Origin of the sequence: Arcicella rigui (assembly GCF_034929435.1) — a bacterium.
Lineage (GTDB): Bacteria > Bacteroidota > Bacteroidia > Cytophagales > Spirosomataceae > Arcicella > Arcicella rigui.
On record NZ_JAYFUM010000026.1, the window covers coordinates 57,672 to 115,342 of the forward strand.

A 57,671-nucleotide genomic window follows, 5' to 3' on the forward strand; every position below is an offset into this window, starting at 1 on the left:
AATTACTGCGAACCAGTACACGAATCTAAAGCAGCTACCGACCACGACTACAACTTGGCTGTGGAGTATTCAGTAGATAACAGAAATACTATTTCACTTTGTGTAGGTACACATAATGAATTTAGCTGTAAAATTTTAGTTGATTTGATGGCAAAACACCAAATTGACCCTTCTGATAAGCACTTCTACTTTGCCCAATTATTGGGAATGTCAGATAACATTTCTTATAACCTTTCGCAATTAGGCTACAATGTAGCAAAATATGTTCCTTATGGTCCAGTAGAGGCGGTAATGCCATACTTGTTTCGTCGTGCTGAAGAAAATACTTCTGTATCCGGACAAGCAAGTCGTGAGTTTACACTCATTAAAAGAGAAATTGTAAGAAGAAAACGTTTGGCACTTCAACAACTAACAAAATAATAGTCATTTGAGAAGATTTTACTAAAACTTATATATGGTCACAAAGTCAAGTCCTTGTAAGAGTTTCTGACTTTGTGACTTTTTATTTGTAAATTGCCAGACTTATTTTAGTAAACTAATCCATTACAATATCAAATATGTTTCGTTCTCCATATAAATACTTTTTGCTAACCTTTTTACTAATTGTGATTGACCAGATTATCAAGGTAGCAATCCATAATACTTTACAGTACGAAGGACAAGAAATTGCAATTATTGGCGATTTTTTCAAATTACACTATGTTTTAAACAGAGGTATGGCCTTTGGAATGACGCTTGATTTTATTCCACAAGTTTATAGTAAAATTGTATTAAGTCTTTTTAGAATCAGTGCCATGTTTGGGATTGGCTATTATTTAGTAAAATTAGCCAACAAAAAATCTCCAGAAGGCTTACTTTGGAGTATCGCTGCCATTTTAGGTGGTGCAATCGGCAATGTAGTGGATAGTACTTTTTATGGTGTAATTTTCCATAACGCTCCTGCGGGTTCGCCTACGCCATGGTTTCATGGACAAGTAATTGATATGTTTTTCTTTGATATTTATCAAGGATGGCTTCCCGACTGGATTCCTGTTTGGGGCGGTACTTGGTATTCAACACCGATTTTCAATTTTGCAGATGCGGCTATTTTTTGTGGAGTAGTAACGATTTTGATTTTCCAAAACAGCTTCTTTGACGAACCAAAGAAAAATACTAAAGTAGCAGAAAGCACGCCAGAGGAAATAGCTGTGGAAACTGAACAAGAAAACATTGACACTGCAAACGAACAAGAAACGATTGTAGATACTACTGAAAATAACAGTCAGGAAGAAGAAACGAGCATAAAACCGATTGAATAATTTTTGCTTAAATATTTAAAATGTTAAAGATGAATTCAGAAATTATTTTAGTGATACTTTGGTTGGCTTATGGTATTATCCATACTTTGTTGGCTTCAAATACTTTAAAAAATCTTCTCAAATCCATTTTGGGAAGATTTTCTACTTATTACCGCATTTTGTACAATATCATTGCCACACTTTTGCTGATTCCGATTGTACAATTTCAACTCAGTACTCCTTCAAAAATGCTCTTGGAACAATCGTTGATGAATCAAATTTTAGGAGGATTAATGATGGGCTCTGGGATATTTTTAGGCGTTTCGGCTTTAAGACATTATGATTTATCAGAGTTTCTGGGAATTGATGAGTTGAAAGGGAAAACCAAGCAACCTGTATTAATGGTAGATGAACTTTCTTCGATAGTAAGACATCCGCTTTACCTCAGTATTTTGGTGACAGTGTGGGGATATTTTGGATTTTTCGGTACTTCTACTGGGCTGACTACTGCCGTAGCACTTAGTCTTTATATCCGCATTGGGATTTATTTTGAAGAGAAAAAATTAGTAGAAGTTTTTGGAAAAACTTATCAGAAATATCAGAAAGAAGTTCCAATGCTTATTCCAAAATTAGGTGATGGGAAATAATCATCACCTAACTTTGGAGTGATGAATTGCGAGTGATAAATGTTGAGTTAAAATGCTTCACATTTTGCTATCAAATTCATTTTGTTTTTATGCCACTTAATTGGTTAATGAACGGAATACTTCTTCTAAAGTTTTTCCAGATTGCTTCAAAGATGAAAGCGGCGTATCATTCACAATTTTTCCGTGGTTGATAATTACCACTCTATCACAAATTGCCTCCACTTCTTGCATAATATGCGTTGAAAAAACAACTGTTTTTTCTTTTCCAATATTTTTAATAACAGCTCTAATTTCAGCTAATTGGTTCGGGTCGAGTCCTGTGGTAGGTTCGTCCAAAATTAACACTTTAGGGTCATGAATAAGAGCCTGAGCCAAACCTACACGCTGACGATAACCTTTTGAAAGTTGTCCAATCTTCTTTTTTTGTTCCAAACTCAAGCCAACCAACTCAATTACGTCTGCAATTCGTTTATTTAGATTTGCACCTTTCAATTGATAAAGCCCACCGATAAATTCCAGAAACTCCTTCACGTACATTTCCAAGTACAAAGGGTTATGCTCTGGCAAATAACCAATATTTTTTCTCACATCCATTGCAGAATGTTCGACGTCATAGCCACATACTTCTACTTTTCCACTGGTGGCAGTTAGATAACAAGTAGCAATTTTCATGGTTGTAGATTTACCAGCACCATTGGGGCCAAGAAAACCTACAATTTCACCTTGTCGGGCTTCAAAGGAAATATCATTTACAGCACTTTGGCTACCATAAACTTTTACTAAATGTTCAATTTTTAATGACATAAATAAGCGTTGGAGTTGTGAAGGATGAGCTACGAATTCAAAAAATCTTGTAGGAAATTATTGCCCAAACATACTTCCAAAGTCCATACCCGGAATATTAGGCATCAAACCTTGTGTAGCTTTTTGAAGATGAGCTTTAATTTTATCTTCAATATTATCAAGAGCATTGTTGGTAGCTGCCACAATTAAATCTTGTAATACTTCACGGTCGGCAGGCTTGATGAGGTCTTCGTCGATTTCAATTTTCAATAATTCCTTTTTACCATTAACGGTAGCAATCACCATTCCAGCACCTGCTTCACCTGTTTCAGTAATTGAGCCTAAAGATTCTTGAGCTTCTTTCATTTTGGCTTGGAGTTCTTTTACCTTCCCAAGCATTCCCATCATATCAAACATAATTTTATATTGTTTTTGTAAAAAATGAAGACGCAATTTACAACAGTATTCAATTATCAACAAAAAGAAATTAATATACGATTGGGCGAATCAATGCGTCAGAAAAACAGTACCTTCTTTTATCGTAATTTGCCCGACTGTATCTTCTACTTCAATTTTGTAAATATAAGTTCCTTCTTGTGCAGGCAAACCACTTTTGAGCGAGCCATCCCAGCCTAATTGTGGGTTATTGACATAATCGTCGGTCTGAGCATAGAAAACAGGATTTCCCCAACGGTCAAAAATAGTCATTTTTAGTTTTTGAATATACTTACCATAAACGACGAAAGAGTCGTTGTAACCATCTACATTAGGCGTAAATACTTGTGGAATTGAAACAATGACTGGTCTGGAAAGACGATAAATATTCGAGCGACTGGTGGGTGCTACACCCCAACTTGTATTGGTGGGTTTTGATTCAATCTGAACGAAAATTTCTTGCCCTTCATCCTCCGGAATATCAGATAACTTCATCGAAGTTGTAAATAATTTATTAACAAACGTTTTAATCAATTCACCAGTAGTAGGATCAACTTTATTAACACGATAAAATTCTATATTGGTTGAAAAAGGTAAATTAGGTGTCCATTTCAAATCTGTACTATTTGAATTCAGTAAAATACTACAAACAGGTTCAGAAGGTAATGATTCAAGATTACACTGATTCGTCCAAGTGACATAATAACAATACGACTGATTGTTGATTTGAACAGCATTATCTGTTAAAGTATTAGTGGTGGCACTATTCAATAAACCATAACTATTGGAAGCATCGGCTCTATAAAAATTATATTTTTTAATGTCTGCTACTTCTGGTTGCAAGCCTGCAACAAAGTCTCCCTTCACTATTACATTTTGGTTGATGGCATCTACATCTGCATAAACCAAAGGAATTTTAGTCGGCAAAACACTGGATTTTGCTGTTACTTTTACTATACCAGAAGTAGATAATGCTCCATAATTAGTACTGACTTGATAATAATAATCTCGTCCACATTTTACATCTGTATCAGTAAATGTTAATTTTCCAATGTTGTTAAAAGTACGAGCAGGGAAATTCACGTCGAGACTTCCGTCTGCCAAGAGCCTTTCTACTTTATATTCTGTGAAACTTCCGCTAAGTGATGCCGTAGAAGCCCCCCCCCAAGTAAGTTCATTTTGGTCATCAGCGGCAACTGCTTGCAGAGGTGTTGTACATAACTCTTCGGCACTGAGATTATTGGGGTCAACACTCGTTACAGGACAAGCCTCATTCACAGCCTCAACAATAAAACAGTATTGCTTTTGGGCATTAGGTACTGTAAATTTTCTATTTTCAACCGCCAAAGAAGCATCTGATTGATAGGAAAGAAAAGGCGTTGCTGTGAAATTATAATTTGGTGTCGTTGGCGACTCACGCATAAACACATTTCTTTTTAATCCATCTTGTGTTGTTACTTTTAAATTAAATTCGCCCGATAGACTCGTCCCCGAAAGCTCAATAATAGTCGGACGATAAATAATACCACTGGAAACATCAAGTGTTTTGCTAAAAGGTTGAGCTGGACATACGCCCGTTTGAGAATTTCCTACAACAACTACCGTTTTTTCGTTGTTATCAGGTAAGAGAAAGTTTTCTTTATAAGGATAAGTAGTAGGTTGTACTAAAGAAGTCTGTAAAAGCCCTCCATCAAAATCATAATAAGTGATTTCGTAAGATGGATAATTATTATTGCTATTTTGAGGTAAAGAAACCACCATATCCGAGCTACTACAAATATTTGCCGTAACCACTGGCGTAGCTGATTGGATAATTTCTACTACTTGGCAAGCATGATGATAATCGCTTGTAGTACCTGTGCCAGAATTATCACCTTGGGTAATAACATAAAAACCAGGGCCTGTGTACCATGAAGCAGAAGTATTAATATTTACATCGGCACTACCAGCCAAAGTTAAATAACTGGCAGTAGCCGTAAGTGGATTTGAAGGAGGGCTTGCCAATGCTGAATACTGTGTTGCAGGCATAATCCAATAACTTACGCCAGAAGTACTGGTAGCAGGAATGGTATTTTTTAAAGTAATGGTTTCACCTTCACAAATTTTTACCGGAATGTTATTAGGATTTGAAGTATTGCCGTCGCCATCGCCACGTACTTGTACTTTTGTACCATTGATACTAAATTCACCAGCGACAGTTCCAGCAGGCTCAGTTTTATCTTTGCATTGTGCCTTTGTTTCAAAAGATGCCAAAGTAAGGAAAATGAATCCTGTTAGTATTTTTCCAAATTTGAACCGAATCATATTGAGTAAGTATGTGTCTCCAATAGTACAAATCATTAAAATTGAAAGGCAATTTTGCTCATTCATCAAACATTTCAAAGATAAGCGTAAAATATGTTTTGATATAAGTTAGCATAAAAATGTCATTCAAAAACAAATATATCATATATTTTTAACTATCACTTGCTTTAAACCTTAACGCATAGGAACAAAAAATCGTACCTTTGAGGTTATATTTAAAATAAGAAGAATATCTATTCGTCTGCCCTCTAAGCTTTATAGTTAAGATTTTACCAAGAAAACAATGTCAAAGATAAAATTAGATAGCATCGAAGAGGCGATTGAAGCAATTCGCCAAGGCAAAATTATCATCGTAGCTGACGATGAAGACCGTGAGAATGAAGGGGATATGATCTGTGCTTCTGAAGCAATGACACCCGAATTAGCCAATTTTATGATTCGTGAGGGACGTGGCTTAATGTGCGTTACCCTTACAGAAGAACGTTGTAAAGAGTTGGACTTAACGATGATGGTAGGCTCTAATACCGCCACACATGAAACACCTTTTACCGTTTCTGTCGATTTGCTCGGACATGGATGCACTACTGGTATTTCTGCACACGACCGCTCCAAAACCATTCAAGCTTTAGTGGATGAAAAGACCAAACCAGAAGATTTGGGCAGACCGGGACATATTTTCCCTTTGAAAGCTCGTTCTGAAGGAGTACTACGCAGAACTGGACATACAGAAGCCGCTATGGACTTTGCTAAATTAGCAGGTTTCAAACCATCAGGTGTATTAATTGAAGTATTAAACGAAGATGGAACAATGGCTCGTCTTCCAGATTTAAGAGCGATTGCTGATAAATTTGATTTGAAATTAGTAACCATCAAAGATTTAGTAGAGTATCGTTTGAAACACGAAAGCCTTATCAAACGTGAAATTGGCGTAGATATGCCCACTGAATTTGGTCACTTTGATTTAATTGCTTTCAAACAAATCAACACGGGTGAAACGCATTTAGCATTGACTAAAGGTACTTGGGAAAAAGATGAACCTGTATTAGTACGTGTTCACAGTTCTTGTGTTACGGGTGATATTTTTGGTTCTTGTCGTTGCGATTGTGGCGGACAATTACACCGTGCGATGGAAATTGTTGAAAAAGAAGGCAAAGGCGTAATCTTGTATATGTTCCAAGAAGGAAGAGGTATCGGTTTAATCAATAAATTGAAGGCCTATAAATTACAAGAAATGGGTCGTGATACTGTGGAAGCTAATTTGGAATTGGGCTTTAAAATGGATGAAAGAGATTATGGCGTAGGAGCATCTATTTTAAGAGATTTAGGCTTGAGTAAAATCCGATTAATTTCTAACAATCCAAAGAAAAGAGCAGCCCTATTTGGTTACGGTTTAGAAATTGTAGAAACTGTACCTATCGAAATCGCTTCAAATCCTTATAATGAAGATTATCTCAGAACAAAAAGAGATAAAATGGGACATACCATTATGGAAGATAAATAATTGAGAGATTTATTGATTTCGGATTTCAGGTGTCGGATTTTGGATTTGTATAGTATTTTCTAACATTTCCGAAATCCCCAATCCAAAATCCGAAATCAATAAATCACAATCAAAAAATCAAGGTGCTTCGTCAGCACGAGTAATGAAGTATTCAGTATCGCCCATCCACGAAAACTTCAAATATCTTTGTTCATAATGCAAGCGAATTCTTTTTCCAGTAAGCATTGCATCCTCTAATCGTTTCACTATCGCTGGGTCTTCTGAATCTACCGTAAAAGCCCAAAGGTTGTTTGCCATATTACCAGCTTGTCCTTGAGCCCCAACGTTCAATTCTCCTTCATAAGTTTTGAAAATATAGCCTTTTCTTGAAAACTTAGAAACTACTCCTGCCCTATCGCCTTCTGAATAAGCTATTTTTGTTCCTAAAAAACTAAGAACAAGAGCGAACAATACAAGTCCGATAAATCCGTATAATAATTTTCTTAAAAAATTCATAGTTGCGTTTTTGGCAGTACTGATGTGGTCGTTTAATGCCATTTTGTTAATGTTAAAGGAAAAATAAAAAAGGAATGAAGCCTTACAAAGATATTGATTTCTTTTGTTAGAACTTGAAAAAAAAGAAGGCTAATTTTTACTTCTGCAAAAGAGTCTCCATTAATCAAATTGTAGTTTCCTAATCGTTAATTTATTTGTTTTGATTCAGCCTGATTAGTTTTGACAACTTTTAAAAAGTTGTCAAAACTAATCAAAACAAAAAAGAACTGAATATCTTGCTGACATTCAGTTCTTTTTGTTTTATCAGAAAAATAATTATTTAGAACGAATAGCAATCACAGGGTCTAATTTGGCAGCTATCCAAGCAGGAATAATGCCTGAAATGATACCAATTACAGTGGCGGTCATTAAGCCAATTACTACATTACCAATTGTCAAGGTTAGTTTTAATGAACCAAAATTAATGTGCGACATCAGCCAAACTAAAAATATCCCAAAAGCTCCGCCAATTAAGCTCAAGAATACGGCTTCAAATAAAAACTGAAATAAAATAAAGTAATTTTTAGCTCCTAAAGATTTTTGAATACCGATAATATTAGTACGTTCTTTTACCGAAACAAACATAATGTTGGCAATTCCGAAGCCCCCGACTAATAAAGAAAACAGGGCAATGATACCTCCGCCGACATTCATACTGGCAAAAATAGATTCAAAAAACTTCACTGCACCATCTAAACGATTGATAGAAAAATTACTTTCTTGGGTTGGTTTCAGTCCTCTCCTACTTCTCATCAAACCTGTTACTTCTCCTTCCAAGGTTTCTTGTCCTTTGTCCCAATCAAAAGCCTTTACAGCAATATCAGGCTCAGGATAATCTTTTTGAAACACACTTGAATAAGTAGTATAAGGAATGTAAGCTCGTTCGTCGGGCGAACCACCCAAACTAATCAAGTCTTCTCCTTTTTTCTTCATCGTACCAATTACTTTAAACTTGATACCATTAATTTTTATCGTTTGTCCGATTACATCCGCCATATTCGGAAACAAGGCTTCTTTAACCGAAGCTCCCAAAATCACAACAAAAGCAGAATTATCGGTTTCGTTAGTCAAGAAATATCGTCCATCCTCCACAGGTACTTCCGAAATAAGATTGTATTCATAACTCACGCCATTCAAACGAGTTTCCATACTATTATTTCCATTTTTCAAAGTGGTAATTCGCCCATCAATGATAGAAATTGCCTGTGAGTTTTCGAGATTATCAGCCAAATACTTGTATTCACTGTATTTCATGGTTGGTCGATTGATATATTTCCACCAAGGATAATTATTGCTCATTACCCAAGGCCATTTACCAACATACACTACACCTTTTCCGAAAGAATCAATCTGTTCACGAATACCCATATTCATGGAATCCACAAAAGAAAAAACAGCAACAATCGAAAAAATACCGATTGTTACGCCTAACAGAGACAATACTGTACGCAACAAATTGGTTCGGAGGGCTTGCCATGCGAAACGAATACTTTCAAATAGTTGTCTGAGGAATTTCATAAAATCAATAATATTAGTATTTAACAAGATAAATTTAAAAGCTCAAGTTTAGACAAGCAACTACGAAATGACAAATGGAGTTTATGAATAGCTTGATGGTAAAATTTGGGTAAGACTGGAAAAAAAACTTCTGTGTTTTATTAAATGGAATTGAATCATGTAAATTTACGAGCAAATTACCTTCAAAGATATGTCTTCTAAAATTACGATTTCTGATTTCAAGTTTTTCCACGAGTCTTTTTCTGGCGAACTTTATTACGATAATTCTGCTCTCCACAATGCTCAAAAAATCCTGTATTCTACCGACGCTTCGGTGTATCAAGAAAAACCTTTGGCAGTGGCTCTTCCCAAAAACACTGCCGACATCAAGGCTTTGATAAAATTGGCAAGAGAATTCAATCTTACCCTTATTCCACGTTCGGCAGGTACTTCTTTGGCAGGACAAGTAGTCGGGAAAGGCATTGTAGTTGATATTTCAAAATACTTTACCAATGTATTAGAAATCAATCAAGAAGAACGTTGGGTACGTGTACAACCGGGCGTTATCAGAGATGATTTGAATGTGATTCTTAAACCATTCGGTTTACTTTTCGGTCCAGAAACTTCTACTTCAAACCGAGCGATGATTGGTGGAATGATTGGAAATAATTCTTGTGGATTACATTCAATCGTTTGGGGAAGCACTCGTGACCATTTGATTTCGGCAAAAGTATTATTAAGTGATGGTTCGGAAGTAGAATTTGGAGAACTGACAAAAGCAGAATACTTCAAAAAAGTAAATGCTAAAACTTTAGAAGGAAAATTATACGGAGATATTTTTAGAACGCTCAACAATCCTTTCAACCAAGAAGCGATTGAAAAAGCTTATCCAAAGAAAACGTTAAAACGCAGAAATACAGGTTACGCCTTAGATATGTTGGTGGACAGTGAAATGTTTTTACCCGACAGCGAAAAGCCTTTTAATTTCTGTAAATTATTGGCAGGTTCAGAAGGAACACTGGCTTTTGTGACCGAGGCAAAGCTGAATTTATTGCCATTACCTCCCAAAGAAACCGCTTTGGTTTGTATTCACTGTAATAGTATTAAAGATTCTTTGCAAGCCAATTTAGTTGCCCTGAAACATCAACCAATGGCTTCTGAATTGGTGGATAAGTACATTTTAGATTTTACAAAAGGACATCCTGTTTACGAAAAAAATCGCTTTTTTATCCAAGGCGACCCAGCAGCGATATTGATGGTAGAATTTATGGAAGAAAGCGACGAAGTGTTGAACCAGAAAACTTCTGCTTTGATTGCCGACCTCGAAAAAGCGAATATCGGTTACGCATATCCTGTGGTGAAAGGAGCAGAAACCACGCCAGCTTGGGATGTACGAAAAGCAGGTTTGGGATTAATTCGTAATTTAAAAGGTGATATTCAACCTGTGAATTTGATTGAAGACTGTGCAGTTGCTCCAGAAGATTTGCCAGCTTATATCGTTGATTTACAAGCACTTTTGAAGAAACATCAAATCAATGCTTCGTATTATGCTCATGCAGGAGCAGGCGAATTGCACGTTGAGCCGATGATAAATCTCAAAACGCAAGAAGGAAAAACTTTATTCAGAACAGTGTTGAAAGAAACGGCTGAATTAGTAAAAAAATACAATGGTTCACTGAGTGGCGAACATGGAGACGGACGATTGAGAGGTGAATTTATCGAAAGCGTTTTGGGCAAAGAGGTTTTTAGCTTGTTGAAAGAAGTAAAAACGCTTTTCGACCCAAAGAGTATTTTCAATGCCAATAAAATTGTGAATACACCGCCGATGAATGAATTTTTGCGTTATGAAGCAGGCAAAGAAAATCCTACCATTGATACTTATTTTGATTTTAGTAATCAAGAAGGCATTTTACGTTTGGCAGAAAAATGTTCGGGTTCGGGCGATTGCCGCAAGACAGAAGTAACAGGCGGAACGATGTGTCCGAGTTATATGGCAACTCGAATGGAAAAAGACACGACACGTGCCAGAGCGAATATTTTACGTCAGTTTTTAACCAATTCAGCACAAGAAAATCGTTTCGATCATCAGGAAATTAAGGAAGTAATGGATTTATGTTTGTCGTGCAAAGGCTGTAAATCTGAATGTCCTTCAAAAGTAGATGTGGGCAAAATGAAAGCAGAGTTTTTACAACATTATTATGATGTTCATGGCGTGCCTTTCCGTACAAAAATGATTGGTAATTTCACTAAATCACAGGCATTGGCGTCGAATTTTCCTGCCTTATATAATTTTATTGTCAAAACACCGCTTACCGCCAGCATTACCAAAAAAGTACTGGGATTTGCTCAAGAAAGGTCGATACCCACTTTAGGAAAAACGACTTTAAGAGCTTGGGATAAAAAACGAGTTTCAACAAAAACTGACAAAAAAGTATATTTATTCTGTGATGAATTTACCAATTACAACGATGTAGAAATTGGTAAAACCGCCATTTCTTTACTCACGGCTTTGGGTTATGAAGTAATTCTTCCCGAACATTTAGAAAGTGGCAGAACTTATTTATCAAAAGGTTTGGTGAAAGAAGCCAAGCAAATTGCGATTGAAAACGTAAAAAGTTTATCGAAAATCGTTGATAATAATACGCCAATTTTAGGCATTGAACCTTCTGCCATTTTGACTTTAAGAGATGAGTACTTGGAATTAGTTCCCGCAGAATTATTAGCAGATGCCGAAAAAGTAGCCCAAAATGCCTTTTTGATTGATGAGTTTATTGCACAAGAAATTGATAGAAAAGTATTGAGTAAATCATTATTTACGCAAGAAAAGAAACTGATAAAATTGCATGGACATTGTCATCAAAAAGCCTTATCGTCTTTATTAGCCACAAAAAAAATGCTTTCATTCCCAGCCAATTATGAAGTACAATTAATTCCTTCGGGCTGTTGCGGAATGGCGGGTTCGTTTGGTTATGAAGAAGAACATTATGAAGTCTCGATGAAAGTAGGCGAATTAGTACTTTTCCCAACCATCAGGAAACAATCAGCAGAAGTAATTATTGCCGCACCCGGCACAAGTTGTCGTCATCAAATCAAAGACGGTACAGGCAGAATTGCCCAGCATCCCGTAGAGATTTTGTGGGAAGCGTTGGTGAAGTGAGAGTGATGAATTAGTAGTTTTCGGATTTCAGATGTCGGATTTCGGCTTTATTAAATTAAAATCGTTTTATCAAATTAATTTCCGAAATCAGAAATCCAAAACAGCTCTATTTATTTTACTCATATTAATAATCAAAACGCCAACGTTGAAAAATCTCAACATTGGCGTTTTATATTTTAAAGCTTAATAATTTTAAAAGTTGCTTCTTTTGTTTCTTTTAATACCCGTAAAAAGTACGTTCCAGAAGCATTTTTTGAAATATCAACCTGTTTCTGTTCTCCTCTTAGAACCTGTTCTTGAACTATTTTTCCAGAAAAATCTATCAATTGAATACTTAGTTCTTTATCCTTAGCTTCAATTTGAATCACATCAGAAGTAGGATTTGGGAAAACACTTATGCCCAGTTTTCCTAATTCTTCTAAGGCTGTAACTAATTCTATTTTCACAGTTGAAGGGCTAAGAATTGTTCCCGTACCGCAAGTACCATTACTTACTGAAAAAAGTCGATAAGCAGTATTAGCCACGGGATTTAGCGTAATACCATAGTTATTTGTATTAGTAGAATACATTTTAGCACTTAATTCATCAGCACCTATATAAAAAGTAAATGGAGGTGTTCCTGTAAAAGTAAGGTTGATGGTGACAGGTTTACTTTCGTTAAAGTAATATGATTCAGACTCAAAGCGACCTGTGATAGCTTCTAAAATTGTAAAAGCAACATTAGAACTTGTAGCAACAGCATCTGCATCACTGGCTACAACTCTAAAATAATATCCAAATCCTAATGGTAAATCCAACGGAATAGTTACTTTCAACGGACTGGTATTCCCTTCGGTAACAAGGTCTTTGTAATTTTTACCTGTACTATCAGAGATTTGAACTTTGAATTTATTCTGTTCAGAAAAAGTACCTTTTGTGACAAAGTATATATTTTGAACAGAACCACGGCATAAAGACGTAGAATAGAATGAAATATAAGAAAGAGCCACTTGTTTAGATACATTGGGGTTAACTGTCACGGTAGCATTTCCAGACATCTTTCCAGTACCACAAGTATTTTGAATTGATTTTAAAGTATAAGTAGTGGTACTGGTTGGAGAAACTAATAAAGAACTTGGCCAATTTGTACTCAGATAAATGTTTCCGGATGAACCATCGCTAAGTTCATAGCTTACATAATCTTGAACATTATAATTATTTCTGTCACCATTCGTTAATCCTTTATTGTTTTTAAAAAATATATAAGCAGATTCGCCTTGGTTAATAATCGGGTTTCCGACAATACTTACATCGAGTGGCTCAGTTAAAACTATGTAAGCTATCTCTTTTGTCTGATAAGGGTTAGTACTTTCTATCTTTATTTTATAGCCTCCTCTCTTTAATTGATTGCTGAGTGGAATAAGAACATTCCCTGACTTTGAAGTAGTTAGTAACTTTGTAGTTAAGCCATTATCATCGGTTGCAAAAATCTCGAAAATATTATTTTTTTCAAACCCACCTATAGCACTAAGTTTAGCTTGGATATTTCCACCAATACAAAAAACATTTGAACTTGCATTTAGGAGACTCAAATTAACTACTGGGCGAGTCGTAACTTTCACAGTTCCAGAAGCCTTTCCAACCCCACATTCATTTGATATTGATGCTAAAGTGAAAACAGTATTCTCAGTTACAGTCTTTACAACTTCAAGATAAGTTGAATACGTAAGTAAACCAGTAGTTGTATTGTTTTTATCATCTACAATCAAATATCTAACACCTTGATAATCTGTAAACTTCAATTGACCAGTTAATGAAACCGATTGACCAGCATCAATCGTTGTTTCTGACTTCCCATCACTCAACTTTAATGTTAATTCTGGTAGATACTTTAAATTCAAATCAATTTCGTTAGACTGTACCAAATTATCGCTACTCACAATTCGGATTTTATAACTAAAGTTTTTTTCACTTTCCGGAATAGTAAGTAAAGCAGGACTTTGCTTAACATCTGAAAGAATAGTTGTAAAATTATTTTGACCAGATTTAGCTATCTGAACATAGAATGTCACATCTGAACCAACCTTTCCAACAGTATAAAAATTAATAGGTATTTTAAAGTTACTACAATAAGCACCCGAAGGATTATTATCATAAGTATAAAATTTACTAACTATTTTATAAGGTTGCACCTTTACAACTACATCTTCTGTACTTACTTTTCCAACACCACAGGCATTACTTACAGATTGAACACCAAAAACGGTTGTCTGGCTTAGTGGTCTTCCCAAATAAAAAGAGTTTGTATAATTACCAAGCTCATATACTACTTTCGTTCCATCTTTATAGAGTACATCTACCTGCCCTCCTCCAGAAACTCCTGCATATATATTTGGGATTTGACCTACCAATAATTCACTTGAAGCATAATCTGTTATAGATATGGTAGGGCTTGTTCTAACGGCTATTTGTATTTTATTACTATAAAATATTGGATTAGTGGATGATGCTTTAAGATAATATATACCTTGTGCTAAGTCTGAAGGAATCAATACTTCTGCTATTCCAGCTTTGATCGTGCCTATGGTTCTCTCCGATATGTAATAATTGTCTGAAGTTAGTATTAATGTGAACTGATTATCTTGTCCGAAATTACCCATGGCACTCAGATTAATATTGACCTTTTTGCCTGCACAAACTTCTAAAGGTTGAGGACTCTCAGAGGTCAGTTCTAAAGAATAATCAACTTTCCCAACATTTACCTGTTTGGAAATCGGAGAAGAATAATTACTAGTACCACAGGCATTGGAGACTGAAGCCACGGCAATACTTCCAGTTTTAGCAAAATAAACAGAAATACTACTACTCATTTCAAAACTAAAATAAGTGTGATCTATTTTGTATTTTCTATTATCCGATAACACTACTTCGTAGGTATCTCCACCGCTCAAAACAAGATCAATTGGCAATTCTTGTGGAGTTTCCAATTTTATGGTTGATGTATTGATAATTGAAGCAGATGGAGCAGCCTGTACTGTAATCATATTCGGTGAAAATATTATATTAGGTGTTTCTGCCGTATAAACACCAGCAAAAAATGTAACATACCCAAAATCGTTTAAAAGAGTCATTGGAAGCGTAAATGAGGCTACATTTTCTCTGATAACCGTTCCAACAATGTCTTTATGAATATATCCTTCAACTATATTAAATTTATCATTAGTTAAACGAATCATTACATTACTCCCAACTTTTATAGATTGATTACTTGAAAATTTAACTTCACAAGTACTACCCAAACAATATTTACCAGCTTTCAATGAATCGGTTTTAATGCCAGCTTGTACAGTAACAAGTACACTATTGTTTCCCTTACCTACACCACAGATAGAAGAAGTAAATGATTTAATACTGTACAATGTAGTGGTTGTTGGCGAAACGCTTAGCTGTAAACCTCTGTTATATCCGTCGTCAACTGATTCGTTAAAAACTTGCCCATTACTCAATTCAATTGAAAATGGACCATATCCAGAGATAGAGTAATTCAAAGTTGCTGTTTGACCATAACTAATTGTTGTACTTTCTGAAGTAAGTTCAACTTTAGGCTCATTACGAATCGAAATGAAATTTTGATAAATACTTGATTCAATTACTGGGTTCTCGGCAGTAACAATCTTAACCTCGTAATTACCCAACGGAATCGTTTCAGAGATTACCGTTGACAATACTCCATTCTTGTTAGTAGCCTCAAGGTCATAAAATGATGTACTACCAAAATTGGTTTTATCTAAAAGCCTTATGCTAAATTTGGTATTAGCATCCCAGTCTCCTGTTGCTGTATAGTAAACATCCAATTTGCTTTTTCTACAAACATTCAAATTAGAAAGCCCTGTTACTTGTATGCGTTTATCTATTACAGTGATATTTTGTTCCCCCTTAGCAGTGCCTACACCACACATATTTGAAGCTCCAATGATAGAATAAACACCAGACTCATGAGGATTAACATTGAATAAATTTTGGTTGGAATTTGGGTCAAAATTAGTTATGTATATTTTTGAACTATCACTTGTAAACACTTCCATTGGGGTAGAACCCGATAATTTAAGCCCTATCTGAACAGCCTCGTAGGGATAAAGTACTTTCTTTTTAATGCTTGTAAATTCTACAACAGGTAGAGCAAATACAGATTTATATTGTAAAGAATTACTTGTTATCTGAGGAGAAGATGCCACAACTCTAAAATCAGTATTGAAATATCCAGCATTTCCATAAGTATATTTGATAAGACTTTCTGGTAAAGTAAAAATTAAAGTTCCTGATGAGTCTCTGGTACTTACATTTTTCCATGTATTATCACCATCATAACTGTTTTTTACTTGAACGGTAAATTTATTGTTACTTGCAAACTCACCAGTTAGCGAGTATTTAATAAAGGCTCTTTGTCCTACACATAGGTAGTCAGCTTTGCTCGTAACCGAAGAAATTGAAATAGATTGTGCTTGTAATTTAAAGGTAAAAAAACTAAGCAGTAGCAAATATTGAAAAAATCTAAACATAGGTAATTAAAATTATAGAGTTAAAGTTTATATTCGACAAAAATATTTTATTTAGGTTGAATATCCATTTTAATCTTCATTATTATCAATTTTTTACTAACCCATATTATGAAAAAAATCAATTTTTTATTTTTCCTTATGTTGTGTAGCTGCTTAATATCTGCACAGAGTTCTTCAACGATACCTTATCAAATCGCTAAAAGGTATTTTGTTAAAAACACTTATCAACCAAACAGTTTAAAGAACCCTAAAATCCAATCGCAAGAACAATTCAGAGAAATTTTTGGAATGGCTACTGTGATGGGAAAGGATGGGCAACCTACTGTTATTGATTTCAATACGCAATATGTAATTGCCATTATCAAAGATGAAACTACATTCGGTACAACCATTACGCCTCTGAGCTTAACAAAAAACAGTAAAGGAATTATTGAACTAAACGTAGAAGTACGTGAGGGAAAAAGCCAAAGTTATAGGATTGTGCCAACCCTTATTCTTGTTGTGGATAAACAACATCAGGGCAGAGTTGTGGTAAAAGAACAATTTGTAAAATAATAGCTTACTCATTTCAAAAAATCACTTCTGCCGTATCGAACAGAAGTGATTTTTCTTTTATCAAGAATTGGTATTTGTCTTTTTCAGAAAGTACTTAAAAATACCTTCCAACAGAGGGGTTTTCGACAATCAATCTTTTCATTTCTTGAGGATTTATTTGTCCTTGTTTTTGATAAACTACTTTTCCATTTGGTTCAACCAAAAGCGTATAAGGCAATGCTCCTTGCCATTTTGGGTCAATTAATTCTATCAATTTATACGCATCTTCAGAATTGAAAATATAATTTTTATTTGAAGCTTGCAAACGAGTAAGGGTTGCCAAAGCCTTGTCTTTTTTATTAGGCTTATCGGCTGAAATGGTGACAAATTCAAAATCACGCAAGCGATACATGTGATTAATCGTGATAAAATCGGGCAATTCTGCCACACATGGCCCACACCAAGTAGCCCATACGTTGATTAATCTAAGTTTGCCCGAATCATTTTTCAATAATTTTTTTATGCCTTCATCGTCGATTACTTCTATGTTTACTGGTTCTTTGGCATAATCTAATTTTTCTTGTTGGGCTAACTCTCTTTTACCTCCCCATTTTATCGAGCAACCAAACGTTTTAGTTTTGCTGACTGTCACGGGTTTATTGGCTAATAATTCTTCAATAGCATTGCGTGCATCATTATTTTTAGGAGTACCCGTTGGTTTTTCTACATCGTCTATTCTCCCTGAGTATCTTAAAACTCTTTGCTGGTCGAACAGAAAAATATGAGGAGTTGCTACTGGCCCATATTGTTTGGAAGCCTCTTCGCTATCGCCATCATACAAGTATGGAAAATTAAAGCGATGTTCTTTGGCTCTGATTTTCATATCGTTATAGCTATCGCCCAAATCTGTATAACCCATTTCATCCAATCGAACACTTACGGGGTCGTTAGGTGAAATCGCTATCACTTGCACACCTTTTGCCTGATAGTCGCTTACTATTTTTTTGATACGTTCTTCATAAGCCTGAGCTGTTGGGCAATGATTACAAGTAAACACAATCGCCAGTACTTTCGCTTTTGCAAAAGATTTAAGCGAATACATTTTTCCGTCAACGCCTTTTAAATTAAAATTAGGAGCAGTAGCACCTATGGCAAGTGTTGGGTGTTCTTCAATATTTTTGAAGCCCCACAAGGCTACGCAAATCGTAAAGCTTACAAGTATGATTAATTTTTTCATAGTTTTTGAATATTATTTATTTACCTACAAAAGAAGAGGGATTTAGGAAAGATTGTATCTTGCTTTGTTTGCTAATGTTAAATCTGCTTTTCAAAAAAGCCTTGTTGGTACATTTGTTCATGAATCATAAAATCTGTATTTTTGGATAGTCCTGTTTTCGCCCCTAAACATATATCCCATGCAAAATCTCTCTGTAACGCTTATCCAAACCAATTTATATTGGGAAAACTCCACCGCCAATTTGGCGATGTTGGAAGAAAAAATTGCCCAAATTACCGAGCCAACTGACCTCATTATTTTGCCAGAAATGTTCAATACTGGCTTTACGATGAATGTGACAAAAGTAGCCGAACCCATGAATTTCTTTGTAATGAAATGGATGAAGCAACAAGCTGCCCAGAGTAAAGCCGTTATTACGGGTAGTTTTATCGTAAAAGAAAACGAACAGTATTTCAACCGATTGATTTGGATGCGTCCAGACGGAAGTTATGAAAAGTACGACAAACGTCATTTGTTCAGAATGGGCGGCGAGCATCATTCTTTTACAGGTGGCTCTGAAAAAATCATTGTTGAATTGAAAGGTTGGAAAATTTGTCCTCTGATTTGCTACGATTTGCGTTTCCCTGTTTGGTCAAGAAATGTAAATCAGGCTTATGATTTACTCATTTATGTAGCCAATTGGCCAGCTGTTCGCTCTATCGTGTGGGACACGCTACTAAAAGCAAGAGCCATTGAAAATCAGGCGTTTGTAGTTGGGGTCAATCGAGTTGGCACTGATGGCATGGACTTACTTTACTCTGGTAATTCTACGATAATTGATTTTAAAGGAAATCCAATATTTTATCAACGTGACTACGAAGTGGTTGAAACTTATGTATTAAACAAAAAGAATTTAGAGAGTTTCAGAGAGCAATTCCCTGCTTATTTAGATGCTGATACTTTTGAGATTTTATAAAGTATAGCCATAAAAAAACCTGTAAGAACAAGTCTTACAGGTTTTTTTTACAATCAGTTATTCTATTTAAGATAAAATTCGTATTTAACACGAGTACCATCCAAGTCGACTCCTTCAATTCTTACCTTTCCTCTACGATTTGCTAAAACATCAGCTACTTCTTTAGCGTTGCCAACTTCTTTATCATCAATTTTTGTGATAACAAAACCATTTTCAAATCCTTGGTAACCTATACGCCCTTCTGGGTCAACTTCTACAAGTTTTGCACCGCCTTTTACTTTAAACTTAGCTTTTTCGCTTTCAGTTAAATTTGCAATTTTTGCTCCTAAATATTCACTTGTCACCGTCGAAGAAACCGTTTCGCCTTTGATAATGTTGGTATTTCCATCCTTGTTTTTCAAGGTTACATTAAAATCTTTAAGCTCGCCGTCACGGTTTACAGTTACTACAACTGTTTCACCTGGGCGTTTACGACCTACCAATTCCATCAACTTCGCCATAGATTTTGTTTCGATGCCGTCAATTTTTACAATTACGTCATTTACTTTCAAACCTGCCGACTGTGCCGCACTTCCTCCGCTCTTAGCAAAACCTGCTACGTAAACACCACTGTTTACTTTCAAGTCTTTTTCTTCTACTAATTTAGCGTTTACTTCACCGATATTTACGCCCAAATAACCACGTTGAACGTTACCATATTTAATTAAGTCTGCCGCTACTTTTTTCACAATACCTACTGGTACAGCAAACGAATAACCAGCAAACTGTCCTGTACGGCTATAAATGGCTGTGTTGATACCGATTAATTCACCTTTTAAGTTCACCAAAGCACCACCTGAGTTTCCAGGGTTTACAGCGGCATCTGTTTGGATAAATGATTCTAATGGATTCACATCTCCACCATCACGGTCGATGATATTCTGACGACCTTTTGCAGATACAATCCCTGCCGTTACTGTTGATTCTAAGTTAAATGGATTACCTACTGCCAAAACCCACTCTCCTACTTTAATCGCATCCGAATCACCAAAAGTCAAGAAAGGTAAATTACTGGTTTTCACTTGAATAACAGCAATGTCTGTCGAAGGGTCAGTACTAATTACTTTGGCTTTCAACTCACGTTTATCATTCAAAATTACGGTTACTTCATCAGCATCTTGTACCACGTGATTGTTTGTAACAATGTAGCCATCAGCACTGATAATTACCCCAGAACCTGATGCTTCCTGAGTTTCAGGTTGTGAACGACGATTGCCTCCGCCACCAAAACCAAAGAAATCTTCAAATGGGTCAAACATTTGGCGACTCACATTTCGAGTCATCTTTGTTTTAATATGAACAACCGCTGGTGTTGCTTTTTCAGCAGCATAAGTAAATTCACCCGGAGCTCCAGCTGGTACATTACCAGCATCTGAAACCATACGTGTAAATGCAGAAGGGGTATTTGTAAAGAGTGCGTCTGTTTGATTCTTTTCTAAAAATAATTTATAAGCACCAAGCGTTGTAGCACTGCTTAATACCCCAGCAATAGCAAGATTTTTAACATTACTTTTAATTTCCATGATTAGCAATTTTTTTTGTTGAATTATACAAAAAATACAAGATAGAATTACCTATTTTCGGTTAAAATTCACATCTGCTAAATTAACGCTAAAACTTTTTTTAAGGTGCATCACTTAAAAGCTTTTTAACAAATTTTAAGAAAATAGCTTTTGGCTTCAAGCTTTGAGAGATGAGCTTTGAGAGATGAGCTTTGAGCCATGAGCTTGAAAATATCACAAAATTTTCAAAACTCATGGCTCAAAGCTGTTAGCTCATTGCTCAATTAAGCTACCACGATTTCTTTTACTGCTGGTTTGATTTCTTCTTTTTTAGGAAGATTTACGTGCAAAATACCGTCGCTGTAAGTTGCTTCAATTTTTTCGCCATCTACTGATTTTGGTAAAGTAAATGTTCTTTGGAAAGAAGAGTAATTAAATTCTTGACGAGTATATTGCTCTGTTTTCTCTTCGCTCGACTGTTCTTTTTTAGTTGAGATACTCAAACGATTTTCATGAAGACTTAATTTAAAATCTTCTTTTTTCAAACCCGGAGCAGCTACTTCGATTTCAAAAGCTCCGTCATTTTCTTTTACATTCACTGCTGGAATGTTATTGAAAGCTATGTTGTGTTGATGTTTTGATGGATACATGGTGTCTAAATTTTTAAAAATGTTGTTGAAATCTTCGTTGAAAAATTGAAATGCAGGGTTGTTGAATCTTACAAGTTTCATGGCTTTTCTATGTTTAAAATGTTTTCTTATAATGACTAATTAATTTTGTCCGCTCTTTTATTTTCAGAACATCCCTTTTATTTCAAATCCTATACCAATTGAAAATAAATGCCATTTTGTCTTATTTTTGCAAGAAAATTATTTTTTATCATGACAAAGTAGCCGAATTAAATATTTTTGAGCATAAAAAAATGTCATTTCATATCATTCACAACAAAAAAACGGCTAACCCAATGGATTAGCCGTTTTTCTCAATTTTGTATTTTTATTCAAACCATTTAAGTACTTCGTCCTTAGCAGGAATGGCAATATCTAATTTTAGTTTTTTACGCATTCCGCCTAAATCGTTAAATACTTTATTTGGATTGGCTTCTTTCAAAGCAGCAATGGTCATGAAACCCATTTTTTGCAATACAGGAATCCATTCGCTTGGTACGCCAATAGCCTCATACTCTTCGTTAGTAGAAAGTTCAGCTTTCTTTTCTGGACGCATCTGAGGGAAGAATAGTACTTCTTGGATAGTCGTTTGATTCGTCATCAACATCGTCAGACGGTCGATACCGATACCAATACCTGCAGTTGGCGGCATACCGTATTCTAATGAGCGAAGGAAATCTTCGTCCATCGCCATGGCTTCATCATCACCTCTTTCAGCTAATTTGAGTTGCTCTTCAAAACGCTCACGTTGGTCGATAGGGTCATTTAATTCTGAATAAGCGTTGGCAATTTCTTTCCCATTTACGAATAATTCAAAACGTTCAACCAAACCAGCTTTACTACGGTGCTTTTTAGTAAGAGGCGACATTTCAACTGGGTAGTCGATAATGAAAGTCGGCTGAATTAAGTTAGCTTCAACTTTTTCTCCAAAAATTTCATCAATTAATTTACCAGCTCCCATACTTGCATCTACATCAATTCCCCAAGTTTTACAATGCTCACGAAGGCTTGCTTCATCCATTCCTTCTACATTTACACCTGTGTATTTTTCGATAGCCTCAGCAATTGTCAAACGAGTAAATGGTCCTGCGAACTCAATTTCATTTTCTCCAACTTTTACTTTGGTTTGTCCGTTGGTAGCCAAAGCAACTTTCTCAAAAATTTGTTCAGTAATTCCCATCATCCAGTTGTAGTCTTTGTAAGCTACATAAAATTCCAATGAAGTAAATTCTGGATTATGAGTTCTGTCCATTCCTTCGTTACGGAACATTTTACCGAATTCATACACACCATCAAAACCACCCACGATAAGGCGTTTCAAGTATAATTCATTGGCAATTCGCATATATAAAGGAATATCCAAAGAATTATGATGCGTTTTGAAAGGACGAGCCGAAGCCCCGCCATGAATGGGTTGAAGAATAGGTGTTTCTACTTCCAACCATCCTTGGGCATCAAACATTGCTCTCATCGTAGTGATGATTCTTGAACGTTTGATGAAAATATTTTTTACTTCTGGATTAACAATCAAGTCAACATAACGCTGACGGTAACGGGTTTCTGGGTCAGTTAAACCATCATAAACGTTACCATTTTCGTCACGTTTTACAACAGGTAAAGGACGCAACGACTTATTAAGAATCTTAAATTCAGTAACATGAATAGAGATTTCGCCAGTTTGTGTAGTAAACACATAGCCCTTCACCCCGATAATATCGCCAATGTCTAATAATTTCTTAAAGACAGTGTTGTAAAGTGTTTTGTCTTCACCTGGGCAAAGGTCATCTCTACGGAAATACAATTGAATACGTCCTGTGGCATCTTGTAATTCAGCAAAAGATGCACTTCCCATAATTCTGAAAGACATCAATCGACCCGCAATAGAGATATTTTTATAATCAATCTTATTGTTTTCGTAGTTCTTCTGAATATCTTCAGTAGTTACGTTGATTTCGTACTGTTCAGCTGGATAAGGGTCAATTCCCAACTTCATCAATTCTTCTCGCTTTTGTCGGCGAAGTACTTCTTGTTCTGAAAGCATAATTTTCGTAATATGATTTGTTTACTATTACAAATCGTGTTTTGTTACAAAATTAAGGATTATTCACTTGTCTTCAAACCTATAATTTACTGATACATTCATTCATGCCTTTTTAGCCTATTTCTATCAGTAAATTTTTCTTCATTCATGCCAAAAATCGTCAAGTAAAAATACCCAATTTAAAATTAAAGGTATTTTTACGCTAAAATATCCCCTTTTTAGCTTCTTACTTTGTATCACTAAGTAGTAAGATTTCAATCAAACCAATTTAATTATGAGCTTACAAGTACAGTCAAATTATACATATCCGCCTAATTTTTTCACTAACGAAGGTAGAGCTGTTGTTTACTTTGAAAAAGGAAAGACAGCTCTACTTATTGAAGAAATTGTGTTGTGTCAAGGTGTAGGTAATTATACTATTATCCAGTATAAAGACGGTAGAAAGAAATTATTTTCAAAAACGCTTAAAGAATTTTGTGAGCTTTTCGGAGACTTTTATTTTGTAAGAGTGAGCAAAGCGTATTTAATTAATTTAAAGTACTTTAAGGAATGTTCAAACGATGGAGAGCTTTGTGTGATTATGGACAATGAACAGAGAATTGAAATTTCTCGAAGAAGAAGAGGAGATTTCCAAACTGAGTTACAAAGGTTTCTGAAGAAAAAGTCTAAATCAGGCTTTTAGTAACAATAAGAAAATAGACTATTTTAGTGGTTAGGTGAATAGATAACAGCTTTCTGAATTTTTCGGAAAGCTGTTTTAATTTGTACTTTCCAGCATATAACAAATAAAAAAGGCTGTTGAAAATGATTCAACAGTCTTTTTTATAGTAAAATTTTGCTTAGAAAATTTTGTAACCTAAAGTCATTTGCCAAAGATTTCCTTTCTGAGTATAGCTAACTTTTGCTAAATCAGCTACTTTTGACACATCCGAGAGGCTTCCTTCATAACGTAAGTCTAATGAAAGTGAACCTAAGTCGATACCAGCACCCGCTTGGTAACCATAAGAAGCTCCTTTGAAAGATTCTCCGATGTTACTTGAGTAATTTTTAAGGTCATCAGAAATACTATTAGAAACTTTGAACGAAGCCAATGGACCAGCGTTTACTCTAAGAGGACCAAACTTAATACCAATCAAAACAGGCACATCAATACTTGTGTAATTAATACTTACAGTTTCTGAACTTGTACCCGTCCCTAAATTCAAGTTTCCGCCTTTTGCCGAAAACATTAATTCAGGTTGGATGAATAAACCAGTTCCTATACGTAAGTAAGCACCAGCGGCATAACCAGTTTTAGTATCTAAACTTTGTTGGAGATTCGCCCCAATCGACTGATTTTGAAAATCAGTTTTCAACTGAGCAAAGTTCACTCCACCTTTGATACCAAAAGTAATTTGTGCAAAACCAGACTTTGCTGAAGCACAAAAGATTAGAGCAATAAATAAAAAGAGCTTTTTGTTCATAGTTGTAAAATTTTATTTTTCAGAAAGATAACGGTATATTCTTTATGTTGCGTATCTTGATACTTACTTTTTTAGTATAATTTCGCAAAAAAGACGAATAATCTATCGAAAAATAAATTATTGACAAATAAATAAAAATATAGTACAAATATATTTTTTGACGATAAAACTAAAGCTCATTTAACATTATTAACAATTGATAATGAGCGTATTAAATAAAAAATGGCAAAAACTAAAACTTCATTTTTCTGTCAGAACTGTGGCAATCAAGCTCCAAAATGGTTGGGACGATGCCCTTCGTGTGGTGAGTGGAATACTTTTGTAGAAGAAGTAATTCAGAAAGATGAACCTCAAAAAGGCTCTTGGAAAGTAAGTACTTCGTTGAAAGTAGCAGCCAAGCCACGAGCCATTCAAGAAATTAATTATCAAGAACAAGCCCGAATTTTAACCAAAGATGCTGAATTAAATCGTGTGTTGGGTGGTGGAATTATGTTGGGTTCTTTGGTACTTATCGGCGGCGAACCGGGTATTGGTAAATCTACGCTGATGTTACAAATCGCTTTGATGCTGGATTCGCACCGAGTTTTGTATGTTTCGGGTGAAGAATCTGAGCATCAAATCAAAATGCGAGCCGAACGTTTGGAAAACAAAAGCGATAACTGTTTTATCCTGACAGAAACCCAAACCCAAAATATTTTTAAACAAGTAGAGAATTTTGAACCTGATATTTTAATCATTGATTCTATCCAAACGCTTCAATCATCTTTTATAGAAGCTGGAGCAGGAAGTATTTCGCAAGTAAAAGAATGTGCGGCTGAGTTGATGAAATTTGCTAAAGAATCTGGTACTCCAGTTTTTATTATTGGACATATTACCAAAGACGGTTCACTGGCTGGGCCAAAGGTTTTAGAACACATGGTGGATACTGTTTTGCAATTTGAAGGCGACCGACATTTAGCGTATAGGATTCTACGAACTACCAAAAACCGTTTTGGAAGTACTTCTGAATTAGGGATTTATGAAATGTTAAATTCTGGTTTAAGAGAAGTTTCGAATCCATCAGAAATTTTAATTTCACAAAGAGATGAAGACTTTTCAGGAATTACTATTGGAGCGATGTTGGAAGGAAATCGCCCTTTGTTGATTGAAACACAATCTTTGGTTTCAATCGCTACTTATGGTACTCCACAAAGAAGTTCTACGGGTTTTGATGCCAAACGTTTGAATATGTTATTGGCGGTTTTAGAAAAAAGAGGTGGATTCAGATTGGGCAATCAGGATGTTTTCTTGAACATAGCAGGCGGTTTAAAAGTAGAAGACCCAGCGATTGATTTAGCCGTTTGTGCTTCTATCGTATCGTCTTATGAAGATATTTCTATTCCGAGTACAATATGTTTTGCGGCAGAAGTAGGTTTGGGCGGAGAAATCAGAGCGGTGAATCGAATCGAAAATCGTATTTCAGAAGCCGAGAAATTAGGCTTTAAAGAAATTTGGATTTCAAAATTTAACGCTAAGGGCTTGGATGTAAATAATTATAAAATCAAAATAAGAATGGCTTCAAGATTGGACGAAGTGTTTATGCAGATTTTGAGGAAATAATAGACAATTGTCTTCTGGTTCAAAATTTTGAATCAGAAGACAAAACAAATCTAAATTGAAGGGATTACATCCTCGATACTTTGTGCAATTAGAGATTTAATGATATTTTTCACTTTTTCAGAATTAAAAATATCTTTAAGTTTTTCTAAAAGTTTTTGTTCATTATCAATTTGATGAAAATTACCTTCTACTTCTAATTTACAAGGATACATTAACAAGGTATTCTGGCTGATTTTTAAAAGTTGATATTTGTATCCTCCAAGATTTGGAGCAACTATCTCAAACTCATAATCAACTTCATCAAAAGCAAATTGAGATGGTCTTACTTTGATTTTTGCAGTTAGCAAATTTTTAGTCCCTTCGGCTAAAAACTCAGCTTGTTCATTCAAAATTATTTTAGGAGTTCTTGGAAGCTCGTCTAATGAAAATTGTGGCCATAAATTTTCTGTTGTCATTTTATTGAATATTTAGAGTGAACATTAATGGTAAATGATCTGAATAGTTATCGCTATCGGGAATTATGTTTTTTTTCAAAAGACTTTTAGATCCATCATTATCCAAAATTTTTAGACTTTCCTTATCAAAAGAATCAATTAAAGAGGGTCTAATCAATACTTGGTCAAATACGTTCCAATGATAATTTACTAATTCAGCATTTTTGTAATAATAGCTTCCTGCCACATTATTTCCAATATCTCCATGTAAACTCCACATTGGATTGTAAAAATAATCATATTCTTTTTTAGAAATGGTTCTTGATTTGTTCTTTGCAATTTCACTATCCATAATTGCATGAAAACTTTCTGCATCTATCATCCCAACATCAGAAGGATTCATATTAAAATCACCAAGAACTACTGTATTGTATAGGTTTTGTTCCTTTTCTATCTCTTTTACTCTTCTTGCAATCCTTCCTGCATGCGAAGAAATACTTGAAGGCTGGTTATTTCTTCTGTCTGGAAGATGAACCCCAAAAACTAATATCTCTTCTGCAATTGGAAATTTTATTTTAAAACAAGTATATCTATTTTCTGATTCATCCTCAAGAGGTATAATAAAGCTACTACTGAACTTTGTGAATACCTTGATTCTGTCATTTTGAAAAATTGGATTTGGCAATTCATATTCTACCGTTTCTGAATTCAATTCTAAGAGAAGAGAGGCTAAATTAAAATTACATTCTGCTAATAGAAGTACATCAATATTATGATGCTTTGCAATATTAGCAATTTCTTTAATAATGGGTTTTCTATTGACATTCCAGAACAGAAAATTTAATGATTGCATTGTGTAGTAAATTAAATGAGAGCCTAAACAAAAATAAGAAGTAATCAATAAAAAATCAACCCTTCTAATGAATCCATTAGCCTTTAATACGTTTATAAATCTCAAATCTTTTCCCAATTCATAAATTCTTTAAATCGCTCTGTGTATTTTTGTGAAACATTTAATTTTTAATAACAAACTCAAGTTTCAAGCATGATTACTCAAATAAATGATTGAGTAATTTACTTTGAAAATCTTCATACGCACATGGCAAGACCTTCTCAGAATCCTAACGATACTTCAAAATCCACTAAAAAAGCCAACGAAACTCCCCTTGCCAAACAGTACAACCAAATTAAAGCTCGTTATCCAGGTGCTTTGTTGCTGTTTAGAGTAGGCGATTTCTACGAAACTTTTGGTGAAGATGCGGTTCGTGCCTCAAAGATTTTGGGAATTACGCTTACTCGTAGAAATAACGGTACTGCCGACGACCATTTGGCAGGTTTTCCGCATCATTCTTTGGATACTTATTTGCCAAGACTGGTGCGTGCTGGCGAACGTGTAGCAATATGCGACCAACTCGAAGACCCTGCCACTGCCAAAGGAATTGTGAAAAGAGGCGTAACAGAATTGGTTACTCCTGGCGTTTCATACAACGATAATGTACTGGATACCAAGCAAAATAATTACTTGGCTTCACTGAGTTTTTCTTCTTTTTCTTCTGAAATCATTGGCATTTCTTTCTTGGATATTTCAACGGGTGAGTTTCTTTGTTCACAAGGAAATGCGGCTTATATCGAAAAATTATTACAAAGCTTTTCTCCTTCCGAAGTACTTTTTTGCAAGAAAAATCGACAAGAATTTACGGCTTTGTTCGGGGATAAATTCAATACTTTTGGAATTGACGACTGGGCTTTCACTCGTGATTTTACTTATCCGTTACTCACTAATCACTTCAAAACCAATTCTTTAAAAGGTTTCGGTATAGAATCTTTGGCGGAAGGAATTATTGCCGCTGGCGTGATTTTACATTATTTAGCCGAAACTGAACACAAAGAAGTAAGTCATATTTCAAGAATCAACCGTTTGGAAGAAGAGAAATATGTGTGGTTAGATAGATTCACGATTCGAAATCTGGAATTGGTTTCTGCTCAACAAGATGGCGGTATTTCTTTGATTCAGATACTCGACCAAACCACTACTCCAATGGGTGCGAGATTGCTCCGTAAATGGTTGGTTTTGCCTTTGAAAGAAAAAGCTTTGATTCAAGAACGATTGGAAACGGTTTCGTTTTTCAAGGAAAATACTGAACTGCGTGAATTTATTGAGCAACAATTGAAACCCATTGGAGATTTAGAAAGATTGATTTCAAAAGTTGCGGTTCGCAGAATTAACCCTCGTGAATTGGCTACTTTGAAAAGAGCTTTGTCACGCATTGAACCAATTCGTGAATTATTACTCAACTCGGTTCATTCAGAAAATAAAACGGCAACGGCTCAAGCAGCGAACGTGAAAATGCTGAGAAAGTATGCCGACCAACTGAATCCTTGTCAGTTTTTGTTAGATAAAATTGAAAGTGAATTGCGTGATGAATCTTTGCCAATTGTGACCAATCAAGGTGGCATGATTAAAAATGGCGTGGACGATGAATTGGACAGACTTTTGGGCATCGCTCACACAGGTAAAGATTATTTATTGCAATTACAAAACCGAGAAATCGAACGTACGGGCATCACTTCATTGAAAGTTTCTTTTAATAAAGTATTCGGTTATTATTTAGAAGTAACCAATGCCCACAAAGACAAAGTACCCAACGATTGGATTCGTAAACAAACCTTGGTAAATGCCGAACGTTATATTACGCCAGAATTGAAGGAGTACGAAGAAACCATTTTGGGAGCAGAAGACAAAATTGCGGCAATTGAATTTAGAATTTTTAATGAATTGGTAAACGTCGCCAACGATTACGTGCATCAAATTCAGCAAAATGCTAAAATAATTGCGGTATTGGATGTACTGACAAACTTTGCTAAAATTGCCGAGAAAAACAATTATACAAAACCACAAGTTTCTGACAGTAAGGAACTTGTCATCAAAGAAGGACGCCACCCCGTAATTGAACAACAATTACCTTTGGGCGAAACTTATGTGCCAAACGACTTGTACTTGGATGATTCTACTCAACAAATCATCATCATTACAGGGCCGAATATGGCTGGTAAATCTGCTTTGCTTCGCCAAACAGCCTTGATTGTGTTGATGGCACAAATCGGCTGTTTTGTTCCTGCCAATGAAGCAAAAATTGGTATTGTCGATAAAGTATTTACTCGTGTCGGAGCAAGCGATAATCTTTCAAAAGGAGAATCTACTTTTATGGTAGAAATGACCGAAACGGCAAGTATTTTGAACAACCTTTCAGACAGAAGTTTGGTCTTAATGGATGAAATTGGTCGTGGAACAAGTACTTATGATGGCGTTTCGATAGCTTGGGCAATTGCAGAACATTTGCACAATCACGCAAATCATCGTCCAAAAACGCTTTTTGCTACGCATTATCACGAGCTGAACGAATTAGCCAACGATTTTCCACGCATCAAAAACTTCAATGTTTCTGTAAAGGAAATCAACGGCAAAGTAATTTTTATGCGTAAATTGAAAGAAGGCGGTTCAGAACACAGTTTCGGGATTCATGTGGCACAATTGGCAGGTATTCCTCAGCCAGTGGTGTATCGTGCCAGTGAAATTTTGGTAGAATTAGAGAAAAACCGTTCAAAAGAACAACATCGCCAGACGATTCGTGAAATGCCAAAACAGAATTTTCAAATGAGTATTTTCGGTGGAGAAAGTAATCCGAAATTTGAAAAAATAGAAAAACTTTTAAAAAATCTTGACATCAACACCATGTCACCAATTGAGGCCTTGTTGAAATTAAATGAAGTGAAGAAAATCCTAACGTAATGCTCATCAATAAGTAAATTTTAATAACCTATGAAAAATATAATCGTCTTTATCGTCCTTTGTTTATACAGTGTCGTTTCGTTTGGACAACGTTTCTACTCAACAGTTTTTGACCAACTTCCACAGAGTTATCAGTTGTATCCACGAAATGAAAAAAATGAAGCATCTGTTCCAATTTCGGGCAGAATTGAAATTGAAGGCTGGAGCTATTTTTCGCTAAAGGTTTTTAGAAATAATACTTTAATTTCCTATCAAAAAGCACCCATTACTTATAAAGGTAAATTGGGTACTTTTGCGTTCAAACCTACTACCATCAAAGCCGAAAAAGCTGAGTATAATTTTAAAATTTATGCCATAAAAGGTACAGATTCACTGGAATTAGTAAACCGCCAAAACGTAGTAGCTGGCGATGTTTATGTACTTACGGGACAGTCGAATTCAACGGGTTTTTTCAGAGAAACAAAAACAAATGAATTTTGTAGAACTTTTGGCAAAATCACTGATAATTATAATACTGCCTATTACAATGCTGCCGATACTCTATGGGCGTTGTCAAACGAAGAAGTTTATTGGAAAGACGTTGGCCCATTCGGTTTTGCATTTCAAGAATATATCTTAAACAACTTCGGCATTCCTACTTGTTTAATCAACGCTGGTTTTCACTGGTCTTCTGCTCTTCAACATGCTACAAGAACGGCTTCAAATCCAGCAGATTTAACCAACGGTTATGGCAGAATGCTGTATCGACTACAAAAAGCGGGCATAGATAAAAGCGTTAAAGCACTGATTTACAGACAAGGAGAAACGGAAGCCTACGGAGAAGGCTGGGATTTTGCCGAAAATTTTGATAAGTTTTACAAAAATCTCAAAATTGATTTACCTTCTATCAAGCAAATTTATGCGTACCAAATTGATATTATCAATCCTGCAGTAGATGCCGCACCAAAAGTTAGAGAAGCACAAAGAGTATTGAAAGACAAGTATTCGGATGTACAAGTACTTCCGTCAATCGGAACAGCCGGTTTTGACGGATTACATTACAGCGATGCAGGCTATACTCAGAATGGACAAGAAGTAGGAAGATTGGTAGGAAGAGACTTTTATCAATCAACCAATACTGATAATATTGATGCTCCTAATCTCAGAAAAGCTTATTTTTCAGCTACTAATCATAAAGAAATTACGCTGACATTTGATACAGGACAAGTACTTACTTGGAATGAAAAGTACAATAATTTTTACATGAAAAACTATATTTATCTGGATGGAAACACTGGGAATGTAGTTAGTGGCAAAGCTTCTGAAAATAAGATTATTCTTACTTTAGCTGATGAATCGAATGCCAGTAAAATTTCATATTTACCTTCAATAGTGGCTACAAACAGTGCTGAATATCCATATAATGGCCCATATATCAGCAATAAAAAAGGAATGCGTGCTTTGTCATTTTATGAAGTAGCAATTGATGAAACACCGCTTGCCAGTACTTTGACCGCAACGACAACGGGTTCAACTAAAATAAAACTTACATGGAAAGCCGTTGCCAATGCCAGCAACTATGTGCTTGAACGAAAGCTAAGTTCAGCCAGTACTTATGAGCAAATTACAAAAACCAATGCCAACGTATTGACTTTTGAAGATACCGCTTTGCAAAGTAACACCGCCTACGATTATCGAGTAAAAGTACTTTATCAATATGCAGAATCGCCTTATGCCAATGTTGCTGCCAAAACGAATACTTTGCTTGCAAGCCCTACACCAAGTATTTCGGTGGTGTATTATAATCAATTAAAACTCTCGTGGACGGCTGTTGCCAATGCGACTTCTTATCTGATTGAAAGAAAAACTGGTAGCGAAAGCTTTAAAACTTTAGCCACTTTAGACGCAAAAACCACAGAATTCTTGGATAAAAACCTCAATGCAAATACTACTTATACTTATAGAGTTCAAGCATTGGGCAACCTTACGGAATCACTTCAAAGTACAATTGAAGGCAAGACTCCTGCCCTATTAACTACGCCCGAACTTAGGGTGAATCCTATTTCTTTCAATACCATCAAAGTTTCATGGAATAGTGTTTCAGGGGCTACACAATATGTTTTAGAAAGAAAATCTGATAATAATTTCGTAGAAATTGCCAAAATAAATGCCACTAAACCTGAATATACTGATGCAACTTTGACCGAAAACACCAGTTATACTTATCGAATAAAAGCCTTTAGTAGCACCAGTGAATCGCTTTACAGCAATACTGCTTCGGGAAATACTTCAACGGTTTTGGCTACCGAAGATGAAATTACTACGGCTTTCAAATTATATCCCAATCCAACGCATGCCGTTATCAGTATCAGTTTTCAGCAACAAAGCTCTGGTAAAATTTCAATTATAGATTTTTCAGGAAGTGTTTTGTATGAAGAAGAAATCAAAAATCTTCAATTGCACTCAATAGATGTAAGGCATTTTAAAAAGGGAATGTACTTTTTAGTGCTGAGTAATGCTGAAGGAAATTTTGCTCATAAATTTTTATTAGAATAAGGCAGTAGCACAAGTTTCCAACTCGTAAAAAAATGGACGAAGTAAAAACTCGTGCCACTGTGGCATACAAACCATAACAAGGAATCGCATTTACATGAACTAACCTTAGTATTTTTGAATTTTGTGATAGATAAATCTTTCATATTTACTCAAAACCAAAAATACAATGGAATACAGACAATTGGGTGGATCAGGCTTAGAAGTGCCTGTGTTAAGTTTTGGTACTGCTACTTTCGGTGGTGGAAATGATTTCTTCAAAGCTTGGGGAAGTACTCAGGTAGAAGAAGCTACACGTTTAATTGATATTTGCTTAGAGGCAGGTTTAAATTTCTTCGACACTGCCGATGTCTATTCTCAAGGACTTTCAGAAGAAATTCTGGGTAAAGCTTTAGCTGGGAAAAGAGATAAATCTTTAATTTCTACCAAAGCAACTTTCCCTTTTGGCGAAGGACCAAACAATCAAGGTTCATCTCGTTTCAGACTTATCAAACAAGTAGAAGGCAGTTTAAAACGCCTCAATACCGATTACATTGACCTTTATCACATGCACGGTTTTGATGGCAATACCCCTATCGAAGAAACCCTCAGAGCTTTAGATGATTTAATTCAGAGTGGCAAAATCAGATACATCGCTGCTTCCAATTTTTCGGGCTGGCATTTGATGAAATCGCAAGCCATTGCTGATAAATACGGTTGGAATCGCTATGTGGCACACCAAGTATATTACTCTTTGGCAAACCGTGAATACGAATGGGAATTGATGCCTTTGGGTTTAGACCAGAAAGTAGGCGGAATCATTTGGTCGCCATTAGCAGCAGGAAGATTGGGTGGAAAGTATCGTAGAAATCAGCCACTTCCACAAGATAGTCGTGTGGCACAAGGCGGAAGTCCAATTCCAGAAGCCGTGATTAATGAAGAAGTATTTTATAATATTATTGATGCTTTGGATGAAGTAGCAGAAGAAACGGACAAGACCGTAGCTCAAGTAGCCATCAATTGGGTTTTACAGAGACCAACGGTTTCAAGTATCATCATCGGAGCAAGAAATGAAGCTCAACTTCGCCAGAACCTTGAAGCAGTCGGCTGGAATCTTACGACTGACCAAATTAAAAAATTAGACAAAGCCAGCGAAGTACCAACAATTTACCCATACTGGCATCAAAGACAAAACTTAAAGCTGAATCCTTTGCCTAAGTTTTATTAATTTACCTGTAAAAATCGTCCATTATCTTGCGTAATTTCTCCATGTTTTAAGCCTGCCAGTTCTTGCAACTTTGTATTGTCAATAAGGACAAAACATTTAAACATCAAACAACATGGCACGTTTAACAGCAATCAATCCAGAAGTAGCAACAGGTAAAACAAAAGAACTTTTCAACGCCATTCAAGGTAAATTGGGAGTTGTTCCTAATATGATGAGAACAATGGCAAATTCACCGGCTTTTTTAGAAAGCTATTTGAATCTTAGCGGAGCATTGGCTGGTGGTACTTTAGGAGCAAAAACTGGTGAATTAATAGCTTTAGCAGTATCTGAAAGTAACGCTTGTGATTATTGTTTATCAGCACATACTTATATTGGAGCAAACTTGGTAAAAATTAAACCTGAAACCATTGAAGCAGCAAGATTAGGCAATGCTACGGATGCCAAAACAGATGGAGCATTGAAACTGGCAAAAACTTTGGTAAGTAAAAAAGGCTTATTATCAGATTCAGACGTAGAAGCTGCCAAATTAGCAGGACTTAATGAAGGTGAAATTGGCGAAGTGGTTGGTCATGTTGCATTGAATATTCTTACTAATTATTTCAACAACACAGCACAAACTGAAATTGATTTCCCAGCAGTAAAAGCTCATCAACTTGAAACGGTTTAATTTAAAAAGAATAAAAGGTAGTTGTTCTGAAAAGCAATTACCTTTATTTTTTATTCCATAAAATGAACGAAAAAAGATACCCACTTCCACCTTTTACGATGGAAACAGCTTTACAAAAAGTACAAGCTGCCGAGGATGCTTGGAATACCAAAGACCCCGAAAAAGTTTCTTTAGCTTATACAATTGATACTGAATGGAGAAATAGAACTGACTTTATCAATGGACGTGAAGAAGTAAAAGCTTTTCTGACTCGCAAATGGGAAAAAGAATTAGACTATAAACTCAAAAAAGAATTGTGGGGATTTAGAGAAAACAGAATGGCGGTTCGTTTTGAATATGAATGGCACGACCACACAGGGCAATGGTTTAGAAGTTATGGCAATGAACTTTGGGAATTTGATGAAAATGGATTAATGCAAAAACGCTTTGCCAGTATCAACGACTTAGCCATTTTACCCTCTGAACGAAAATTGATTTAAACAAAATTCACTCATCAACAAACGACTCATACAATATGGCTAATCAATCGGTTTTCACACTTATCAATCAGCAAACGGGAAACCTTGCTTTTAAGATTTTTTCTTTTGATGATAATCGCCATTTCGACCATTTACAACGCCATAATTATTATTCTTTGATTTGGATAAAAAAGGGAGAAGGCAAATTAAAAGCTGATTTTTCAGAATATGATTTTACTGGAAATACTTTGTTTGCTTTTTCTCTTTACCAACCTTTTATGCTTTCATCTGAAAACATAAAAGGTGTGGCGATTCAATTCCATCCAGACTTTTTTTGTATTCATAAACATCAAAATGAAGTAGCTTGTAACGGCGTTTTGTTTAACAATATCTATCAGCCACCTTTCACCTTAATCGACGAAATTTCTTCTTTAGCTTTTGAAAGTTTGTATGAACAAATACAAAATGAAATGCAAAATCAGGCATTGGCTCAATATGAACTTTTGGTTTCCTATTTGAAAATATTTTTAATTAAAGCCTCACGACTAAAGGCTGAACAGTTGCCTAATTTTCCAGAAAATACCAGCCAGAAAGAACCATTTATTCTACAAAATCTCAAAAACTCAATTGAAAGTAATTTCAAGATAAAACACTCTGCAAGTGACTATGCAGAAGATTTAAACATTTCAGCAAAAGCCTTAGCCAAAATTACCAAAACTTATTTCAATAAAACTTTGACGGATTTGATTGCCGAAAGAATCGTGATTGAAGCCAAAAGAGAATTGTATTTAACCAATAAGACTGTCAAAGAAATCGCTTTTGAGTTGGGCTATGAAGACGAATATTACTTTAGTAGATTTTTCAAAAATAATGCAGAGGTTTCTCCTCAATTATTTAGAGAAACCGTTGGCTATGGCAGAAGTGCAAATTAAATACTTTGGTAATCCCTAAAATTGCTCGCATTCATGGCATAGACTTTTAATTTATCCTAAGAAAAAGCCCTCATTTTTCCCCTATCTTCTCATTTTCTCTTGTTTTACTAACATTCTCCAAGACTATTCACTAATTTTGCGGTTAATTTTAAAAATGCTGTCGAACGATTGTGTTTCGACTTTCCAAATTCCGATTTTATAATGACTTCCAAAGAAATACGTCAACAGTTTTTAGATTTCTTCAAATCAAAAGGTCACTTAATTGTTCCTTCAGCTCCACTTGTTGCTAAAAACGACCCAACCTTGATGTTCAATAACTCAGGGATGGCCCAGTTCAAAGATTTTTTCTTAGGTAATGGCACGCCTCCTTCAAAACGTATTGCCGATACGCAAAAATGTTTGCGTGTGTCGGGTAAACATAATGACCTTGAAGACGTTGGTTTCGATACGTACCACCACACCATGTTTGAAATGTTGGGCAACTGGTCTTTTGGCGATTATTTCAAAAAAGAAGCCTTAGAATGGTCTTGGGAATTGCTTACAGAAGTATATAAATTACCCAAAGAAAGAATCTATGTTTCTGTTTTTCAAGGTGATGAAAAAGACGGCGTTCCTTTCGATAAAGAAGCTTGGGATATTTGGGCAGCCATGGTTGGCGAAGACCGTATTATTCTTGGAAATAAAAAAGATAATTTCTGGGAAATGGGCGACACAGGGCCTTGCGGACCATGTTCTGAAATCCACATCGACTTGCGTGATGCGGATGAAGTAGCCAAAAAATCTGGAAAAGAATTAGTCAATGCCGACCACCCACAAGTAGTTGAAATCTGGAACAACGTATTCATGCAGTTTGAACGCATGGCGGATGGTTCTTTAGTTTCGTTGCCAGCCAAACACGTAGATACTGGTATGGGTTTTGAACGTTTGTGTATGGCGATTCAAGGCAAACAATCGAATTATGATACTGATGTGTTCTCAAATACCATCAATTTTGTAGCAGCAAAAGCTGGTAAAAAATACGGTGAAGGCAAATGGGAAGACATTGCTTTAAGAGTAATTGCTGACCATATTCGTGCGATTGCTTTTGCGATTGCCGACGGACAATTGCCTTCAAACAACAAAGCTGGTTATGTAATTCGTCGTATTTTGCGTCGTGCAGTGCGTTACGGTTATACTTATTTAGGTTTCCGTGAGCCGTTTATGCACAGCCTTATTCCCTTGTTGTCTGAACAATTTGATGGTGTTTTCCCTGAATTGAAAGCTCAACAAGAATTTGTAGAAAAAGTAATTTTAGAAGAAGAAAATTCTTTCTTGCGTACTTTGGAAACGGGTTTGACAAGATTAGATAAAATCATTGCTGAAACAGAGAAAAACGGAAGAATTGCCGGAGAAATCGTTTTTGAATTGAACGATACTTTTGGTTTTCCTTCTGATTTAACAGCTTTGATTGCTCGTGAAAATGGTTTATCAATCGACGAAGAAGGCTACAAAGTGGCTCTTCAAGCACAAAAAGACCGTTCTCGTAAAGACTCTTCAAAAGAAGCAACCGACTGGACAATTGTTTCTGACGAAGATTTCGACTTTGCATTTGTAGGTTATGACGAAACAGAAGCCTCGGCAAGCCTTATCAAATACCGTAAAGTAAAAACCAAAGCAGGAAGCGAATACCATATTGTTTTAGATAAAACGCCTTTTTACGCAGAAATGGGTGGACAAGTGGGCGACTCTGGCGTGTTGGAATTAGGAGATTTATCTGTCAAAATTTCGGATACGAAAAAGGAAAACGATTTGTTTATTCATATTTCTACCGATAAAAATTTCGAGAAATTTGTTGAACAATACGCTTCCAACAAAAATTTAGTTGCCAAAATTGATACTGCTCGCAGAAGTAAAATTACTTCAAATCATACCGCTACGCACTTGATGCTTTCGGCGATGCGTGAAGTATTGGGTTCGCATATTTCGCAAAAGGGTTCTTACCAAAACGAAGACCTTACTCGTTTCGACTTCTCGCACTTCTCGAAAGTGACAGACGAAGAATTGGGCAAAATCGAAGACATCGTAAATGCCAAAATCAGAGCAAATATTGCTTTAGACGAAAAACGCAATGTGCCTATCAAAGAAGCTATTGCGGCAGGTGCAACAGCAACTTTTGGCGAAAAATATGGCGATTTTGTCCGTGTCATTACTTTCGACCCGAACTTCTCGGTAGAGCTTTGCGGTGGTACGCACGTGCCTTCGACAGGACAAATCGGCTTGTTTAAATTCGTAGCAGAAAGTTCGGTTTCGGCAGGCGTTCGTCGGGTAGAAGCTTACACAGGCGAAAAAGCCTTGGCGATGTTTGAAGAACAATTGGCAATTGTAAACGAATTGAAAGGTTTGTTCAAAGGTCAACCAGACGTAGTAAAAGCCGTAAAAGCCTTGTTGGAAGAGAAGGCCGTATTAAGTAAAAAAATAGAAGCTTTTGAGTCTGAAAAATTACAATCCATCAAAGAAACCTTACTAACGAAAGTACAAGCCGTTGGCGAAGTAAACGTAATAGCGGAAGTAGTTTCTGTGCCAAATGCTGATGCTTTGAAACAATTGGCTTATGAATTAAAAGCTAAAATTGATAATTTGTATTGTGTATTAGGAGCAGAAGTAGCAGGCAAACCACAGTTAGCAGTCATGATTGCCGACAATTTGGTAGCCGATAAAAAACTAAACGCTGGGCAAATCATCCGTGAAATGGCAAAAGAAGTAAAAGGCGGCGGAGGCGGCCAGCCATTCTTCGCAACGGCTGGCGGTTCTGATGTTTCAGGATTGGCGAAGGCGGTTGAGAAAGGGAAAAGTGCGGTTTAGGTTTTAGATAAAATGTATGTTTGAAGTCTTGAAAATTTGAATTTATGTGTTATTTTTAATTGTATATGAAAGATGATATTTTAAAATATTTCTTAGAAATCAAGTCTAATATCGAGCAGGATTTAGAAAAAGCTGTCGAAAGAGATGCCAATCAAGCTGAAATAGATAAGTTATTAGATAGCTGGACAGAAGTAAATATTTTAATCAAGAACATTTTGCAAACAGATAATCAATAAAGCCATGATAAATTTTGATTTCAAACAGCATTTTCAAAAACTAAAAGAAGCACCAAACAAGCTTGCTGAAAGTTATATTGAAAGAGATTGGTCGAGGTATTATGATAGCCTTTCAAAAGAAGAGCAACAAGAATTTAAAGCTGCGTTTGATGAGTATTTACGCAAACAAAATATACAATACAAAGAACAAATTGCATTTGGAAAAGAAATGATGCTCAAGGCTGGCTTGAAGATTTCGTAAAAGTGTAAAATGGCTGAATTTGTAGAAAAATACATCAATCCGTTTACGGATTTCGGATTTAAGAAATTGTTTGGCGAAGAACTAAACAAGGACTTGCTATTGGATTTTTTGAACGAATTGCTGAAAGAAGAACAAGGTCAAATCAAGGACTTAACTTATCTGAAAACCGAACATTTAGGTTTGACAGAATCGGACAGAAAAGCCATTTTTGACTTGTATTGTGAGAATGAACGAGGAGAAAAATTTATAGTTGAATTACAGAAATCCAAGCAAAACTTTTTCAAAGACCGAACGGTTTATTATTCAACTTTTCCTATCCGAGAACAAGCCAAGAGAGCGGATTGGAACTTTGAATTGAAAGCTGTTTATACGATAGCCATACTCGATTTTGTGTTTGATGCAGATAAAAATGAACCTGAAAAGTTTCGTTATGATGTGAAGCTGAAAGATATAGAAACCAATAAAGTATTCTATGATAAGCTAACTTTCATCTACTTAGAAATGCCAAAATTCAAGAAAAGTATAGATGAATTATCGACACGTTTTGAAAAATGGCTCTATTTGATACGAAACTTAAATCAGTTAGAACGCATTCCAGAAAGTTTAAGAGAACGTATTTTTGAAAAGGTTTTTGAGACAGCAGAAATAGCTAAATTCACACCAGAACAAATCCTTTCTTATGAAGACAGCTTGAAGTATTACCGAGATTTGAAAAACTCCTTGGATACGGCAAGAGAAGAAGGTGAAGCCGAGGGAATAATCAAAGGAGAACAGATAGGAATTGTAAAAGGTAAATTAGAAGTTGCTCGAAATATGCTTTCAATAGGTTTATCGTTAGAAGTGATAGCACAAGCGATGGAATTAACCGAGGATGAGCTAAGAAAATGGCTGAATTTGTAGAAAAATACATCAATCCGTTTACGGATTTTGGCTTTAAGAAATTGTTTGGCGAAGAACTAAACAAAGACTTGCTATTGGACTTTTTGAACGAGTTGCTGAAAGAAGAACAAGGTCAAATCAAGGACTTAACTTATCTGAAAACAGAACATTTAGGCTTGACTGAATCTGACAGAAAAGCCATTTTTGACATGTATTGTGAAAATGAACGTGGCGAAAAATTTATAGTAGAGCTACAAAAAAGCAAGCAAAATTTCTTCAAGGATAGAACGGTCTATTATTCAACTTTCCCTATCAGAGAACAAGCCAAGCGAGCGGATTGGAACTTTGAATTGAAGGCAGTTTATACCATAGCCATACTTGATTTTGTGTTTGATGCAGATAAAAATGAACCTGAAAAGTTTCGTTACGATGTAAAGCTGAAAGACATAGAAACCAATAAAATATTCTATGATAAGCTAACTTTCATCTACTTAGAAATGCCAAAATTCAAGAAAAGTATAGATGAATTATCGACACGTTTTGAAAAATGGCTCTATTTGATACGAAACTTGAATCAGTTAGAACGCATTCCAGAAAGTTTAAAAGAGCGAATATTTGAAAAGGTTTTTGAAACAGCAGAAATAGCTAAATTCACACCAGAACAAATCCTTTCTTATGAAGACAGCTTGAAGTATTACCGAGATTTGAAAAACTCCTTGGATACGGCAAGAGAAGAAGGTGAAGCCGAGGGAATAATCAAAGGAGAACAGATAGGAATTGTAAAGGGAGAACAGATAGGAATTGTAAAGGGAGAACAGATAGGAATTGTAAAAGGTAAATTAGAAGTTGCTCGAAATATGCTTTCAATAGGTTTATCGTTAGAAGTGATAGCACAAGCGATGGAATTAACCGAGGATGAGTTAAGAAAATGGCTGAGTTTGTAGAAAAATACATCAATCCGTTTACGGATTTCGGATTTAAAAAATTGTTTGGCGAAGAACTAAACAAGGACTTGCTATTGGATTTTTTGAACGAATTGCTGAAAGAAGAACAAGGTCAAATCAAGGACTTAACTTATCTGAAAACAGAACATTTAGGTTTGACAGAATCGGACAGAAAAGCCATTTTTGACTTGTATTGTGAGAATGAACGAGGAGAAAAATTTATAGTTGAATTACAGAAATCCAAGCAAAACTTTTTCAAAGACCGAACGGTTTATTATTCAACTTTTCCTATCAGAGAACAAGCCAAGAGAGCGGATTGGAACTTTGAATTGAAGGCAGTTTATACGATTGCCATACTTGATTTTGTGTTTGATGCAGATAAAAATGAACCTGAAAAGTTTCGTTATGATGTGAAGCTACAAGACATAGAAACCAATAAAGTATTCTATGATAAGCTAACTTTCATCTATTTAGAAATGCCAAAATTCAAGAAAAGTATAGATGAATTATCGACACGTTTTGAAAAATGGCTCTATTTGATACGGAACTTGAATCAATTAGAACGCATTCCAGAAAGTTTAAGAGAACGTATTTTTGAAAAGGTTTTTGAGACAGCAGAAATAGCTAAATTCACGCCCGAACAAATCCTTTCTTATGAAGACAGCTTGAAGTATTACAGAGATTTGAAAAACTCCTTGGATACGGCAAGAGAAGAAGGTGAAGCCGAGGGAATACAAAAAGTTGCTCGAAATATGCTTTCATTAGGATTGTCAGTGAAAATGATTTCTCAAGCTACAGGTCTTTCTGAAGAGGAAATTAATCGCTTACGTTAATCTTCGTTTTCAAGACCTAAAAGGTTTTTAAAAACTTTTTAGGTCTTTTTCATTCACTTCAAAAATCAATTTTAGGTACTTCATAAACTTGTCTTTCAAAACCCAAATACTTTCTAATCAAGCTAAAATCGCAATCGAACAAATGAATTTGTTGGGTTGTGACCGCAAACCTTTCCTTTTCATCATTGATTATGAGATGAAAAAGCCGATAGTTTTGCCTCTTGAGGATGTTGAAAAAGAAGATATTTTATACAAAATTGGGAATAAAAGTAATTTCAATACCGAAAAAGAATTACTCGAAAAACCTCTTTATTTAGAAAAATATCCGATTAGCTTTCAGGAATACCAACAGTCGTTCGGCATCGTAAAACGTCATTTAATGCGTGGAAATAGTTTTTTGGTAAACCTTACCAAGCCTACTCCTATCAAGGTAAATTTGAGTTTAAAAGAGATTTTTGAACGTAGTTCAGCTCAGTATCAATTGTACTTCAACAATCAATTTGTGCTTTTTTCACCTGAAATTTTTGTTAAAATCAATAATGGAATCATTTCTTCGCATCCTATGAAAGGTACAATTTCGGCAAACGTTCCAAATGCCGAAATGAAGATTTTGAACAATAAAAAAGAACTTGCCGAACACGCCACAATCGTTGATTTAATTAGAAATGACATCAGCATGGTGGCAGAAAAAGTTTGGGTTGAACGTTTTAGATATATTAGTAAAGTACAAACTTCAGAAGGTGATTTATTACAAGTAAGTTCTGAAATTTGCGGAAAATTGCCCGAAAATTTTCATCAAAATATCGGTTCATTACTGTTTAAATTATTGCCCGCAGGTTCAATTTGCGGAGCACCGAAACCACAAACGTTGGCAATTATTGAAGAAGCTGAAAACTACGAGCGAGGGTATTATACAGGCGTTTTTGGCATTTTTGATGGTGAAAATTTAGACAGTTCAGTCATGATTCGTTTTATCGAAAAAACGGAAAATAATTCGCTTATCTTTAAAAGTGGTGGAGGAATCACAGTTTTTTCTGACGAACAATCTGAGTACCAAGAAATGATTGATAAAGTATATCTTACTTCAAAATAAATCGAGTCGTATCTATAAAATACCTGACCTTATAGTGGACATTAGAGTAGGTCAATAGTTAAACAAACCCCTCATAATTCATCACTCAAAACTCATAATTCACAAGCTTGTGTGGCAATCCAACATTTATACTTTATTAGAAAATCATCAAATTAGTTTTGAAATAAAGACTTTTGATTCTCCCTTTGAGGTCATTTATTTACCACAACAACAACTTTTTTTACATTTTATTTCGCTTGAAAATTTCAAAAACACGACTATTCCTCCCGATTTCTTCAAAGATTTTTCTGAAAAAATTCAGACTCAACAACAAAGAATTATCCATCTTTGGGAAGATGTTTATGCCAACAATGTAGCTTTAGTAAATGCCAGAATTTTGGCTTTGTGCGGACATTCAAAACGGCTAAACGCCCGACATTGCTTTGTAGAAAGAATTGATAATCCGACGGCAGAAGCATTTTTAAATGAAAATCATTTACAGTCTTCGGTTAAATCTAAATTCAAATATGGCTTATTTTTGAAAGCTCAGTACCTTGAAAAATTTATAGATTCGGCATTAATTCAAGAGAAAAATAAGCCTTTACTGATTGCTGTGGCTACTTTTAGTGCAGGACGAGCGATGAAATACGGCGAGCGAGCAGGTACTCGTTCGTATGAATTATTGCGTTTTGCAACGCTAAAAAATCATCATGTGGTTGGTGGAATGGACAAACTTTTGAAGGCCTTTGCCAACGAGCATCAGCCCGACGATGTGATGTCTTATGCTGACAGAGATTGGTCGGACGGAAGAAGTTATGAAACCTTGGGTTTTCAGAAAATTGAAAACAGTAGTCCTCAACAAATTTGGATTGATACTGAAAATTTACAAAGATATAGTGCAAATCAATTCACAAATTTGACAGAACGAGCTTTTATGCGGATATTTAACGCTGGAAGTATCAAATACATTAAAATGTTCGACACAAAAGAATAGATTTTTTAAAACGTAATTTTAGATGATAGATAAAGTGCATGAGCAAGTGATGGCTCAATACGGAGAACAGTTAAGAGTGAGAGTATGCGGTATCTGTGTACAAGACGATAAAATATTGATGATAAATCACAAAGGAGTAGTTGAAAATGCAGACTTTTGGTGTCCGCCAGGAGGTGGTTTGCAGTTCGGCGAAAGTACAGTGGAAGCCATCAAACGAGAGTTTTTAGAAGAAACATTTACAGAAATTTCTATCGAACATTTCATGTTTGTAAGCGAGTTTAACGAACCTCCGCTACATGCGATTGAATTATTTTTTAGAGTAAATCTTGAGAGAGGAAAAGTAAAAAAAGGATTTGACCCCGAATTGGAGCAACAAATTATCCAAGAAGTGAAGTGGATGAGTTTTGAGGAAATTAAAGCCAAACCAGCCAGAGAAGTACACAGAGCTTTTGGGTTTTGCCATACTTTAGAGGAACTTCTGAATACAAAGGGCATGATTTAGTGATGGGGGAAGGAATCTTTATTTGATGAATTTTTATAACTGTAAACCATAAATTCATGAAAAAGCTATCCCACGAACTCAAATGGGCATTGATATTCGTTGCCATGTCGCTGGTTTGGATGTTACTTGAAAAGCTTGCGGGCTTGCATAGTACTCATATCGACAAACACGCTACTTATACCAATTTCATTGCCATTCCTGCCATCTCGGTCTATGTTTTTGCTTTGTTAGAGAAAAAGAACAAGTTTTATCATGGCTCAATGACCTACCTGCAAGGTTTTATTTCTGGCACAATTATCAGCGTAATGATTATGATTTTGAGTCCATTAACGCAAATTATTACCACAGAAATTATCACGCCTGAGTATTTTCCTAATGCCATTAAGTATTCAGTAAGTGCTGGTTTGATGAAACAAACCGAAGCCGAGCAGTACTTTAGTCTTGAAAATTATATCAAAGAAGGCTTAATCGGAGCTTTATTGATGGGCGTAATTACTACGGCTATTGTTGCCATTTTTACAAGAGGAAAGAAATAAAGTGGAAGAGTTCAAGGTTTATGAACTTAACTTATAAACCTTGAACTCGCAAATTCTATACTTTCAAATCTTCCAAACTTTTACTTGCTTCACGTTTTTTGATGTATTGGTCAACCCAGTAAATCAAACCAATTGCTACTACCATCGAGCCAATTACGGTATAACCTAACATATCATAATGTTCAATAATACCGTCTGGTCTTTGCACTACTATCAAACCAGCCACAAAAGAAGCTACTCCACCCGAAATTTGTTGAATAGAAGAGTTGATACTCATAAAAGCACCTCTATCTTTCATCGAAGGTATGGCGGTCATCAAAGCAGAAGACGAAATCATTCGAGCTGAAATTCCTGTGAAAAGAATAACGTTCAACACGATAATTACCCAAAGTGGCGTAATTCCCAATTGTGTATAAATGCCTACTAAAACCATACTGATAATTGAACCAATAAAGAAAGTATTGAACTTGCCCAGTCTATCACTCAATTTACCAATCATTGGTCCAAAAATAATTGAAAATATACCCGTTACGCCATACATAATTGGGAGTTCCTCCAATTTCAAACCAAGGTTGTTTGTTCCATAAGCACTTCCAAAAGGCATCAACATAAAACCACCCGTTGAAAGTAAAACTGTACCAATAAAGGCTCTCAGATAATGGGGTTCGGTAATCGTTTTGGCAAGATGTTGGAAAGCATTGCGTTCACTTTTAATTTTCAAATGCTCTGTTACAGGCTGCATTTTCAAGAAAATAATAATGCCGACGATAATACTTACGCCCACAATCATCCAGAACGGTGCGTGCCAGTCAAAAGTATTTGCCAGATAAAGCCCAATTGGTAAACCCAACACTTGGCTGGCAGCAAAAGCCATTTGCACAAAGCCCATTACTCGTCCACGTACTTCTAATTTAAAAATATCAGAAATAATGGCAAAGCCTACCGAGCCAATTACACCTCCGAAAATACCTGTGAAGATTCGAGCAAATAATAAAAATTGATAATTGGTGGACATCGCACAAAGGGCTGTGCCAATGATAAAACCTACATAGAAAAAGAGTAAAAACTTTTTTCTATCAAATTTATCAGCAAAGCCTGCTGCCAATAAGCCCGACGCACCAGCACTAAAAGCATAGGCAGAAACTACAAAACCAAATTGAGAAGTAGTAATTTTTAAAGTCGGCATCAAAATCGCACCCAGTGGCGACAGCACCATAAAGTCGAGGATAACGGTAAATTGAATAAATGCCAAAATGGCAATCATAAAAACCTGATAAGGCGAAAAAATTCTTTCTTTCTGAACGGTCATAATAAATTCTCTTGAATATTTTTACAAATTAAGCTATATAAATCTTCTTAATGCCATATTTTGAACATTATTCTTGATAAATTAATCGAATAAGTATTGAATTCGTTCAATGTTGAACAAAAGAAAATGTGTCGGAAATATAGCTAATTTTGACTCATTCTGACTATTGAAAATCAATCCATTAACCTACATTTGTATATATTTTCAACCGCAATAAAATTTCCTTTAACGTTTAACTTTTGAAAAAATGGCAGTAATCAACCCTTACCTTGTCTTCAATGGCAACTGCGAACAAGCATTCAATTTTTACAAGTCTGTATTTGGCGAAGAATTTTCGTACCTCGGAAGAATAAAAGAAGCACCTTCTGAAACACCAATTTCGGAAGAAGAAGGAGAAAAAATCATGCACGTTACTTTGCCCATTGGTAAAGGAGCTGTTTTAATGGGAAGTGATACTTCGGAAGCACATGGCTTGGTAAGTTTTGGTACAAATTTCTCCATATCCATCAATGCCGATTCTAAAGAAGAAGCCACAGCGTTATTTAATGGACTTTCAGCCGATGGAGTAATCACAATGCCTTTGACTGATACTTTTTGGGGAGCTTACTTTGGAATGTTTGTCGATAAATTTGGAATACAGTGGATGGTGAATTACGATACTCCACATACGACGGAATAATTCATCAAAAATTTCACCCGAAAGGTATCATAAATAATACCTTTCGGGTGAAATTTTATTAAGGTGTAAGTAAATAACTATCGCTATGAGTAGAAGTATTGATATGAATTAGGTAAGTAAAATTATAGGCTTTTAAAGTAGTGAAATTATTGGTTTCAAAGGGACTATAAAAAGCCGCTCCAATCTGAAAAAAAGGTTTGCTCATAAAATAAGTTCTTAGAGATTCGTCAGCAAACATATCTTCCATTTTTACAATATAATTGGGTGAACTGGCTTGTGAAAAAAGTTGATTGATGTATTTTTCCTTCACATCAGTATCAAAATTATTATACGCCAATTTCTTTTGAGTTAGATTTACCGCTGTAACAGAACCCTCCGCAAAAGAAAAACCAATAGTACGATACTTTTCTTGGTAAGTCTGATTAATATTTTTACCCATATTATTGCCTTCATTGGCAACGTGTAAATTATGAGCCCAAACACTCATCGGATGAGGTGTTTGATTTTTCAGCCAATCTACATTATCAGACATATATTTATCTCGCACATTTCCACTTATATAAGCTGAATTGGTATAATACATCTTTAAATAATCTTCTGTTTGAACAATCACATTTGCCAAATGCTCCAATATTTGATACTCTTTTAATGAGCTTTTCGAGATAATTAAATCCTTGTTTTTACTTACCAAATTAGCTGCTTCCGCAACATTATTTTCATATCCACCTTTGTACTCACCTGTAATGTCCAATAAAGGTTTCAATAGCAACTCTACATTGTTTCCAATAGATGGGTCAATTACCTTCATTCTCTTTACTATTTCTAGAACATTGTATTTAAAAATCTGACAATCAATCCCAAAAATATGTACTCGCTCAGCTTCTGCTTTGCCTTGATTGTAGTTTTTCATCCATTCTAACAGGTTTTTTACCTCCACGGTATTCCAAGTCCAGAAGTACATTTTGTCTTTCATCAATTGTACAATATCTCCTTTACCCGTTTGAACATACTCATCAAAAATCAGCGATTCAGCATAATCCATCTCAAAAGCGAAGTATTTATGGTTAAAATGTTCTACAAAATACTTGAAAAGGCGATGTTTCATTTCAAAAAACTCTTTCGTTCCGTGCGTAGCTTCCCCCAAGCCAATAATGGAGGCTGACTTCAATTGGTCTAAAACTTTGAGTTCGTCGTCCGATAAATCCAAGGCGGATTTTTTGAGTGGCGTAATCAGCGAATTGAGTTTTGCTTGTTCTTTCGTTACCTGAACAGTAGGTGTTGGCGAAGGTGTAATAGGGTCAACAGTTTTTTCACGACAAGCAGTAAAAATAAGGCATAATAGTAAAACGACATTTTTTTTCATAATAGTAAAATTTACGTGTTGAAGAATTAAAACAAAAGATGATTTCTTAGGATTTCGATTCTATGACAACAGTATTGTACTTTACCACTATAAATTATTCTTTTTTTATTATGAAAATTTATTTTAGACAAAAACAATTCATAATTAATAATTCAAAACTCATATTTAATCTACCCCAAATCTTTCACCAAAGCAGATAAAGCCTGAACTGTTGGCGTAGCTTTACTTGCTTTATAACACATCGCTTGGGCAATAGCTACTTCTAAAAATGGCGAGCCGTCAGCATTGACCAAGGCTTTACAAACTACGCCTTGTACTCTGGAAGCATCATAAAATGAAGGCACAAAAGCGATACCTACGCCCAAACTTACCAAACCGCCCAATAACTCAATCGACGATACTTCTTGTACAATAAACGACTCTCGACTAAAACCTGCTTTTCGGCACATTTGCTCAATGTCTTCAAAAACCGTGTGTAAAGATTTATTGATTTCAATCCATTTTTCATTTTTTAATTGTGCCAAACGAAGGTTTTCCGCTTGTGCCAATGGGTGATTTTCTGAAAGCATTACTTTTAAATAACCCGTTTTAAAAGGCGTTTCTATTAAATTGTTGTGCTTCAAAGGCAAAAGTGTAATACCCAAATCTATACTTTCATTATTCAAAGCATCTTGCACCGCCAAAAAGGTGGGAAGTTCTACCAATTTTACTTCTATTTCTGGGAAATTGCTGGCAAATACTTTCATAATTTCTACCACACGAGTACGAATCATCATTCTGTAAATACCCAACGTAATTTCTTTTTGCTGTTTGCCTACTCTTCGTGCGGTTTCTATTGCCTTGTTGCTAATTTCCAAAATATGTTTTGCTTCGTTCAGAAAAGCGTTGCCTGCTTCTGTCAGAGCTACTCTTCTAAACTGCGTTCGCTGTACTTTTATGAATAATTCTACGCCAATTTCGTCTTCTAATAATTGTATTTGTTGGCTCAAAGCGGGTTGCGAAACGTGCAATTTTTCGGCTGCTCGTCCAAAATGTAACTCTTCTGCTACTGCTACAAAGTACTTTAATTGTCGTAATTCCATTTCCAATAAGTTTTTCTTATGACAATATTAAAAATAAATATTGGACTAAACGAAGTATATTTTAGATTTTTGATTGATAATTCCCTAAAAAACTATGAATACCTATTTTAACAAGATGTACAAAGTCGTCTTTTCGCTACTTCTAATAACTTTTTTGAATCTTAATACTTTTGCTCAGGGCAATCAGCCCGAAGCACTGGGTTTGGCTTTTGTTTGCGAACTAAAAGTATTGCTGAAACCAGCCATTGTAGTTGGTGAAACACCTCATGGTTTACGCAGAATTATCCCGATTGCTGGTGGAACATTTGAAGGACCGATGATAAAAGGTAAAATTTTAGACGGCGGCGCCGACTGGCAAATTGTAAGAAAAGATGGCGTTGCCGAATTAGAAGCACATTACCAAATCCAGACGGAGGATGGCGTAACGATTTATATCAAAAACACAGGCTTACGAGTAGCCACCCCTGAAATTGCTGCAAAAATTGCCAAAGGCGAAAGTGTTTCTCCAAACGATTATTATTTCAGAGCAGTACCAAAATTCGATGCTCCTGCTGGAAAATACGAATGGATGAACAACGCCATTTTTATCTGTAAAGGCATCCGAAACCCTGACAGCGTAAGCATACAGGTTTGGAAAGTACTCTAATTGTGATTGAGTGAATTGTGAATGAGTGAATGATTTTAAAAAAAATAAAAATCACTAACTCACTCAATCACTAATTCACAATTAAAAAATCACTAATTCACAACTCACTAAATATAAACATGAATATCCCTGAATCGCTGATTGTTGAGCAGCAAGATGAAATACTTTTAGTAAAAATCAATCGCCCGAAAAAGCGAAATGCCATTAATGACGAACTCATTTTGGGTTTAGAAACTGTTTTTTCTACCATTCCCAAAGGCGTGAAATGTGCAGTACTTTATGGCGAAGGACAACATTTTAGTGCTGGATTAGACCTTTCGGAATTGCGTGAAAGAGACATCGTAGAAGGTTTACAGCATTCAAGAATGTGGCATCGTGCTTTAGAAAAAATCCAATTTGGCACTGTGCCAGTGGTAGCGGTAATTCATGGTGCTTGCGTAGGTGGAGGACTGGAAATCGCTTCGGCTTGTCATATCAGAGTGGCGGAACAAAGTACTTTTTACGCTTTACCCGAAGGACAGCGAGGAATTTTTGTCGGAGGTGGTGCGTCTGTGAGATTACCCAAACTGATTGGTGTGGCCCGCATGGCTGATATGATGTTTACGGGAAGAGTAATTTCTGCCGAAGAAGGAATTTTAATGGGTTTTTCACAATATTTAGTTTCTGAAAACAAAGGTTTAGAGAAGGGAATTGAATTGGCGAAAAAGATTTCATTGAATGCCGAAATGACCAATTATGCTTTGATGCACGTGTTGCCAAGAATTGTAGATTCTGGTGCGTCGGAGGGTTTAATGATGGAATCTTTGATTTCGACGATTGCCGCTTCATCGCCAGAAGCCAAAAAACGTTTGGGCGATTTTCTGGAAGGAAGAGCGAAAAAGGTAGGGGAAGATTAGAAATGATTTGGGATGTATGATGTAGGATGTATGAAATATGAAGTAAATATATAAATGTCATATCATACATCCCACATCATACCTCCTACTTCATTCATCCCACATAATACATCATACCTCCTACTTCATATATAAAAATCCATATCTAATTACAATGTTTAAAAACATCCATTTTGGGCCAACAGCGACAAAAAAGACGATTCGGGAAGATGGTTCTATTCTGCTGAATTTGGAACAAGCATTAGAGGAATTTCCAGAAAAAATTACTCAAAAATTAGTGCATTGGGCTGAAAACAAACCTGATGAAGTTTTTATCGCAAGAAGAAACGCACAAAATGAGTGGGTAAAACTAACATATTCGGCTACGCTGAACCAAGTAAAATCTATTGCTCAATACTTGTTGAACCTTAATTTTTCAGCAGATGAAACCATTGTGATTTTATCTGAAAACAGTATTGAACACGCTTTATTGGCTTTGGCTGCCATGCACATTGGCATTCCTTACACGCCAATTTCTCCTGCATACTCTTTGGTTTCAAACGATTTAGGCAAATTACAACATTGCTTAGAACTGATGAATCCCCGACTGGTTTTTGCACAAAATGGAAAAACTTTTGAAAAAGCTTTAGCCTTATCAAAAAACTTATTTCCCAATACTCAGCTCGTTTCGGTAGAGGCGAGTATTGAAATTGATTTTTCGGAATTAATCAACACACCTGCAAGTGATGAAGTAGATTTGGCTTTTGAGCATGTACATAAAGATTCAGTTGCCAAAATATTGTTTACTTCTGGTTCAACAGGTTTGCCCAAAGGCGTAATCAACACGCAACAAATGCTTTGTGCGAATTTGCAGCAAATCACACAAGCATTTCCTTTTTTTCAAGAAGAAGCCCCTGTTTTTATTGACTGGCTACCGTGGAATCATACTTTTGGGAGTAATCACAACTTTGGTTTAATTCTTTATAACGGCGGTACGCTTTATATCGACGACGGTAAACCAACGCCAAAAGGTATAGAAATTACGGTACAAAATCTACGAGAAATTTCGCCAACGGCTTACTTCAACGTTCCAAAAGGTTTTGAAATGTTGATTCCTTATTTTGAAAAAGAGACAGATTTAAGAAGTACCTTCTTTCAAAAATTAAATATTTGTTTTTATGCAGGAGCAAGTTTGGCTCAACCTGTTTGGAACAAAATGGAAGAATTATCTATTGAAACGCTTGGTGAAAAAATACCCATTATTACGGGTTTGGGTTGTACAGAATCGGGGCCTTCTGCCCTATTTGCCAATTGGGGCGGTAGTTATTCGGGCTTGCTGGGCGTTCCCGTTGCAGGTTTGGCAGTGAAATTGGTCGCAGACGGCGATAAAATGGAAATTCGCTACAAAGCACCCAACGTGACAAAAGGCTATTGGAGAAATCTGGAAGCGACTCAAAAAGCATTTGACGAAGAAGGATTTTATAAAACGGGCGACGCTGTAAAATTTGTAGATGAAAATTGCCCTGAAAAAGGTTTGATTTTCGATGGTAGAATTGCCGAAGATTTTAAACTTTCAACGGGTACTTGGGTAAATGTGGGCGTTTTGAAAGCAAAAATTGTTTCAACTGGCTCGCCTGTGGTGCAAGATGTGGTGATTGCAGGTTTGGACAAAGAGTATATCGGTATCATTTTATTTCTGAATGCAGACGCTTGTAGAAGTTTGATTGGCGAAGAGTTAAGCAACGAAGAAGCTTTTCAACATGAAAAAATAAAAGAATTTGTTGATGAATTATTAATCAAACTCAACAAAACAGCCACAGGAAGTTCTACTCGAATCGAAAAAGCTGTGGTAGCCATTGAAGCACCGTCGATAGAAGTAGGCGAAATTACCGACAAAGGTTCACTAAACCAAAGAGCGGTTTTGAAGTATCGGGCTGAAATTGTGGAGCGTTTGTTTGAATAAAGACCTCACCCCCGACCCCTCTCCTGCTGAGAGGGGAGCTTTGAGAACTAAAAAAGCCCCCTCTTTGCAGGAGAGGGGGTTGGGGGTGAGGTTTTATTATGATAAAATTTGTTCAATAAAATAGTTTTCTAAAAACATGAACATACAAAATAAAACTTTCATCGTTACGGGCGGAGCTTCTGGCTTGGGCTTGGCTACGGCAAAAATGGTGATTGACAATGGCGGAAATGCTGTTTTGCTCGACATCAATGCCAAAGCTGGTGAAGAGGCTGAAAATACTTTAGGAAAAAATGCTCGTTTCGTTCAAGCAGATGTGGCTGACGAAGCGAGTGTACAAAATGTTATCGACACCGCTATCAGTACTTTTGGTGCTTTGCATGGTGCTATTTCTTGTGCGGGCATTGGGCCGGGCGAAAGAGTCATTGGTAAAAATGGGCCACATTCTTTAGCCAATTTTACCAGAACGATTACGATAAATCTTATTGGTACTTTCAATGTCATTCGATTGGTTTCGGCTGTTTTACAAAATAATCCGACCGAAGAAAGTGGCGAAAGAGGTATCATTATTTCAACGGCTTCGGTAGCGGCTTTTGATGGACAAATTGGTCAGGCTGGCTATTCTGCTTCAAAAGGTGGCATTGTTGCCATGACTTTACCGATTGCCCGTGAGTTAGCTCGCTTTGGTATCAGAGTAATGACAATCGCTCCGGGTACTTTTGAAACGCCATTGTTGGCAGGTTTGCCCGAAGACATTCGTATTTCTTTGGGACAACAAGTACCTTTCCCTTCCAGATTAGGAAGACCCGAAGAATTTGCATCTTTGGCAAAACATATTATTGAAAATCAAATGCTAAACGGTGAAGTCATCAGACTGGATGGTGCTATTCGGATGGCGGCGAAATAGGTTTTTAGCTGTGAGCAATGAGCCGTGAGCTTTGAGATAAAATAAATACTTATCGCTAATAAAAAGTTCATTGCTCAATGCTAATTGCTCACAACTAATAATCTTAAAGCTAATCGTTCACAACTCTTAACTAAAAATCTCAAGGCTAAAAGTTCATTGCTCAATGCTAATTGCTCACAAATAATAACCTTAAAGCTAATCGTTCACAACTCTTAACTAAAAATCTCAAGGCTCAAAGCTCATTGCTCACAGCTTAAAATAACATGAAAAAAATACTCTTCCTTCTCTTCATTGCTCATTTGGCAATGGCACAAAATATCGCCAAAATAGATTCTGGTGTAGTGAATCAGGCGAAGTATCGAATCCTTTTTCCTCAGAATTGGAAAGGGAAATTGGTTATGTATGCTCATGGCTACGAATTTATGGGGTCAAGACCTCTGCAGAGTCAGAACCCAGAGTTTTTAACTCGCATGCAACCATTTTTAGAAAGAGGTTTTGCCGTAGCTGCTTCCGACTATCAGTATCAAGGCTTTGCCTTACCGCAAGGGGTTGATGATACAGAAGCTCTTCGTCAATACTTTATTTCAAAATATGGTCAGCCAGATTCCACTTTTATGGTCGGTCATTCGATGGGCGGAGGCATTACTTTAGCTACCATTGAAAATCTTGGTAAAAATTACAATGGAGCATTACCACTTTGTCCGCTGTCGAGTCGTCCGTACTTGCAGTGTAGAAAAGAATATGACATGTACGCTACTTTCAATGGCTTGTTTCCGAATGTAGTGAGTTCTCTTTCAGAAATTTTCGACCTTTCAAAACCCTATCAAGCTCAATCTCCCAGCAGAATGATGGCAAAAGTAAGGGCCATAAAAAAAGCAATTTTGGCAAAAGACTCGGCTTTGGCGGTGGCTTTTGCCAAACGCTTTGACTTGAAATTAGACGATTTACCTTTTTCCTTATTTTTCAATGAAAATGTTTTGAGAGATGTTGCCCAAAAAGCACAAGGGAATCCTTTCGACAATACCAATACTTTATACAGTGGTTTTCCAGATAATTTATTGGTCAATCAGAAAGCAGAACGCTTGCCAGCAACGGCAAATCCTGATGTGATTTTTTCTAAATACGACCGCTCAGGAAATATTAATGTTCCAACGGTTTTGATGCACACCGTTTACGACCAACTGATTCCTGCCACTTATGGCGTTGTGAATTTTGAAAACATGGTTCATCAACAACATAAAGACCAGTACTTTACCGTAAAATACACCAATGGACAAGGACATTGTAATTTTACTCCTCAACAAACTGGAAAAGCTTTCGACGAATTGCGTACTTGGGTAAAAACAGGGAATAAAGCGAAAGCGGGGTTTGTGGAGTAGCGATTAGCTGTGAGCTATGAGCTTTGAGCTATCAGATTTCGGCTAATTAATTTTTCGTAAATAACTGATAATAAGAAAATTGAAATACTAATTTCCAATCTCTTTTTACTAATCACGACTTAAAGTAAATTAACATTTTTTCAAAAAATCAATGCTGACGGCTCATGGCTGAAAGCTAAAAACAATCTTTCAAACACAATTTCAACTATGCAACCACCCTTCAGAGCCGACCATGTTGGTAGTTTATTGAGAACGCCAGCTGTAAAAGAAAACCGTTTAAAATGGAAAAATGGCTTGATTTCAGCCGAGGAACTTCGTGAAATCGAAAATGTAGCCATTGCCGAAACAGTGAAAAAATTAGAATCAACAGGGATGAAATCTATCACCGATGGCGAGTTTCGTCGTGATTATTTTCACCTTGATTTCTTGAAAGAATTAGCAGGCGTTACAGTAACGGGCGGTATCGAAGCCAACCCAAACGCCAAAGCTGCCGAAGATGGTTTTACGCCACCCAAACTAAGTGTTACAGGCAAACTAAAACACGTAAAGGATATTCAAGTAGCAGATTTTAATTTCTTAAATTCTGTTGTTAGTCAAACGCCAAAAGTATCAATTCCTTCGCCAACGATGGTGCATTTTAGAGGTGGAAGAAAATCAATTGATATTAATTCATACCCTGATATGGATGAATTTTTTCATGATTTATCAGCCGCTTATCGGGAAGAAATCGACCATTTATACAAAGCTGGACTTCGTTATTTACAGTTAGACGATACCAATTTGGCTTACCTCTGCGACCCAAAAATGAGAGCCGCAGCCATTGAACGTGGCGAAGACCCGAACGAATTGCCAAGAACTTATGCAGCCTTGATTAATTCGGTAATTGACAATCGTCCAGCAGATTTAACGGTTGGCATTCACCTATGCCGTGGCAATTACCGCAGTACTTGGTTTGCAGAAGGAGGCTACGAACCTGTTGCCGAAATTTTATTCAACACCATCAACGTAGATTCATACTTCTTAGAATACGACGATGAGCGTTCGGGCGATTTTGCTCCACTTCGTTTTGTTCCTAAAAACAAAATGGTAGTTTTAGGTATTATTTCTTCTAAATTGAAGCAATTAGAAAACATTGATGATTTAGCAAAACGCATCGACGAAGCTGCTAAATATATGCCTTTAGAACAAATGTGTGTGAGTCCACAATGCGGATTTTCATCAACACATCACGGAAACGATTTAACGCACGACGACCAATGGCGTAAAATGGAATTGGTCGTAAATACAGCCATTAAAGTTTGGGGAGAATCATGATTAATGTAGAAAAAGTCATCGCCATAGATGTACACACACACGCAGAAGTATCTTGCTGTCAGCCACACGACGATTATCGTTCGGAGTTTGACGAAGCTTTTGCGAAGTACTTCAAATCAAATAAACGTCCGACAATTCAAGAAACTGCCGATTATTATCGAGAGCGAAACATGGCTTTTGTCATGTTTACGATAGATTCTGAGTTTGAGGTGGGTAAAAAACGTATTCCAAACATCGAAGTAGCCGAAGGAGCATTAAAAAACGACGATGTGATGATTGCCTTTGCCAGTATCGACCCGCACAAAGGGCGAATGGGTGCAAGAGAAGCCCGTGATTTAATAGAAAATT

General features: G+C 36.0%; 49 protein-coding genes (2 of these 49 cut by a window edge). 33 read left to right on the top strand and 16 right to left on the bottom strand.

Annotated features, from left to right (window positions below; genetic code table 11):
* The 3 genes from VB248_RS19365 to VB248_RS19375 form a co-directional block, all read left to right on the top strand.
* Positions 1–420, top strand: partial view of a proline dehydrogenase family protein gene (locus VB248_RS19365; RefSeq protein ID WP_323298478.1) — the end only. The gene continues 780 nt to the left of window position 1, outside the view; only the last 420 of its 1,200 coding nucleotides appear in the window; the start codon falls outside the window, past its left edge; it ends in the stop codon at positions 418–420.
* A gap of 137 nt (positions 421–557) precedes the next feature.
* Positions 558–1,298 (top strand): lipoprotein signal peptidase, encoded by a 741-nt coding sequence (locus VB248_RS19370; protein ID WP_323298479.1) that lies wholly within the window; start codon positions 558–560, stop codon positions 1,296–1,298.
* A gap of 29 nt (positions 1,299–1,327) precedes the next feature.
* Positions 1,328–1,924 (top strand): methyltransferase family protein, encoded by a 597-nt coding sequence (locus tag VB248_RS19375; protein WP_323298480.1) that lies wholly within the window; start codon positions 1,328–1,330, stop codon positions 1,922–1,924.
* Positions 1,925–2,020: 96 nt separating this feature from the next.
* Here VB248_RS19375 and VB248_RS19380 read toward each other — a convergent pair whose 3' ends face one another.
* From VB248_RS19380 to VB248_RS19390, 3 genes are all read right to left on the bottom strand, one after another.
* The gene (locus tag VB248_RS19380; protein WP_323298481.1) at positions 2,021–2,728 is read right to left on the bottom strand and encodes an ATP-binding cassette domain-containing protein; all 708 of its coding nucleotides are present in this window, start codon (positions 2,726–2,728) and stop codon (positions 2,021–2,023) included.
* A 57-nt stretch (positions 2,729–2,785) separates the two neighbouring features.
* Positions 2,786–3,124, bottom strand: coding sequence for a YbaB/EbfC family nucleoid-associated protein (locus VB248_RS19385; protein ID WP_323298529.1), 339 nt, complete (start codon positions 3,122–3,124; stop codon positions 2,786–2,788).
* A gap of 90 nt (positions 3,125–3,214) precedes the next feature.
* On the bottom strand, positions 3,215–5,446 hold the full coding sequence (locus VB248_RS19390; protein WP_323298482.1) for a T9SS type B sorting domain-containing protein: 2,232 nt from the start codon (positions 5,444–5,446) through the stop codon (positions 3,215–3,217).
* A 283-nt stretch (positions 5,447–5,729) separates the two neighbouring features.
* Between VB248_RS19390 and VB248_RS19395 the strand changes: the two genes are divergently transcribed.
* Positions 5,730–6,947, top strand: a complete 1,218-nt coding sequence (locus VB248_RS19395) for a bifunctional 3,4-dihydroxy-2-butanone-4-phosphate synthase/GTP cyclohydrolase II (RefSeq protein ID WP_323298483.1) — start codon at positions 5,730–5,732, stop codon at positions 6,945–6,947.
* A 117-nt stretch (positions 6,948–7,064) separates the two neighbouring features.
* Here VB248_RS19395 and VB248_RS19400 read toward each other — a convergent pair whose 3' ends face one another.
* Both VB248_RS19400 and VB248_RS19405 read right to left on the bottom strand, forming a co-directional pair.
* Positions 7,065–7,484: a hypothetical protein gene (locus VB248_RS19400; RefSeq protein WP_323298484.1), complete on the bottom strand. Its 420-nt coding sequence runs from the start codon at positions 7,482–7,484 to the stop codon at positions 7,065–7,067.
* A 273-nt stretch (positions 7,485–7,757) separates the two neighbouring features.
* Positions 7,758–8,999, bottom strand: a complete 1,242-nt coding sequence (locus tag VB248_RS19405; protein WP_323298485.1) for an ABC transporter permease — start codon at positions 8,997–8,999, stop codon at positions 7,758–7,760.
* A 190-nt stretch (positions 9,000–9,189) separates the two neighbouring features.
* Between VB248_RS19405 and VB248_RS19410 the strand changes: the two genes are divergently transcribed.
* Positions 9,190–12,135: an FAD-binding and (Fe-S)-binding domain-containing protein gene (locus VB248_RS19410; RefSeq protein WP_323298486.1), complete on the top strand. Its 2,946-nt coding sequence runs from the start codon at positions 9,190–9,192 to the stop codon at positions 12,133–12,135.
* A gap of 176 nt (positions 12,136–12,311) precedes the next feature.
* Here the strand turns inward: VB248_RS19410 and VB248_RS19415 are convergent, their stop codons facing one another.
* Entirely contained in the window at positions 12,312–16,673 is a 4,362-nt protein-coding gene (locus tag VB248_RS19415; RefSeq protein WP_323298487.1) for a T9SS type A sorting domain-containing protein, read from the bottom strand.
* 108 nt (positions 16,674–16,781) lie between these two features.
* Between VB248_RS19415 and VB248_RS19420 the strand changes: the two genes are divergently transcribed.
* On the top strand, positions 16,782–17,228 hold the full coding sequence (locus VB248_RS19420; protein WP_323298488.1) for a hypothetical protein: 447 nt from the start codon (positions 16,782–16,784) through the stop codon (positions 17,226–17,228).
* A 94-nt stretch (positions 17,229–17,322) separates the two neighbouring features.
* Here the strand turns inward: VB248_RS19420 and VB248_RS19425 are convergent, their stop codons facing one another.
* Positions 17,323–18,444: a redoxin domain-containing protein gene (locus VB248_RS19425; protein WP_323298489.1), complete on the bottom strand. Its 1,122-nt coding sequence runs from the start codon at positions 18,442–18,444 to the stop codon at positions 17,323–17,325.
* Positions 18,445–18,622: 178 nt separating this feature from the next.
* On the opposite strand from VB248_RS19425, the gene VB248_RS19430 reads away from it, so the two are divergent.
* Complete coding sequence (locus VB248_RS19430; RefSeq protein ID WP_323298490.1) at positions 18,623–19,399, top strand: amidohydrolase; 777 nt, start codon at positions 18,623–18,625, stop codon at positions 19,397–19,399.
* A 62-nt stretch (positions 19,400–19,461) separates the two neighbouring features.
* On the opposite strand, the gene VB248_RS19435 is transcribed toward VB248_RS19430, so the two are convergent.
* From VB248_RS19435 to lysS, 3 genes are all read right to left on the bottom strand, one after another.
* Positions 19,462–20,961 (bottom strand): Do family serine endopeptidase, encoded by a 1,500-nt coding sequence (locus VB248_RS19435; RefSeq protein WP_323298491.1) that lies wholly within the window; start codon positions 20,959–20,961, stop codon positions 19,462–19,464.
* 263 nt (positions 20,962–21,224) lie between these two features.
* Positions 21,225–21,671 (bottom strand): Hsp20/alpha crystallin family protein, encoded by a 447-nt coding sequence (locus VB248_RS19440; RefSeq protein ID WP_323298492.1) that lies wholly within the window; start codon positions 21,669–21,671, stop codon positions 21,225–21,227.
* A gap of 265 nt (positions 21,672–21,936) precedes the next feature.
* Entirely contained in the window at positions 21,937–23,649 is a 1,713-nt protein-coding gene (lysS, locus tag VB248_RS19445) for a lysine--tRNA ligase (protein ID WP_323298493.1), read from the bottom strand.
* 274 nt (positions 23,650–23,923) lie between these two features.
* Between lysS and VB248_RS19450 the strand changes: the two genes are divergently transcribed.
* Positions 23,924–24,331, top strand: a complete 408-nt coding sequence (locus VB248_RS19450) for a LytR/AlgR family response regulator transcription factor (protein WP_323298494.1) — start codon at positions 23,924–23,926, stop codon at positions 24,329–24,331.
* A gap of 157 nt (positions 24,332–24,488) precedes the next feature.
* Here the strand turns inward: VB248_RS19450 and VB248_RS19455 are convergent, their stop codons facing one another.
* Entirely contained in the window at positions 24,489–25,112 is a 624-nt protein-coding gene (locus VB248_RS19455) for a porin family protein (protein WP_323298495.1), read from the bottom strand.
* A gap of 222 nt (positions 25,113–25,334) precedes the next feature.
* Between VB248_RS19455 and radA the strand changes: the two genes are divergently transcribed.
* Positions 25,335–26,711 (top strand): DNA repair protein RadA, encoded by a 1,377-nt coding sequence (radA, locus tag VB248_RS19460; protein WP_323298496.1) that lies wholly within the window; start codon positions 25,335–25,337, stop codon positions 26,709–26,711.
* Positions 26,712–26,761: 50 nt separating this feature from the next.
* On the opposite strand, the gene VB248_RS19465 is transcribed toward radA, so the two are convergent.
* Both VB248_RS19465 and VB248_RS19470 read right to left on the bottom strand, forming a co-directional pair.
* Positions 26,762–27,166: a hypothetical protein gene (locus VB248_RS19465; protein ID WP_323298497.1), complete on the bottom strand. Its 405-nt coding sequence runs from the start codon at positions 27,164–27,166 to the stop codon at positions 26,762–26,764.
* 1 nt (position 27,167) lies between these two features.
* Positions 27,168–28,115 carry a hypothetical protein gene (locus VB248_RS19470; protein ID WP_323298498.1) on the bottom strand — a complete coding sequence of 316 codons (948 nt, stop codon included), beginning with the start codon at positions 28,113–28,115 and terminating at the stop codon, positions 27,168–27,170.
* Between the two features lie 129 nt (positions 28,116–28,244).
* On the opposite strand from VB248_RS19470, the gene mutS reads away from it, so the two are divergent.
* The 16 genes from mutS to VB248_RS19550 all read left to right on the top strand — a co-directional run bounded on the left by mutS (position 28,245) and on the right by VB248_RS19550 (position 45,809).
* Positions 28,245–30,935 carry a DNA mismatch repair protein MutS gene (gene mutS, locus VB248_RS19475; RefSeq protein ID WP_323298499.1) on the top strand — a complete coding sequence of 897 codons (2,691 nt, stop codon included), beginning with the start codon at positions 28,245–28,247 and terminating at the stop codon, positions 30,933–30,935.
* A gap of 30 nt (positions 30,936–30,965) precedes the next feature.
* Positions 30,966–33,470, top strand: a complete 2,505-nt coding sequence (locus VB248_RS19480; RefSeq protein WP_323298500.1) for a sialate O-acetylesterase — start codon at positions 30,966–30,968, stop codon at positions 33,468–33,470.
* A gap of 166 nt (positions 33,471–33,636) precedes the next feature.
* The gene (locus VB248_RS19485; RefSeq protein ID WP_323298501.1) at positions 33,637–34,674 is read left to right on the top strand and encodes an aldo/keto reductase; all 1,038 of its coding nucleotides are present in this window, start codon (positions 33,637–33,639) and stop codon (positions 34,672–34,674) included.
* 112 nt (positions 34,675–34,786) lie between these two features.
* Positions 34,787–35,341, top strand: a complete 555-nt coding sequence (locus tag VB248_RS19490; RefSeq protein ID WP_323298502.1) for a carboxymuconolactone decarboxylase family protein — start codon at positions 34,787–34,789, stop codon at positions 35,339–35,341.
* A gap of 62 nt (positions 35,342–35,403) precedes the next feature.
* The gene (locus tag VB248_RS19495) at positions 35,404–35,820 is read left to right on the top strand and encodes a nuclear transport factor 2 family protein (protein ID WP_323298503.1); all 417 of its coding nucleotides are present in this window, start codon (positions 35,404–35,406) and stop codon (positions 35,818–35,820) included.
* Positions 35,821–35,855: 35 nt separating this feature from the next.
* Positions 35,856–36,731 (top strand): helix-turn-helix domain-containing protein, encoded by an 876-nt coding sequence (locus tag VB248_RS19500; protein WP_323298504.1) that lies wholly within the window; start codon positions 35,856–35,858, stop codon positions 36,729–36,731.
* A 201-nt stretch (positions 36,732–36,932) separates the two neighbouring features.
* Positions 36,933–39,572 (top strand): alanine--tRNA ligase, encoded by a 2,640-nt coding sequence (gene alaS, locus VB248_RS19505; protein ID WP_323298505.1) that lies wholly within the window; start codon positions 36,933–36,935, stop codon positions 39,570–39,572.
* 65 nt (positions 39,573–39,637) lie between these two features.
* Positions 39,638–39,808, top strand: coding sequence for a hypothetical protein (locus VB248_RS19510; RefSeq protein WP_323298506.1), 171 nt, complete (start codon positions 39,638–39,640; stop codon positions 39,806–39,808).
* Between the two features lie 4 nt (positions 39,809–39,812).
* Entirely contained in the window at positions 39,813–40,049 is a 237-nt protein-coding gene (locus VB248_RS19515; protein ID WP_323298507.1) for a hypothetical protein, read from the top strand.
* Between the two features lie 9 nt (positions 40,050–40,058).
* Positions 40,059–40,949: an Rpn family recombination-promoting nuclease/putative transposase gene (locus tag VB248_RS19520; protein ID WP_323298508.1), complete on the top strand. Its 891-nt coding sequence runs from the start codon at positions 40,059–40,061 to the stop codon at positions 40,947–40,949.
* Complete coding sequence (locus VB248_RS19525) at positions 40,934–41,872, top strand: Rpn family recombination-promoting nuclease/putative transposase (RefSeq protein WP_323298509.1); 939 nt, start codon at positions 40,934–40,936, stop codon at positions 41,870–41,872. The genes VB248_RS19520 and VB248_RS19525 overlap by 16 nt, the downstream gene beginning before the upstream one ends.
* Complete coding sequence (locus VB248_RS19530; protein ID WP_323298510.1) at positions 41,857–42,705, top strand: Rpn family recombination-promoting nuclease/putative transposase; 849 nt, start codon at positions 41,857–41,859, stop codon at positions 42,703–42,705. The genes VB248_RS19525 and VB248_RS19530 overlap by 16 nt, the downstream gene beginning before the upstream one ends.
* An 88-nt stretch (positions 42,706–42,793) precedes the next feature.
* Positions 42,794–43,798, top strand: coding sequence for an aminodeoxychorismate synthase component I (locus tag VB248_RS19535; protein WP_323298511.1), 1,005 nt, complete (start codon positions 42,794–42,796; stop codon positions 43,796–43,798).
* Between the two features lie 109 nt (positions 43,799–43,907).
* On the top strand, positions 43,908–44,771 hold the full coding sequence (locus VB248_RS19540; protein ID WP_323298512.1) for a hypothetical protein: 864 nt from the start codon (positions 43,908–43,910) through the stop codon (positions 44,769–44,771).
* Between the two features lie 22 nt (positions 44,772–44,793).
* Complete coding sequence (locus VB248_RS19545; protein ID WP_323298513.1) at positions 44,794–45,273, top strand: NUDIX domain-containing protein; 480 nt, start codon at positions 44,794–44,796, stop codon at positions 45,271–45,273.
* A 56-nt stretch (positions 45,274–45,329) separates the two neighbouring features.
* Positions 45,330–45,809, top strand: coding sequence for a DUF4199 domain-containing protein (locus tag VB248_RS19550; protein ID WP_323298514.1), 480 nt, complete (start codon positions 45,330–45,332; stop codon positions 45,807–45,809).
* 55 nt (positions 45,810–45,864) lie between these two features.
* Here VB248_RS19550 and VB248_RS19555 read toward each other — a convergent pair whose 3' ends face one another.
* Positions 45,865–47,118 carry an MFS transporter gene (locus tag VB248_RS19555; RefSeq protein WP_323298515.1) on the bottom strand — a complete coding sequence of 418 codons (1,254 nt, stop codon included), beginning with the start codon at positions 47,116–47,118 and terminating at the stop codon, positions 45,865–45,867.
* Between the two features lie 247 nt (positions 47,119–47,365).
* Between VB248_RS19555 and VB248_RS19560 the strand changes: the two genes are divergently transcribed.
* Positions 47,366–47,797 carry a VOC family protein gene (locus VB248_RS19560; protein WP_323298516.1) on the top strand — a complete coding sequence of 144 codons (432 nt, stop codon included), beginning with the start codon at positions 47,366–47,368 and terminating at the stop codon, positions 47,795–47,797.
* Between the two features lie 58 nt (positions 47,798–47,855).
* Here the strand turns inward: VB248_RS19560 and VB248_RS19565 are convergent, their stop codons facing one another.
* Complete coding sequence (locus VB248_RS19565) at positions 47,856–49,160, bottom strand: erythromycin esterase family protein (protein ID WP_323298517.1); 1,305 nt, start codon at positions 49,158–49,160, stop codon at positions 47,856–47,858.
* A 170-nt stretch (positions 49,161–49,330) separates the two neighbouring features.
* Positions 49,331–50,242, bottom strand: a complete 912-nt coding sequence (locus tag VB248_RS19570) for a LysR family transcriptional regulator (RefSeq protein ID WP_323298518.1) — start codon at positions 50,240–50,242, stop codon at positions 49,331–49,333.
* A gap of 94 nt (positions 50,243–50,336) precedes the next feature.
* Here VB248_RS19570 and VB248_RS19575 point away from each other — a divergent pair, with 94 nt between their 5' ends.
* From VB248_RS19575 to VB248_RS19605, 7 genes are all read left to right on the top strand, one after another.
* Positions 50,337–50,888 carry a DUF3237 domain-containing protein gene (locus VB248_RS19575; protein WP_323298519.1) on the top strand — a complete coding sequence of 184 codons (552 nt, stop codon included), beginning with the start codon at positions 50,337–50,339 and terminating at the stop codon, positions 50,886–50,888.
* 119 nt (positions 50,889–51,007) lie between these two features.
* The gene (locus tag VB248_RS19580) at positions 51,008–51,784 is read left to right on the top strand and encodes a crotonase/enoyl-CoA hydratase family protein (RefSeq protein WP_323298520.1); all 777 of its coding nucleotides are present in this window, start codon (positions 51,008–51,010) and stop codon (positions 51,782–51,784) included.
* A 154-nt stretch (positions 51,785–51,938) separates the two neighbouring features.
* Complete coding sequence (locus tag VB248_RS19585; protein ID WP_323298521.1) at positions 51,939–53,726, top strand: feruloyl-CoA synthase; 1,788 nt, start codon at positions 51,939–51,941, stop codon at positions 53,724–53,726.
* Positions 53,727–53,862: 136 nt separating this feature from the next.
* Positions 53,863–54,630 carry a 3-hydroxyacyl-CoA dehydrogenase gene (locus tag VB248_RS19590; RefSeq protein WP_323298522.1) on the top strand — a complete coding sequence of 256 codons (768 nt, stop codon included), beginning with the start codon at positions 53,863–53,865 and terminating at the stop codon, positions 54,628–54,630.
* 263 nt (positions 54,631–54,893) lie between these two features.
* Positions 54,894–56,009, top strand: a complete 1,116-nt coding sequence (locus VB248_RS19595) for an alpha/beta hydrolase family protein (RefSeq protein WP_323298523.1) — start codon at positions 54,894–54,896, stop codon at positions 56,007–56,009.
* Positions 56,010–56,216: 207 nt separating this feature from the next.
* A complete protein-coding gene (locus tag VB248_RS19600) occupies positions 56,217–57,323 on the top strand; it encodes a 5-methyltetrahydropteroyltriglutamate--homocysteine S-methyltransferase (protein ID WP_323298524.1) in 1,107 nt (368 codons plus the stop codon).
* On the top strand, positions 57,320–57,671 hold the 5' portion of the coding sequence (locus tag VB248_RS19605) for an amidohydrolase family protein (RefSeq protein WP_323298525.1). It continues 515 nt past the right edge of the window; only the first 352 of its 867 coding nucleotides appear in the window; the start codon lies at positions 57,320–57,322; the stop codon falls past the right edge of the window. Before VB248_RS19600 ends, VB248_RS19605 begins: the two co-directional genes overlap by 4 nt.

Bases quoted from the DNA above. Each gene is read 5' to 3' on its own strand.
- alaS (WP_323298505.1), top strand. From the start codon at position 36,933: ATGACTTCCAAAGAAATACGTCAACAGTTTTTAGATTTCTTCAAATCA.
- VB248_RS19435 (WP_323298491.1), bottom strand. From the start codon at position 20,961: ATGGAAATTAAAAGTAATGTTAAAAATCTTGCTATTGCTGGGGTATTA.
- VB248_RS19410 (WP_323298486.1), top strand. From the start codon at position 9,190: ATGTCTTCTAAAATTACGATTTCTGATTTCAAGTTTTTCCACGAGTCT.
- VB248_RS19430 (WP_323298490.1), top strand. From the start codon at position 18,623: ATGCAAAATCTCTCTGTAACGCTTATCCAAACCAATTTATATTGGGAA.
- VB248_RS19565 (WP_323298517.1), bottom strand. From the start codon at position 49,160: ATGAAAAAAAATGTCGTTTTACTATTATGCCTTATTTTTACTGCTTGT.
- VB248_RS19420 (WP_323298488.1), top strand. From the start codon at position 16,782: ATGAAAAAAATCAATTTTTTATTTTTCCTTATGTTGTGTAGCTGCTTA.
- VB248_RS19400 (WP_323298484.1), bottom strand. From the start codon at position 7,484: ATGGCATTAAACGACCACATCAGTACTGCCAAAAACGCAACTATGAAT.
- VB248_RS19575 (WP_323298519.1), top strand. From the start codon at position 50,337: ATGAATACCTATTTTAACAAGATGTACAAAGTCGTCTTTTCGCTACTT.
- VB248_RS19485 (WP_323298501.1), top strand. From the start codon at position 33,637: ATGGAATACAGACAATTGGGTGGATCAGGCTTAGAAGTGCCTGTGTTA.
- VB248_RS19455 (WP_323298495.1), bottom strand. From the start codon at position 25,112: ATGAACAAAAAGCTCTTTTTATTTATTGCTCTAATCTTTTGTGCTTCA.
- VB248_RS19500 (WP_323298504.1), top strand. From the start codon at position 35,856: ATGGCTAATCAATCGGTTTTCACACTTATCAATCAGCAAACGGGAAAC.
- lysS (WP_323298493.1), bottom strand. From the start codon at position 23,649: ATGCTTTCAGAACAAGAAGTACTTCGCCGACAAAAGCGAGAAGAATTG.
- VB248_RS19375 (WP_323298480.1), top strand. From the start codon at position 1,328: ATGAATTCAGAAATTATTTTAGTGATACTTTGGTTGGCTTATGGTATT.
- VB248_RS19560 (WP_323298516.1), top strand. From the start codon at position 47,366: ATGGCAGTAATCAACCCTTACCTTGTCTTCAATGGCAACTGCGAACAA.
- VB248_RS19595 (WP_323298523.1), top strand. From the start codon at position 54,894: ATGAAAAAAATACTCTTCCTTCTCTTCATTGCTCATTTGGCAATGGCA.
- VB248_RS19465 (WP_323298497.1), bottom strand. From the start codon at position 27,166: ATGACAACAGAAAATTTATGGCCACAATTTTCATTAGACGAGCTTCCA.
- VB248_RS19370 (WP_323298479.1), top strand. From the start codon at position 558: ATGTTTCGTTCTCCATATAAATACTTTTTGCTAACCTTTTTACTAATT.
- VB248_RS19480 (WP_323298500.1), top strand. From the start codon at position 30,966: ATGAAAAATATAATCGTCTTTATCGTCCTTTGTTTATACAGTGTCGTT.
- VB248_RS19385 (WP_323298529.1), bottom strand. From the start codon at position 3,124: ATGTTTGATATGATGGGAATGCTTGGGAAGGTAAAAGAACTCCAAGCC.
- VB248_RS19390 (WP_323298482.1), bottom strand. From the start codon at position 5,446: ATGATTCGGTTCAAATTTGGAAAAATACTAACAGGATTCATTTTCCTT.
- VB248_RS19555 (WP_323298515.1), bottom strand. From the start codon at position 47,118: ATGACCGTTCAGAAAGAAAGAATTTTTTCGCCTTATCAGGTTTTTATG.
- VB248_RS19495 (WP_323298503.1), top strand. From the start codon at position 35,404: ATGAACGAAAAAAGATACCCACTTCCACCTTTTACGATGGAAACAGCT.
- VB248_RS19600 (WP_323298524.1), top strand. From the start codon at position 56,217: ATGCAACCACCCTTCAGAGCCGACCATGTTGGTAGTTTATTGAGAACG.
- VB248_RS19530 (WP_323298510.1), top strand. From the start codon at position 41,857: ATGGCTGAGTTTGTAGAAAAATACATCAATCCGTTTACGGATTTCGGA.
- VB248_RS19395 (WP_323298483.1), top strand. From the start codon at position 5,730: ATGTCAAAGATAAAATTAGATAGCATCGAAGAGGCGATTGAAGCAATT.
- VB248_RS19525 (WP_323298509.1), top strand. From the start codon at position 40,934: ATGGCTGAATTTGTAGAAAAATACATCAATCCGTTTACGGATTTTGGC.
- VB248_RS19450 (WP_323298494.1), top strand. From the start codon at position 23,924: ATGAGCTTACAAGTACAGTCAAATTATACATATCCGCCTAATTTTTTC.
- VB248_RS19590 (WP_323298522.1), top strand. From the start codon at position 53,863: ATGAACATACAAAATAAAACTTTCATCGTTACGGGCGGAGCTTCTGGC.
- VB248_RS19520 (WP_323298508.1), top strand. From the start codon at position 40,059: ATGGCTGAATTTGTAGAAAAATACATCAATCCGTTTACGGATTTCGGA.
- VB248_RS19550 (WP_323298514.1), top strand. From the start codon at position 45,330: ATGAAAAAGCTATCCCACGAACTCAAATGGGCATTGATATTCGTTGCC.
- VB248_RS19490 (WP_323298502.1), top strand. From the start codon at position 34,787: ATGGCACGTTTAACAGCAATCAATCCAGAAGTAGCAACAGGTAAAACA.
- VB248_RS19380 (WP_323298481.1), bottom strand. From the start codon at position 2,728: ATGTCATTAAAAATTGAACATTTAGTAAAAGTTTATGGTAGCCAAAGT.
- VB248_RS19510 (WP_323298506.1), top strand. From the start codon at position 39,638: ATGAAAGATGATATTTTAAAATATTTCTTAGAAATCAAGTCTAATATC.
- VB248_RS19585 (WP_323298521.1), top strand. From the start codon at position 51,939: ATGTTTAAAAACATCCATTTTGGGCCAACAGCGACAAAAAAGACGATT.
- VB248_RS19580 (WP_323298520.1), top strand. From the start codon at position 51,008: ATGAATATCCCTGAATCGCTGATTGTTGAGCAGCAAGATGAAATACTT.
- mutS (WP_323298499.1), top strand. From the start codon at position 28,245: ATGGCAAGACCTTCTCAGAATCCTAACGATACTTCAAAATCCACTAAA.
- radA (WP_323298496.1), top strand. From the start codon at position 25,335: ATGGCAAAAACTAAAACTTCATTTTTCTGTCAGAACTGTGGCAATCAA.
- VB248_RS19440 (WP_323298492.1), bottom strand. From the start codon at position 21,671: ATGAAACTTGTAAGATTCAACAACCCTGCATTTCAATTTTTCAACGAA.
- VB248_RS19570 (WP_323298518.1), bottom strand. From the start codon at position 50,242: ATGGAATTACGACAATTAAAGTACTTTGTAGCAGTAGCAGAAGAGTTA.
- VB248_RS19425 (WP_323298489.1), bottom strand. From the start codon at position 18,444: ATGAAAAAATTAATCATACTTGTAAGCTTTACGATTTGCGTAGCCTTG.
- VB248_RS19405 (WP_323298485.1), bottom strand. From the start codon at position 8,999: ATGAAATTCCTCAGACAACTATTTGAAAGTATTCGTTTCGCATGGCAA.
- VB248_RS19415 (WP_323298487.1), bottom strand. From the start codon at position 16,673: ATGTTTAGATTTTTTCAATATTTGCTACTGCTTAGTTTTTTTACCTTT.
- VB248_RS19545 (WP_323298513.1), top strand. From the start codon at position 44,794: ATGATAGATAAAGTGCATGAGCAAGTGATGGCTCAATACGGAGAACAG.
- VB248_RS19515 (WP_323298507.1), top strand. From the start codon at position 39,813: ATGATAAATTTTGATTTCAAACAGCATTTTCAAAAACTAAAAGAAGCA.